Source organism: Parabacteroides sp. D25, assembly GCF_000307475.1.
Taxonomy (GTDB): Bacteria; Bacteroidota; Bacteroidia; order Bacteroidales; family Tannerellaceae; genus Parabacteroides; species Parabacteroides distasonis.
Map to the genome: position 1 here is coordinate 758,840 of NZ_JH976502.1, position 57,671 is coordinate 816,510.

The 57,671-nt window shown below is 45.8% G+C and carries 53 protein-coding genes and 3 tRNA genes (1 of these 56 cut by a window edge); 26 read left to right on the forward strand and 30 right to left on the reverse strand.

Annotated elements, in window-relative coordinates:
• The 3 genes from HMPREF0999_RS10230 to HMPREF0999_RS10240 all read left to right on the forward strand — a co-directional run.
• Positions 1–291 carry the final stretch of a DegT/DnrJ/EryC1/StrS family aminotransferase gene (locus tag HMPREF0999_RS10230; RefSeq protein WP_009275881.1) on the forward strand. It extends 957 nt beyond the left edge of the window, so 291 of the gene's 1,248 nt are visible here — the last part of the coding sequence; its start codon lies beyond the left edge, outside the window; it ends in the stop codon at positions 289–291.
• Positions 292–376: 85 nt separating this feature from the next.
• The gene (locus HMPREF0999_RS10235) at positions 377–742 is read left to right on the forward strand and encodes a polysaccharide biosynthesis protein (protein ID WP_009275882.1); all 366 of its coding nucleotides are present in this window, start codon (positions 377–379) and stop codon (positions 740–742) included.
• A gap of 144 nt (positions 743–886) precedes the next feature.
• Positions 887–4,186, forward strand: coding sequence for an AsmA-like C-terminal region-containing protein (locus tag HMPREF0999_RS10240; RefSeq protein ID WP_010183591.1), 3,300 nt, complete (start codon positions 887–889; stop codon positions 4,184–4,186).
• Here HMPREF0999_RS10240 and rfbB read toward each other — a convergent pair.
• Together rfbB and rfbC are read right to left on the reverse strand one after the other, a co-directional pair.
• Positions 4,178–5,317: a dTDP-glucose 4,6-dehydratase gene (gene rfbB, locus HMPREF0999_RS10245; RefSeq protein ID WP_005854971.1), complete on the reverse strand. Its 1,140-nt coding sequence runs from the start codon at positions 5,315–5,317 to the stop codon at positions 4,178–4,180. The two genes, HMPREF0999_RS10240 and rfbB, sit on opposite strands and share 9 nt — an antisense overlap.
• A gap of 13 nt (positions 5,318–5,330) precedes the next feature.
• Positions 5,331–5,888: a dTDP-4-dehydrorhamnose 3,5-epimerase gene (gene rfbC, locus HMPREF0999_RS10250; RefSeq protein WP_005865007.1), complete on the reverse strand. Its 558-nt coding sequence runs from the start codon at positions 5,886–5,888 to the stop codon at positions 5,331–5,333.
• Positions 5,889–6,053: 165 nt separating this feature from the next.
• Here rfbC and HMPREF0999_RS10255 point away from each other — a divergent pair.
• A tRNA-Cys gene (locus HMPREF0999_RS10255) sits at positions 6,054–6,125 on the forward strand.
• Positions 6,126–6,176: 51 nt separating this feature from the next.
• Positions 6,177–6,248, forward strand: a tRNA-Cys gene (locus HMPREF0999_RS10260).
• A gap of 1,004 nt (positions 6,249–7,252) precedes the next feature.
• On the opposite strand, the gene HMPREF0999_RS10265 is transcribed toward HMPREF0999_RS10260, so the two are convergent.
• The 3 genes from HMPREF0999_RS10265 to HMPREF0999_RS22465 are packed head-to-tail and all read right to left on the reverse strand — an operon-like array spanning position 7,253 to position 8,007.
• Positions 7,253–7,498, reverse strand: coding sequence for a hypothetical protein (locus HMPREF0999_RS10265; RefSeq protein WP_009275884.1), 246 nt, complete (start codon positions 7,496–7,498; stop codon positions 7,253–7,255).
• A 25-nt stretch (positions 7,499–7,523) separates the two neighbouring features.
• A complete protein-coding gene (locus HMPREF0999_RS10270; protein WP_009275885.1) occupies positions 7,524–7,835 on the reverse strand; it encodes an SH3 beta-barrel fold-containing protein in 312 nt (103 codons plus the stop codon).
• Positions 7,836–7,866: 31 nt separating this feature from the next.
• The gene (locus HMPREF0999_RS22465; RefSeq protein ID WP_009275886.1) at positions 7,867–8,007 is read right to left on the reverse strand and encodes a hypothetical protein; all 141 of its coding nucleotides are present in this window, start codon (positions 8,005–8,007) and stop codon (positions 7,867–7,869) included.
• Between the two features lie 169 nt (positions 8,008–8,176).
• Between HMPREF0999_RS22465 and HMPREF0999_RS10275 the strand changes: the two genes are divergently transcribed.
• Entirely contained in the window at positions 8,177–8,425 is a 249-nt protein-coding gene (locus HMPREF0999_RS10275) for a helix-turn-helix domain-containing protein (RefSeq protein WP_008779333.1), read from the forward strand.
• Between the two features lie 2 nt (positions 8,426–8,427).
• Positions 8,428–8,979, forward strand: coding sequence for a protein adenylyltransferase Fic (gene fic, locus HMPREF0999_RS10280; RefSeq protein WP_009275887.1), 552 nt, complete (start codon positions 8,428–8,430; stop codon positions 8,977–8,979).
• 390 nt (positions 8,980–9,369) lie between these two features.
• Here fic and HMPREF0999_RS22470 read toward each other — a convergent pair whose 3' ends face one another.
• The 9 genes from HMPREF0999_RS22470 to HMPREF0999_RS10325 form a co-directional block, all read right to left on the reverse strand.
• A complete protein-coding gene (locus HMPREF0999_RS22470; protein WP_010183581.1) occupies positions 9,370–9,513 on the reverse strand; it encodes a hypothetical protein in 144 nt (47 codons plus the stop codon).
• A gap of 697 nt (positions 9,514–10,210) precedes the next feature.
• The gene (locus HMPREF0999_RS10290) at positions 10,211–10,483 is read right to left on the reverse strand and encodes a hypothetical protein (RefSeq protein WP_009275889.1); all 273 of its coding nucleotides are present in this window, start codon (positions 10,481–10,483) and stop codon (positions 10,211–10,213) included.
• 10 nt (positions 10,484–10,493) lie between these two features.
• Positions 10,494–11,099, reverse strand: coding sequence for a hypothetical protein (locus HMPREF0999_RS10295; RefSeq protein WP_009275890.1), 606 nt, complete (start codon positions 11,097–11,099; stop codon positions 10,494–10,496).
• 25 nt (positions 11,100–11,124) lie between these two features.
• On the reverse strand, positions 11,125–11,403 hold the full coding sequence (locus tag HMPREF0999_RS10300; protein WP_009275891.1) for a hypothetical protein: 279 nt from the start codon (positions 11,401–11,403) through the stop codon (positions 11,125–11,127).
• Positions 11,404–11,405: 2 nt separating this feature from the next.
• Positions 11,406–12,287: a BT4734/BF3469 family protein gene (locus HMPREF0999_RS10305; RefSeq protein WP_009275892.1), complete on the reverse strand. Its 882-nt coding sequence runs from the start codon at positions 12,285–12,287 to the stop codon at positions 11,406–11,408.
• A gap of 146 nt (positions 12,288–12,433) precedes the next feature.
• On the reverse strand, positions 12,434–13,744 hold the full coding sequence (locus HMPREF0999_RS10310; protein ID WP_010183576.1) for a DUF3987 domain-containing protein: 1,311 nt from the start codon (positions 13,742–13,744) through the stop codon (positions 12,434–12,436).
• Positions 13,737–14,078 carry a hypothetical protein gene (locus tag HMPREF0999_RS10315; RefSeq protein WP_009275894.1) on the reverse strand — a complete coding sequence of 114 codons (342 nt, stop codon included), beginning with the start codon at positions 14,076–14,078 and terminating at the stop codon, positions 13,737–13,739. Before HMPREF0999_RS10315 ends, HMPREF0999_RS10310 begins: the two co-directional genes overlap by 8 nt.
• Positions 14,079–14,080: 2 nt before the next feature.
• Complete coding sequence (locus tag HMPREF0999_RS10320; protein WP_009275895.1) at positions 14,081–14,380, reverse strand: helix-turn-helix domain-containing protein; 300 nt, start codon at positions 14,378–14,380, stop codon at positions 14,081–14,083.
• A gap of 337 nt (positions 14,381–14,717) precedes the next feature.
• Positions 14,718–16,040: a site-specific integrase gene (locus tag HMPREF0999_RS10325; protein ID WP_009275896.1), complete on the reverse strand. Its 1,323-nt coding sequence runs from the start codon at positions 16,038–16,040 to the stop codon at positions 14,718–14,720.
• Between the two features lie 576 nt (positions 16,041–16,616).
• On the opposite strand from HMPREF0999_RS10325, the gene guaA (HMPREF0999_RS10330) reads away from it, so the two are divergent.
• Together guaA (HMPREF0999_RS10330) and guaA (HMPREF0999_RS10335) are read left to right on the forward strand one after the other, a co-directional pair.
• Positions 16,617–18,137: a glutamine-hydrolyzing GMP synthase gene (gene guaA / locus HMPREF0999_RS10330; RefSeq protein ID WP_009275897.1), complete on the forward strand. Its 1,521-nt coding sequence runs from the start codon at positions 16,617–16,619 to the stop codon at positions 18,135–18,137.
• Positions 18,138–18,188: 51 nt separating this feature from the next.
• Positions 18,189–19,496: a glutamine-hydrolyzing GMP synthase gene (gene guaA / locus HMPREF0999_RS10335; RefSeq protein ID WP_005854978.1), complete on the forward strand. Its 1,308-nt coding sequence runs from the start codon at positions 18,189–18,191 to the stop codon at positions 19,494–19,496.
• A gap of 88 nt (positions 19,497–19,584) precedes the next feature.
• Here guaA (HMPREF0999_RS10335) and HMPREF0999_RS10340 read toward each other — a convergent pair whose 3' ends face one another.
• The 7 genes from HMPREF0999_RS10340 to HMPREF0999_RS10370 form a co-directional block, all read right to left on the reverse strand.
• Positions 19,585–20,322, reverse strand: a complete 738-nt coding sequence (locus tag HMPREF0999_RS10340; RefSeq protein WP_009275898.1) for a DUF1080 domain-containing protein — start codon at positions 20,320–20,322, stop codon at positions 19,585–19,587.
• Between the two features lie 109 nt (positions 20,323–20,431).
• Positions 20,432–21,130 carry a 16S rRNA (uracil(1498)-N(3))-methyltransferase gene (locus HMPREF0999_RS10345; protein ID WP_005854983.1) on the reverse strand — a complete coding sequence of 233 codons (699 nt, stop codon included), beginning with the start codon at positions 21,128–21,130 and terminating at the stop codon, positions 20,432–20,434.
• Positions 21,131–21,161: 31 nt separating this feature from the next.
• Entirely contained in the window at positions 21,162–22,478 is a 1,317-nt protein-coding gene (locus tag HMPREF0999_RS10350) for a NupC/NupG family nucleoside CNT transporter (protein WP_005854986.1), read from the reverse strand.
• The gene (locus HMPREF0999_RS10355; RefSeq protein ID WP_009275899.1) at positions 22,475–23,116 is read right to left on the reverse strand and encodes a bifunctional nuclease family protein; all 642 of its coding nucleotides are present in this window, start codon (positions 23,114–23,116) and stop codon (positions 22,475–22,477) included. Before HMPREF0999_RS10355 ends, HMPREF0999_RS10350 begins: the two co-directional genes overlap by 4 nt.
• Before the next feature lie 72 nt (positions 23,117–23,188).
• Positions 23,189–23,827 (reverse strand): sensor histidine kinase, encoded by a 639-nt coding sequence (locus HMPREF0999_RS10360; RefSeq protein WP_009018282.1) that lies wholly within the window; start codon positions 23,825–23,827, stop codon positions 23,189–23,191.
• A gap of 422 nt (positions 23,828–24,249) precedes the next feature.
• The gene (locus HMPREF0999_RS10365) at positions 24,250–25,047 is read right to left on the reverse strand and encodes a M48 family metallopeptidase (protein ID WP_008773322.1); all 798 of its coding nucleotides are present in this window, start codon (positions 25,045–25,047) and stop codon (positions 24,250–24,252) included.
• Positions 25,048–25,055: 8 nt separating this feature from the next.
• Positions 25,056–25,985, reverse strand: coding sequence for a DUF5106 domain-containing protein (locus tag HMPREF0999_RS10370; protein ID WP_010183564.1), 930 nt, complete (start codon positions 25,983–25,985; stop codon positions 25,056–25,058).
• Positions 25,986–26,066: 81 nt separating this feature from the next.
• On the opposite strand from HMPREF0999_RS10370, the gene HMPREF0999_RS10375 reads away from it, so the two are divergent.
• The 6 genes from HMPREF0999_RS10375 to HMPREF0999_RS10400 all read left to right on the forward strand — a co-directional run bounded on the left by HMPREF0999_RS10375 (position 26,067) and on the right by HMPREF0999_RS10400 (position 34,673).
• Positions 26,067–26,954: a LysR family transcriptional regulator gene (locus HMPREF0999_RS10375; RefSeq protein ID WP_008773321.1), complete on the forward strand. Its 888-nt coding sequence runs from the start codon at positions 26,067–26,069 to the stop codon at positions 26,952–26,954.
• A 109-nt stretch (positions 26,955–27,063) separates the two neighbouring features.
• Positions 27,064–28,119 (forward strand): YeiH family protein, encoded by a 1,056-nt coding sequence (locus tag HMPREF0999_RS10380; protein ID WP_009275901.1) that lies wholly within the window; start codon positions 27,064–27,066, stop codon positions 28,117–28,119.
• An 86-nt stretch (positions 28,120–28,205) separates the two neighbouring features.
• Positions 28,206–30,551, forward strand: coding sequence for a transglycosylase domain-containing protein (locus HMPREF0999_RS10385; protein ID WP_005855004.1), 2,346 nt, complete (start codon positions 28,206–28,208; stop codon positions 30,549–30,551).
• Positions 30,552–30,781: 230 nt separating this feature from the next.
• A complete protein-coding gene (locus HMPREF0999_RS10390) occupies positions 30,782–32,347 on the forward strand; it encodes a glycerol-3-phosphate dehydrogenase/oxidase (protein WP_009275902.1) in 1,566 nt (521 codons plus the stop codon).
• Between the two features lie 32 nt (positions 32,348–32,379).
• Complete coding sequence (gene glpK / locus HMPREF0999_RS10395; protein ID WP_008773317.1) at positions 32,380–33,879, forward strand: glycerol kinase GlpK; 1,500 nt, start codon at positions 32,380–32,382, stop codon at positions 33,877–33,879.
• 56 nt (positions 33,880–33,935) lie between these two features.
• Positions 33,936–34,673 carry an MIP/aquaporin family protein gene (locus HMPREF0999_RS10400; protein ID WP_005855011.1) on the forward strand — a complete coding sequence of 246 codons (738 nt, stop codon included), beginning with the start codon at positions 33,936–33,938 and terminating at the stop codon, positions 34,671–34,673.
• On the opposite strand, the gene HMPREF0999_RS10405 is transcribed toward HMPREF0999_RS10400, so the two are convergent.
• From HMPREF0999_RS10405 to HMPREF0999_RS10435, 7 genes are read right to left on the reverse strand one after another with little or no spacing between them, the layout of a single operon-like run.
• Entirely contained in the window at positions 34,639–35,118 is a 480-nt protein-coding gene (locus tag HMPREF0999_RS10405; RefSeq protein ID WP_008780248.1) for a hydrogenase maturation protease, read from the reverse strand. The two genes, HMPREF0999_RS10400 and HMPREF0999_RS10405, sit on opposite strands and share 35 nt — an antisense overlap.
• A complete protein-coding gene (cybH, locus tag HMPREF0999_RS10410) occupies positions 35,115–35,852 on the reverse strand; it encodes a Ni/Fe-hydrogenase, b-type cytochrome subunit (RefSeq protein ID WP_008773316.1) in 738 nt (245 codons plus the stop codon). The genes HMPREF0999_RS10405 and cybH overlap by 4 nt, the downstream gene beginning before the upstream one ends.
• A gap of 14 nt (positions 35,853–35,866) precedes the next feature.
• Positions 35,867–37,588, reverse strand: a complete 1,722-nt coding sequence (locus tag HMPREF0999_RS10415; RefSeq protein ID WP_005855015.1) for a nickel-dependent hydrogenase large subunit — start codon at positions 37,586–37,588, stop codon at positions 35,867–35,869.
• 15 nt (positions 37,589–37,603) lie between these two features.
• Positions 37,604–38,701, reverse strand: a complete 1,098-nt coding sequence (locus tag HMPREF0999_RS10420) for a hydrogenase small subunit (protein WP_005855017.1) — start codon at positions 38,699–38,701, stop codon at positions 37,604–37,606.
• 19 nt (positions 38,702–38,720) lie between these two features.
• A complete protein-coding gene (hypE, locus tag HMPREF0999_RS10425; protein WP_009275903.1) occupies positions 38,721–39,770 on the reverse strand; it encodes a hydrogenase expression/formation protein HypE in 1,050 nt (349 codons plus the stop codon).
• 6 nt (positions 39,771–39,776) lie between these two features.
• Complete coding sequence (gene hypD / locus HMPREF0999_RS10430; protein WP_009275904.1) at positions 39,777–40,856, reverse strand: hydrogenase formation protein HypD; 1,080 nt, start codon at positions 40,854–40,856, stop codon at positions 39,777–39,779.
• Complete coding sequence (locus HMPREF0999_RS10435; protein ID WP_005865048.1) at positions 40,844–41,077, reverse strand: HypC/HybG/HupF family hydrogenase formation chaperone; 234 nt, start codon at positions 41,075–41,077, stop codon at positions 40,844–40,846. The genes hypD and HMPREF0999_RS10435 overlap by 13 nt, the downstream gene beginning before the upstream one ends.
• Positions 41,078–41,236: 159 nt before the next feature.
• Here HMPREF0999_RS10435 and hypF point away from each other — a divergent pair, with 159 nt between their 5' ends.
• The 4 genes from hypF to HMPREF0999_RS10455 all read left to right on the forward strand — a co-directional run bounded on the left by hypF (position 41,237) and on the right by HMPREF0999_RS10455 (position 46,801).
• On the forward strand, positions 41,237–43,519 hold the full coding sequence (hypF, locus tag HMPREF0999_RS10440) for a carbamoyltransferase HypF (RefSeq protein ID WP_005855025.1): 2,283 nt from the start codon (positions 41,237–41,239) through the stop codon (positions 43,517–43,519).
• A gap of 12 nt (positions 43,520–43,531) precedes the next feature.
• Complete coding sequence (gene hypA, locus HMPREF0999_RS10445; protein ID WP_005855027.1) at positions 43,532–43,879, forward strand: hydrogenase maturation nickel metallochaperone HypA; 348 nt, start codon at positions 43,532–43,534, stop codon at positions 43,877–43,879.
• Positions 43,880–43,908: 29 nt separating this feature from the next.
• Positions 43,909–44,661 carry a hydrogenase nickel incorporation protein HypB gene (gene hypB / locus HMPREF0999_RS10450; protein WP_005865052.1) on the forward strand — a complete coding sequence of 251 codons (753 nt, stop codon included), beginning with the start codon at positions 43,909–43,911 and terminating at the stop codon, positions 44,659–44,661.
• A 79-nt stretch (positions 44,662–44,740) separates the two neighbouring features.
• Positions 44,741–46,801: an acetate--CoA ligase family protein gene (locus HMPREF0999_RS10455; RefSeq protein WP_005855031.1), complete on the forward strand. Its 2,061-nt coding sequence runs from the start codon at positions 44,741–44,743 to the stop codon at positions 46,799–46,801.
• A gap of 62 nt (positions 46,802–46,863) precedes the next feature.
• Here the strand turns inward: HMPREF0999_RS10455 and HMPREF0999_RS10460 are convergent, their stop codons facing one another.
• Positions 46,864–47,481, reverse strand: coding sequence for a recombinase family protein (locus HMPREF0999_RS10460; protein WP_009275905.1), 618 nt, complete (start codon positions 47,479–47,481; stop codon positions 46,864–46,866).
• Between the two features lie 139 nt (positions 47,482–47,620).
• Positions 47,621–47,707: transfer RNA gene (locus tag HMPREF0999_RS10465), tRNA-Ser, on the reverse strand.
• Between the two features lie 139 nt (positions 47,708–47,846).
• Here HMPREF0999_RS10465 and mltG point away from each other — a divergent pair.
• The 7 genes from mltG (at position 47,847) to HMPREF0999_RS10500 (ending at position 56,994) form a co-directional block, all read left to right on the forward strand.
• Positions 47,847–48,896: an endolytic transglycosylase MltG gene (mltG, locus tag HMPREF0999_RS10470; RefSeq protein ID WP_009018288.1), complete on the forward strand. Its 1,050-nt coding sequence runs from the start codon at positions 47,847–47,849 to the stop codon at positions 48,894–48,896.
• A gap of 104 nt (positions 48,897–49,000) precedes the next feature.
• Positions 49,001–50,602, forward strand: a complete 1,602-nt coding sequence (locus HMPREF0999_RS10475) for a thiamine pyrophosphate-dependent enzyme (protein ID WP_009275906.1) — start codon at positions 49,001–49,003, stop codon at positions 50,600–50,602.
• Positions 50,599–51,180, forward strand: coding sequence for an indolepyruvate oxidoreductase subunit beta (locus HMPREF0999_RS10480; RefSeq protein ID WP_009275907.1), 582 nt, complete (start codon positions 50,599–50,601; stop codon positions 51,178–51,180). The genes HMPREF0999_RS10475 and HMPREF0999_RS10480 overlap by 4 nt, the downstream gene beginning before the upstream one ends.
• Positions 51,181–51,393: 213 nt before the next feature.
• A complete protein-coding gene (locus tag HMPREF0999_RS10485) occupies positions 51,394–51,903 on the forward strand; it encodes a TlpA family protein disulfide reductase (protein WP_029257199.1) in 510 nt (169 codons plus the stop codon).
• A 5-nt stretch (positions 51,904–51,908) separates the two neighbouring features.
• On the forward strand, positions 51,909–52,697 hold the full coding sequence (locus HMPREF0999_RS10490; RefSeq protein WP_009275908.1) for a 4Fe-4S binding protein: 789 nt from the start codon (positions 51,909–51,911) through the stop codon (positions 52,695–52,697).
• 121 nt (positions 52,698–52,818) lie between these two features.
• The gene (locus HMPREF0999_RS10495) at positions 52,819–55,245 is read left to right on the forward strand and encodes an alpha-L-rhamnosidase N-terminal domain-containing protein (RefSeq protein ID WP_009275909.1); all 2,427 of its coding nucleotides are present in this window, start codon (positions 52,819–52,821) and stop codon (positions 55,243–55,245) included.
• An 18-nt stretch (positions 55,246–55,263) separates the two neighbouring features.
• On the forward strand, positions 55,264–56,994 hold the full coding sequence (locus HMPREF0999_RS10500; protein WP_009275910.1) for a bifunctional metallophosphatase/5'-nucleotidase: 1,731 nt from the start codon (positions 55,264–55,266) through the stop codon (positions 56,992–56,994).
• Positions 56,995–57,671: the final 677 nt, after the last annotated feature.

A 57,671-nucleotide genomic window follows, 5' to 3' on the forward strand; every position in this document is an offset into this window, starting at 1 on the left:
GGTGGTGCGGGCGGTGTGACTCACGCAGCGGTTAACGCACATACGGATTGCGAGCCGAATGCCAATGTCGAGGCGATGCGTGTGGGACTTGACGCGATGGGTATAGAATCTCGCCCTTTGTGGAAGCCGATGCATAAGCAACCTGTCTATAAAGATTGCCCGGCTTACGTGAATGGGGTGAGCGAATCTTTGTTTAAGGTCGGGTTGTGCTTGCCTTCCGGCCCCTATGTGACGGATGAGGATGTGGCTTATATTGTGGATTGTATAAAGAAGAATATTTGTTACAATTGAGAGCAAATGTACTCTAATATTTTTATCGGAAAAGTTAGTGTTAAGATGATAAATGATTATTTTTATTTTCAGTAAAATAATCATTATGGATATACCTCGTAACTATCATCTGGAAGACAAAGTTGAGTACATCATTGCTTTGGTAAATGAAGAGCGTATGATCCGTCTGAGCGGGGTGAAGGGAATCGAGATCCGGTTCACGGGATTGCGAGACGGAGAGAAATTGTATGAGGAGGTACTCAACGAGGAGGAGACCTTCAAGCCTACTTTTCATCCGAAGATCAAGATCGCCCAAGTCCGTGCGTATGATTATGCGGACGCCAATCTGCGGATTGATGCCTTGGTACATGCTTGTGCCGTGGAGGGGGATATGCAGATCGTGAAGCGGATGAAGGAGATTGTTCCTGAGTTCAAGAGCCAGCATTCTAAATACGAGGTTCTGGATAAATGAATTGTAGAAAAATAAATAAGATGTAAAAAGAAGGTCTCTCATTGCGGGGGGCCTTTTTTTATGAGATAAGCGTTGTCTTTGGGATAGTATTTCGTATTTTTGCTCATACAATTTAATTAGTGTTGTTTGTGATAAGATGAAGGAATGAGTATGGTACGAATAAGAAAGATATTGCTGGTTGTTGTGTCTGTGTTGGTCGGGATCTTTTTCATACTTCCCTTGATCGGGGTTGGTATACTGAAATGGGCGGTCTTACCTCCGGAGAAGCTGACACCGCTGGTCGTAGAAAAAACAAACGAATTCATAGAGGCGCACTTGGAATGTGAGCGGGTGGAGTTGACTTATTTTGAGACGTATCCTTATCTGGGAGTGAAGTTGACGAATGGGCGTTTGATCTCAAATCTGGCTGAGGATTCTATAGGCTATCAGGAGGATTTGATGATTCCTTCGGATTCCTTGTTGTCTTTCAAAAAAGCGATCGTCGTATTTAACCCTACGGATTATCTGTTTAGCGGGAAGGTGACGATTCCTCGGGTTATCATGGATAGTATCCGTTTTTATGGTTATGTGAATGAGGAGGGAAAGGCGAATTGGGAGATTTATCAAAGTGAGATGGATTCGGTAGATGAATCATCGTCATCTCCATTGCCTAAAATAGATTTGCAGCAAGTGCATATTACGAATGGGCACTTTGTCTATGATGACCGCCAGCAGGATTTATATACGGCGATCGATGGTTTCTTTTTACATATAGACGGCCTTTTGACCCAACGAGGAAATAAGTTGGATGTGGAGACCGGTTCTTCCTCGATCGTATTCCGTAGCCCGTCTTATTCTTTGGCGAATAAGTTAGCGTTACGCTTCAAGGGACGTTTGTTGTTGGCTGACGGACTTCGCCGGATTGGGTTGAGGGACGCGGAGTTGCTGGTGAATAACCTGCCTTTTACGGCGGATGGCTTTATGGTACCGGCTACCGAGGATAATCCGTCACGGATCGATATGACTTTCGGGTTGAAGGTTTCCGATATGAATGATCTCTTACATTTTATTCCGGATGAATATTTTAAGGATCGGGATAAAACACTTGCTGAGGGACGTATTATTTTGGAAGGGGATATCCGTGGAGAATTAGGGGATAGTATTGTTCCGACCGTGAACTTATGCTGCAAGATAGAGGATGGTTCTTATCATGTAAAAGGTATTGAACAGGGGATCGATACATTGCGCATGGACGTGGATTTACATTTGAATGGCGCTTACCCGGATTCTTCTTATGTCTCTTTGGAGGAGTTGACATTGATCGGGTTGAATACCTCGTTGACCATGAGTGGCGAGGTTAGGGATATCTGGAGGAATCCCGCGATTCGGGCGGAGATGAAAGGGCAGGTCGATTTTACCCGTTTGGCTAAAGAGTTCTTGAATCCCGACACACTGCTGCTGGAGGGTACCATGATGGCTGATTTATCTACGGTGTTTAAGGTGGATGATATCGTGAATAGCCGCTTCGCCAAGGTCAAATCATCCGGCAATTTGACGGTTGATCGCTTCAAGGCGTTTAGTAAGCCGTTAGGCGTGGATATGTATATCGCTGGGGCGAATCTGTTTGTAGGATCTACGGAAAATGAAAGTAAATATCTGAATGCGAAAGGATTGTTGAGCGCTAATCTATCGGTGGATACCTTGAATATAAAGTATAAGGATGAGATCAGTACGAATATCGGTGGATTGAAGATGGTAGCCAATACGACGCCGGTTATTGATACAACGGCTGTTATCCCTATGACCGCAGGGTTGGAATTTGATCATTTACGCACCAAGTTGCCGGATTCTACCTGGATGGTGGCCGGTAAGACCGTGTTGAAAGGGGGCATCAAGGCTTCTTCTACAGATAAGCGGATCCCTATGGCGGGAGCTACGATCTCGGTGGACACCTTAAAATATATTCTTATCCCTTTACGGACGGGTATGGTTCTGACGGAAAGCCAGTTCTCTTTGGAAGCATTACCTTATCGGCAAGCGATTCGTCAACAACGTGAACGCCGTATTGCCGCCGGTGATACCTTGCGCAGGCGCACGCAGACCACCCGAAGGGCGAATAGACAGCGGTCGCAAGTGGATTCGGTCGCTTCCTCAAACAGTGTCTTACGCCAATGGGAGGCTCGGGGACAAGTGAGGTTTAAGCAATTGAGGGGCTTTAGCCGCTTATTCCCCATTCCGATGTATATTGATGAGACAAGCGTGAAATTCAATACTAACAATATGACGTTGAGTGGTGCCCGCCTGCATTTAGGAAAGAGCGATTTTACTTTGAGCGGAGAGCTTAGCGACATCCGGCGGGCCATGCTACGGGGAGGAAAGTTGAAAGCGAATTTCGAGTTGGAATCCGATCTGATCGATTGTAACCAGTTGATGCTAGCTATAGGTAAAGGTTTGCAGTTTTCTGATCAATTGGCATCCAATTCAGTTGGGGCCTTCTCGGAAGACAGTATCTCCGTACTGGAGACGGATCATCTATTAGCGAATACCGTGGATAGTGTCGCTACGGATTCGATCTCTCAACTATTTGTCGTTCCGAAATTCTTGGATCTGACGCTTCATACAAATGCTAAAAAAATAGATTTTAAGGATCTGAAGTTGGAGGATGTGAAAGGTGAGGTTGTAATCCGGGATCAAAGTATCAATCTGAGCGATTTATGTATGAGCTCGAATATCGGTTCTGGAGATCTGACGATGGTTTATACGACCAAAACAGATCAAGAGGCGACTATGGGATTTGAGTTGTCCTTAAATGATATTTTAGTGGAACGGTTAATCAGTTTATTCCCGGATATTGATACATTGGTCCCTATGCTTCGTTCGTTCGAAGGCATGGTAGATTGCCAGATGACGGCGACTTGCAAGGCGGATTCTACGATGTCCGTGTTGCTGCCGTCTGTAAATGCCTCTTGCTACCTGAGCGGAAAGAATATGGTGCTGCTGGATGGTGAGACATTTACCGAGATATCGAAGACGCTGATGTTCAAGAATAAAAAACGGAATATGATTGATAGTATAGCGGTAGATTTAGCGATCCATGATAACAAGATCGAGGTATTCCCATTCTTGGTGGAGATGGACCGGTATAAAGTAGCCGTAGGAGGAACGCATAATTTGGATATGACGTTCGATTACCATCTCTCGGTTTTAAAATCGCCGGTGCCGTTTAAGCTGGGTATCGATATAAAAGGGAATCTGGATGATTTCAAGTTCAAGATAGTGAAATGTAAATATAAAGATTTCTTGAAACCTACCAAGCAAGCGGAACTGGATAGTACCCGCAGGAATGTGCGTGAGGAGATACGCGAGACGATCCGGAAACAAATAAGAGAGGCCGCTCCCGAATTAGGAAACAGCCTCTCTGAGATTCATCCACATACACACGGTCACGTTGAGGAATCAACGTGATCCATACATTTGCTCGTAATATTTCATGTAATCTCCACCGGTGATATCCTCCACCCATTTCTGGTTCTCAAGATACCAACGGATGGTTTTTACGATACCAACCTCGAAGCAGGTCTCTGGTGTCCAGCCTAATTCGTTGGTGATCTTCGTCGGGTCGATTGCGTATCGTTGATCATGGCCCAGACGGTCTTTTACGAATGTAATCAAGCTGTCGTTGATCCAGTCGATAGAGATTTCTCCATCGGCACCGATCTCTTTTTTCTTTAATACTTGGCGATATTCCGGTTGTTCGGTCATTAGTTGATGGATCGTCCGGATCGTGAGTTTTACGATCTCGATGTTCTGCTTCTCGTTATGACCGCCTACGTTGTAAACCTCTCCCACACGTCCGTGGTGGATGACGGCGTCGATCGCCTTGCAATGATCCTCTACATATAACCAGTCGCGTACGTTTGTGCCGTCACCATATACAGGTAGGGATTTACCTTCCAATATGTTCTTTATAATTAAAGGAATCAATTTTTCCGGGAAATGGTAAGGTCCGTAGTTGTTGGAACAACGGGTAATAGATACCGGCATCTTATACGTCTCGTGGTAAGCCTTTACGAATAAGTCTGCGCTTGTCTTGGAGGCGCTGTACGGGCTTCGGGGATCTAAAGGCGTGGTCTCGTGGAAATACCCTTCGGCACCTAGGCTTCCATAGACCTCATCGGTAGAGACTTGATGGAAACGTACACCTTCACGCCATACCGGATAACCAGTCTCGGCCTTACCGGTAACCCATGCTTTTCGTGCGGCGTCCAATAGGTTTTGTGTACCAAGGATGTTGGTTTGCAGGAATAGCTGGGGATTTTCGATGCTTCGGTCTACATGACTTTCAGCGGCGAAGTTCACGACATAATCGAAGTTGTATTTCTCGAATAGCTGGTCGGCCAAGGCACGGTCGCAAATATCGCCTTTCACGAACTCGCAACGTACTCCATCGATATCCTCGGCGATGGTGCCTAAATTACCTGCGTAAGTCAGCAAGTCTAGGACAACGATCTTGATATCGTCATATTTCGCCAGCATATGTTTGATGAAATTGGCACCGATAAAACCGGCGGCACCGGTAACTAGGTAAGTTTTCATATCTGTACAGTGTTTAGTATTTGAAATTAAGCTCAGCGTCTTTCAGCAATGGAGCCTTGGTGTCTTTCTCGGATAGGTTGATCGATTCCGGATCTGTGATGCTCCAATCTACATGGACCGTGGGATCGTCATAGCGGATTCCCCGTTCATGCGTCGGAGTATATGGATTATCTACTTTATAGGTAAAGATAGCCTCGTCACTTAATACATGGAATCCGTGGGCGAATCCCTGTGGAATAAATAACTGGCGTTTATTCTCGTCCGATAACTCTACAGCTACATATTTGCCGAATGTGGGCGAGCCTTCACGTACGTCTACGGCTACATCCAATACCCGTCCTTTGATCACCCTGACTAATTTAGATTGAGAATAGGGCGCTAGCTGATAGTGTAATCCTCGTAATACGCCTTTAGAGGAGCAAGATTCGTTGTCTTGCACGAACTGGATTTTTCCGATATGCTCCTCGAATTCCGCTTGCTTAAAAGCTTCCATAAAGTATCCGCGCGCATCTTTCAATACCTTTGGCTCAATGATCCATACGCCCGGTATTACAGTTTCTGTATAAGTCATTTTTTCGTTATTTATCTATTTGATAGGCAAAGGTAAGCTCATTTTCTCTACTTCTATAATATTCGGAGGGAAAAATAAAAAAGAAAGGAAAAGTTTGGTAATTCCAATATTATTCTCTTTCTTTGCACTCGCAAAACAAAAGTAGTTGTTTTGTGTTGAAGTTATGGTTCCTTGGATGAGTGGCTTAGTCAGCGGTCTGCAAAACCGTGTACGGCGGTTCGAATCCGCCAGGAACCTCTAGAGGTTTATTGTATCTTTTACAATAACAAATATACTAAACGTTCGTACGGTGCCTTGGATGAGTGGCTTAGTCAGTGGTCTGCAAAACCATGTACGGCAGTTCGAATCTGCCAGGCACCTCTCTAAAAACAAAATTGGTACTACATTGGTACTGCAATTGAAAAATAGATTCTATTACTTCATTGGTGATAGAGTCTGTTTTTGTTTCTCATCTTCACAATATCAATAAAAAAGGTACTCTCATTCTCACGAACAAAAGCACCTGTAATGTTAACTTTTATATTATAGGGTATTTTGTATACAAATTACAGTGGTTGACAGGTTGACGGTTGACTACATGCTATTGATATGTTAATCAGTTATTTATAATCAAATATTCGTCAACCTCTATGTTTCTCATCCAAATAATTGCACAGGTTACGGGGTTACGGTGATACCATACGTGTTATAAATCAATAAGTTAAGCGCATTTATACCGTAACCTCAACATTCGTCCCCGGCATTCCATCAAAGGACAGGCTCAAAGACCGTGCCGGGTGTGGCTGGAGCTACTGAAAGCCTATTTAAACGCGCATAGCGTCACCACATATCCAGTGAAGCCTATGCAATCGAAATAAGACCGCTCTCACGATATTTACCCGAGGTTATCAGGTTATAGGTTATCAGATAGCAAATGTATTGAATTTCAAGTCATATACCCCTTTTAAGGTGATAACCTCTAATATCGATCTGCTTATGCCCTGTATCTTCACCTCCAGCTATGATCGTTGCTGGTTAAGTGTGCATCTGTCCCTTGCCGCAATCTCGCTTTGCGATGTCCGGTCGTTCCGGTCTGCAAGGGTGTCCGGTAGGCAATATTACCTACCGGGCTTCAAACTTCCGATCGCCGTTCCCGTCATGCGGTATTTCCTTTCTCGATATACCTCAAAAAGCCCCTTATACAAAACATATCTCTTATTTTATCTAGCGTGTCTTTTGCCCTACATATCCTACATACCTTACATAGTCGAATCGGCTTTTATGTAGGACATGTAGGTTGAAAAAAACTTTTTTTCTTGCGTCATATCCGGCATATCCGTCATAAGATTTAGGCCCGGCCCTTATTGGCTAGACAGCTCTTCGCCCTATTGCGCTAAAAGATGCGTGTTTAACGATCGAAGGTCGAATCTTCCCGGCTTTGACCTTCCGTTGTTGTACACCGAAACAGTCATGCTTGGCTTGGGGTTGGTCTCTCTAAATCCGCAAGCCCTCTCCAGCTCATCGATCAACCTCTCCATCTTGATGGATTGCCGGTTGAATCGCTCCATCGCTTTCTTATCCTCCCTTGATATCAAGGCTATGTCGCTGAGTATTTTATTTATATCTTTCATTAATTTATCTCTATTTAAGATGCTGTTAATATGTCGTGATTAGATTCTCTACCTTGAATGACCGGAACCCGTTCGCCTCAACGTCGAAGTAACGGACGGTCTTGTAATTTTCCGGACCTGTACCTTTGATGAGGTTCTGAACGTCCTGTAACGTTCCTTTCGCCTTTCTCAAGCTTCCATCCGCTTTCTCGTAAGCGAATGTTACTATTTCCCGGCGCATCCGCTTGGTGAGGCGGTACAACGCCCACGCCTTGGACAGGCATACCGCAAATGCCTTTCCCGTTGCTCTCATAAGCTCATGGGCCTGTTTGAATACTTTAGTCCTAAAATTCTTCATGATCGTATAGTTTTATGTGTTAGTAATCCGTTTACGCTATGTACATCCAATATTCACGAATGTATGTCTCGGCCTCCTCTTTGTAATCCACGTTATAAATCTCGCAAGCCTCTTTCTCTGTCATAGCCTCTAGTTCGGCTAGCTCGTTGTTCATGTAATCCTCGTTTGTCATAGCTTTGTAATGTTTTAATTTTCGATCGTGTCGCAAATGTAGTATAAAACGGTACAATTTGCAAAATAAAAAGTAGTATTTAACACTACTTTAACAAATAAATGTACCCATATGGCATTACAAATAACTTTTATTCGTATATTTGTATCGAAAACTAAAGCATTACAGTATGGATTTAAGAATAAAAGAAGTTATCAAAGAAAAAGGTATGACTATAACAGAGCTTGCCGATAAGATGGGAATTAATAGAGTGAATTTATCAAATATGGTAAATGGAAACCCTACAGTGGAAACTTTAAATAAAATAGCGGACGCAATAGGATGCCCGGTTACAGAACTATTCGAGCAACCGAAGAAAGACGCTTTAACTCTCACGTGCCCTAACTGCGGTAAGGATATCAATATCAAAGTAGAATGAGCATGAATACGAAAGAAATAGACAGATTGAGCCTTGTAAAAGCTCACGCCCTGTTTGATACCGGCGATATAGATCGTATTGAGGTGGGAACCGTGAAGGGCTTATGTGACATACATCGCTATCTTTTTGATGGATTGTACGACTCTGCCGGAAAGGTGCGTAAACTCAACATATCAAAGGGGAATTTCCGCTTTGCCAACTGCTTGTACTTGGACGCGATACTACCCGTGATAGAGAAGATGCCGGAAACTACATTTGACGAGATCATAGCGAAATACGTGGAAATGAACGTGGCGCACCCGTTCATGGAAGGGAACGGGCGATCTACCCGCATTTGGCTTGACATGATCTTGAAAAAACGGCTTTCCGTTGTTATTGACTGGCAAAACGTGGATAAGGTCCTGTATTTGCAAGCGATGGAAAGAAGCCCAATAAACGATCTGGAGTTGCGTACGCTGTTGCGTCAAGCATTGACAGACCGTGTTAATGACCGGGAGGTGATATTCAAAGGTATCAATCGGTCTTACTATTATGAAGGGTATGAACCGGAATAACGCAATTGAGATTGTGTCGAGATGAGAATACCGACAAAAACGGTATTTAAAACGTTGCAAATAGAAGACATGAACTATTTCGTCTGCTTTAAACGTGTGAGAATCCCACATTATAGAATATCGATAATAACAAGATTTAAAAAGACCCGCTCAATTTTGAACGGGTTAACTTTATACGCACGATATGACCGTAGAAAAACCTATAACGGGATTGCCGTTATATTAGTCCAATAAGGCCGCAAATGATATCAACGCTTTTTCCGCTTCCGGAGACAATTCGATCAAATCAATAAAGTTGAAGTCCGATCGTTGGAAGCCTGTACCTTCGAATGAGAGTTTATCAAGTAATTGGTTTTTCGCCTTGCTTGGGGATACATAGAAGGTATCTCGCTATTCGATATACTCATCTTTCGTGATAGGCTGTGATATCTGGATATCAGCGGAAGCAAATAGAACCTTGTAGTTATTTTCTTCGGTCTCTTCCGCTTTGATATCCACGGGATATTTAGATACGAGTTTGAATGTCGGTCTCATCCTTCGGTTTCCTCCCTTTGTTCTTGGGTACCAAATATACCTCAAGCAAATCGTTTGCTCTTTTCATTTTATCATACTGTTTCCTTAGCCTTTTGCCGTACGGAGTCAATAGGCCCCTATAAAATTGTTTCCCATATTTACGATCTATATTTTTCCGGTTTAATCCACTGAAGAACCTGCCTATCTTGCTTTCTCTCGATTGATTATAAACGTGGGCGAATGCGTATCGGCTCGCAACGACGTTGCCATCTATAAAAAGCTTCCTGCATTTATGTCCAGTATAGGGACAAAGAAAATACCATACGATGCCATTACCCAAATTGCTAGGTTCTGTTTTTAGCTTTACCTTTACCTCTTTATCCTTATCCTTAAATTTCCATCGAAATACAACATCTTTGCTTTCTATAGATACGGTTATTCTGTACTCGATATTATTCAATGTGATCAGTTGCATTAACTTTTGGTTTGTACCGGTCTGTCTCCGGATCAATTCTTTTATGTCTGATAACTGAATCCTTGGTATGTGATCTATGATTGCTACCATATTTTTACGACCTTAATAGTTAGAGAAAATGTGCTTGTCATTAGCTCACTGGAATAATCCTAAGATAATATCCGGGTAAGCCCGTTCAAAATGGGCCTACCCGGGGTTATCTTTCATTATCCTTTGATGGATCTGGATAATAATACAATCGTCTCATTCGATATCCGGTAAATTCTTACACCATTCTTTAGCTAGCTTCTCGCTTGATATCTTGAAGTCCTCATCCTTATACTCTATACCTAAATGATTACAGATGGCCCGGTTTTCTCGTTGGGTTGTCTGTTTCCATCGCTCAAAGGGATTGTCACATGTTTCATTTGCTGTTTCCTTTGTCCCGTAGTGAGCATAGAATAACATGGCCTTTACAGGATTTTCTTGCAAGTCACGCCGTGTGTTATCAAACCGTTTTCTTTCTTCTTTAGTCATAGGTCTACTTTTAAATAAATTCGTAATTCTCGATTTCCTCATGAAATTCCCCATCCTCATCAATCCAACACAGGCAACGCCGATTATCGGCGAATGATGTTAAGCCTTTGCCAAAAGCGGGGTTATTCGCCACGTAAGCGTTAAGATTGTCAATAGCCTTTTTGAGATCGTCCACTAAGTTTTTCGCCAAGTCTCGTTGTTCGGTTGGTTCGATCGTGTACTCTCTATTTTTCTCGTCAAACCATAAGGGTGATACTATCACCTTGCCATTCTCGATGCAAAATGCGTCTATTTCCAGCGGGTTAATAGTATGATAGCCAAGAACCTTTTTTAATGATGAGGCGCACCTATCTATAAGGGCGTTCAAAGACCCGACCGTTTCCGCATAATCCTTATCTCTCTTGAATGCGATCTTGATACGGAAGGATTCTTTCTTTGCCATATTTTCCGCTTCCCTGTAAAGCAGGGCGCACTTATCCGATAAATCTCTCAACTCGTCCGTCCCAATAGTAAGACCTTCCTTTACCAATTCATCTACGATCGGTTGAATCTTATCCGTGCTAGCATGATGTCTTTTTACAATTCTTTCTAATCCTGTCTTTTTTACAATGTCCATCGTTCTTTTCTTTTAATGTTATTACTTAATTTAATATAGATTTGCTTATTTCTATAAAGTAGAAATGGCCATTAGGATCTACCCTAACCCAACCGGGCACACCGCCAAATATCCCATTGATATCACCTATCGTCGAGGCCACCATATCATCTATTGAATTATATCCATTGGCACGAGCGAAGTATTTATCCGCTTTTATTTCTACAATCTGACTCCCATCTTTCCAATACCGGAAAGTGATAGGCATATTCCTATATTCCCATTGTACTATATCATATCGTACGGTTTGTTCTATTATTCTCATAATTAAGCGTCTTTAAAGGTTATTCCATAGTCCTTGCATACACGAAAGAAAGTACCAATACCTATACGGCTGCAAGTTTTCTTCACGTTATCGAATTTACGATCAGTCTCTGCCTTGCTATACTTGGGGTTCTGTTGGCTGCAAACATGATAGAAAGCCCTTCCGGATTCCCCTAGGGAAGCGAGGGCGCACCCTACCTCAAACCATGTTAGATAATCCCCGGTAATATCGATGCCGTGATTTTGGATAAGATCGCAACATTTAGCCACTTTATCCAGCTCGCCGTCCGTACCGCAATCAATCGGGGTATAAACGGCTACGGGCTCTTTATAATACCCCCTGTACGGATCGGCGTTGAGGTTAATGTATGGTTCCGGGTCATAAGACACGCAACGCATCCTGCACACGTCACCGCACGCCTTGTCGATCACAAGCCCGTACCTTTGGAAGTCCCTTTTCAAGGCTTCGAATTGCTGTTTGTGGTAATACGGATAAAGTATCGGCATGATAGCGAAGTAACCGTTACCGCCAACGGATAGACCGCAATAGGCCACGTATCTAAGATATGACAACTGGTGTTTCACCTCGTCCCAGTTGCTAACCTCTAGGTTATCCTGCCGATCTAAATCCACGCAGATAAGCCCTGAATGTTGTTTAAGATTCTCCGCTTTCCGTGTAGGTTCGAATATGCCGGATATGCAAGCCATCGGCAAACGCTTCTTAACGGCGTTGCGCTCGTCCTTGTTCGTGAGCGTACGCAAACGCTTGATCTCATCGATATATCTCGTATCGTTCAGGAAAGCCCCTATTGTTGAAATAGATCCTTTCGTGTCGGTCACTCCGTTATACACGGATATCCTGCTATCTAAAAATGTCTTTGCCATATTGTTTAATTTTTAATAGTCGTTTTTTGTAGTTGACTAGTTGACGGTTGACTGCATATTTTAACTTTGATTGTCAATTATTTACGGTAATATTTTAGTCAACCTGTAATATTTACATTAAAAAATATCAGAAATATAGAGGTTGACTAATTTTTGTCCGTATCTGACTCTGTATCTGATATTTCACTATCAGTCAACCGACAACCTGTCAACTTGGGATATTTTTTTAAGCATTTAGATACATATTGCTTAGTAATGCCCAGCGCATCCGCTACCGCTCGTTGGCTAACCGGGCTCGTACAATGATAAACATTAGCTATCATTTCCTCTTTTCCCATAGACTTAACCTCGTGCCTGTTTCCTCTACCTTCCAACAGCATCCTATAGACTTTCAGTGCGCACCGCTCGAAATAATCCATGCACCTCACGCTGTATTCCATTTCTTCCGGGGTAATGTCTATAGAGGTGGGGGAATTGCCTAGGATATGAGCGACCCCAGCCCAGCGTATCACATGGATCTGTAGCTTAGAGTAAACAGAGCTAAGGTAATCGTCCGCACTCGCCTTTTTTATCTGGAGACTGTTGTAATAGTCGATGTACACTCTCTTCGCCTCGCCCCTTATGTATATCTTGCCGCCCATGACCGAAAAATCATACATTATAAGGTTGTAAATGAAATCCTTCCAGTCGCTTATGACACTTTGTGGTATGGAGACATCATTATACATCTCGGGCATCCCGGATTCAGGGTAACAAAACAACCAGCGTTGATTGAAACCGTTGTTCATCATGTTGTCATTCCCGAACGTGTCAACCAAAACAGACGGTTGGATAGAACCTATGATAGACATGAACGGGTCTTTGATAAGCAAGGGTTCATCTGATTTACGATTCACCACGATCGTGTCACTGTCGAACATGGAAAGCATCTGGCTAAGCTCCCCGCTTTTGGCGTACCGGCAAAAATCGTCGATCATGCCCTTTAACTCGTCCCTGTACAATAATATCCCGTTGGGGTTGACGGATAATACCTGATTCCGGGCCTCGGGGGTGGAATCGCTGATCACGTACTGCTTAAATACGGGCTTATCGCCCTTGTCATCGCCTGCCTGTCTGTATGCCCTCAATTCCTCCCGGTAAACGCCGTAATTATAGGAGTCACGGTCTTTTAGCGGCTGGAGGAAGAATCTTATAGGCGTAGACTTGTTACTGCCCGAGGGGGCAACCACACAGACCCAAAGGCATGGGTAATTTCGATACTTGCCGTCATCAATGATGACCCGCTTACCCATGGCCACGCCCACGGTCGCAAACATAGCGGATAGAGCGATGTCAACAGGGCATTGCAAAGAACTCGCTACCTTCCTTAGCATCTCGGTCGCATTGGGCGATAGTCCGTCAACGGGTAATATAGCACCGGCATCATCTATCATGTCTTTTATTTTTATCTCAATCATATTTTACGCCCTCCCATTTATCCCAAAATGAAAATTGCTTGTCCTTTGGGAATAGTTCCGGATTTGTCGTTAGAAATTCCACGTTGTCATGTCTCGTCACGGGGCATATGCCCTTATGGTGGACCTTAACCTTGCCATCATTGGCCAGCATGCCTACATAATAGCATACGCTGTTGATTCTTATGCCCGTTAACGTCTCTACTTGCGCCCTTGTACGGGGAACGGTAAATAAACATTGGAAGACCCTTTGCTTATCTCGTGTATAATCTATATCTTTGCCCTCGCAAGAAAGGGAATTGGCGGGCGCTATGTCTGCCTTTTTTTCTACATACATAGTTAACCTCTCCTATATTTAAAGACTGTTTGTTGTTTAATTGCATCATCGATAGATCTTGCGTCGTACAATATTCTTTTACCCACTCTTTTACAATTAACGACTCCATTTTTCGTGAGTTTTGCCAATGTAGGCAATGTTACATGAAGGAGATCTGCCGTTTCTTTTCTGGAATAATATCTAGGTTCCCTATTTGTTGTAGAAAGTACTATTTTAGATACCCTAGCGACAATTTCATCAATGACTGGCTCGAACAAACCTATTATTAAGTCTTGTTTGGATTGTGATATCTCGAAATTCATACCATAATTATTTTAAATTAATTTGTTTCAGAAGATATGCGGCCGCTATACCTTCTGATTTCGAGCACAAATAAATTAAGAAAAAATCTGAAAAGACACGGAAAAGAACGCCGAAACGTAACAATCAATCTATTGTTGTAAAATAAAGGAAAAACCGAACAAAAAAAATGTTGTTTCTTTTTGTTTATTTACTGATTTCTATTATAATAAAGGAAATAGTTCTTTCTCAATGTAAGGTTTAACAGAACAAAAATATAGGTTACGGCACTTTTAAGCACAACATGCAAATATTCAGTGAATTACAAAGACCGTAACCGTAACCCCGTAACCTGTGCGTTTATTTTATAGCTCTTAATTTGGTGAAGTAACTTTCTTTCGCCGCCAACATTGCCTTTTCGGATTCGTCCAGCTTTAAATAAGTCTTCAACTGTTGCTCGCTTGAATGTCCGGTGATAGCCATTATACTGTTTAGGGAAGCTCCGGTTTTATACATATTGGTCGCAAAAGACCTACGGGCCGTATGGGTTTTAAGAAGGTCGCAAAATCTTTTCCTTGCGGTATATTCCATAGCTCCATGTTGTTCCTCCAGTTCCACGATCTCCGTCCATCCTAAAGCCTCACCAATCTCTTTGATATGGTCATTTATCTTTTGATCGTAAACCTTTGGCAGTTCGCCGTTATATTTATTCAGGATATCGTCTACCCGGTAATCCAAAGGGATATAAACAGTATTTCCGGTTTTCTCCTGCTTTAGTTTAATATAGCGGTTCCCGTCGGTAAGGGTAACGATCATCTTGGCGTTAATACGCTTGTAATCGCTTATACGTTGACCGGTCAAACAGCCTACAACAAACACGTCCCTAACCTTTTCCCATGCCGGACGATCGGATAGATCATACTTGTAAAGCTCATTAATCCGTTCATCTGTCAAATAAACATTGTCAACATCCCTATAGATAACCTCAAATCCTGAACGGATATTCCCTGCGTCCAATAGCTTCAATTGTTCGGCTGCGTAACAAATCGTCTTGCATATCTTTATCATCCTTGCTACCGTATTAGGTGAGTAACGCTTATCGGTCAAGAATAGACGGAAATCATTATAGAACTCTATCGTCAGGTCGGCAAAGTGTATTATCCTCAACCTCTCTTCTTGGTACGCCGCTAACTGTGAACGGAACCCCTTATAGCTTTTTATTGTTCCGGATGATACATTGGTAGTTCCCCCTTTCTTCTTGCGCTTGCCTGTCTCGCATTCCCCTATAAAACGGTCTACGAAATTGATGAAAGTAGATGCGTCCTCTTTTATCCTTGTTAATTCAGCCTCCTGCCGCTCCTTTTCCGCCTTGATCTGTTCAGCGAAAACTATTCCATGTATCCGCCCTTTTACGAGATCAGGGGTCAATGTGACACCTTCACTAGTAAGGGAATCTATCGTATACATGATAGCGTCTAATTTTATAAACAGGTCCTTGCCTTTACCGCTTCTGAAAGCGGTCAACGCTTTTGCGCTCGCTAAAGACTTGTTCCACTCTTTTACATCAACCTCCAGCCCTGTAGACACCCTGATATTGATTTTATGAGCCCTGCTTTGTATACGTGCGTATAAGGTCGCATATCCTTCGGTCTTGTCCGTTCTCAAAACGAATTTCGTAGCCATATCCTATCATGTTTTGTAGTACCACAAATATAGAGGTTCTTTTCAAATTGGTACTACATTGGTACTACAAAGTTTTATTTCGTTTAATCTTATTTTATCTCATAAATAAAACAAAGTTTGATTATCAGTAATATAGATAAAATGAGATAATAATAAATATAAAGTTTGAGGTTCGCCAGGAACCTCGGAGGAAAGCCTCGAAGTTGTTTGTAATGAACGCTTCGAGGCTTTTTTTGTTTTGTCCGTTTGTAACTCTCGCCGGGTTGTCGGGCGGTTCGCTGTTTTCATGGCTTCCCTTGGCCGGATCCTTAGGGGGATTTGTGGTTTTCCTCTTGAGGTATTCATCTTCTAATGGCTGTTGCATGATTGTCCACCATCCGTTGCATGATCATGCAACGGATGGTGGACAATCATGCAACAGATGGTGGATAATGAATGTCTCAGGAAGAAAGGCGTAATAGGACAAGGGAAGATCCTTTAAAAGTATCGTGATAAGGAAGAATATTTGCCCAGTGTGTTTATGCTTCCCGAATTTATTACTACCTTTGCGCCACTCAATTAAATAATCATAATTGCATGCACGAGAAACTTATTATTCTTGATTTCGGCTCGCAAACAACCCAGCTTATCGGCCGTAGGGTCAGAGAGTTGAATATGTATTGTGAGATCGTTCCTTATAACAAATTCCCGCATGACGCTACCGACGTGAAAGGTGTGATCCTTTCCGGAAGTCCTTATTCCGTATACGACGAGAATGCCTTTAAGGCTGATTTGACCGAGATACGGGGGAAGTATCCCGTCTTAGGTATTTGTTATGGAGCGCAGTTTCTAGCTTATACATCCGGAGGTAATGTGGAACCGGCTAATTCACGTGAGTATGGACGTGCTAATTTGTCGCACATTGATGGTGAGGATGAATTACTGAAAGGGATCCATGTGGGTTCACAGATATGGATGTCTCATGGGGATACGATTACCGTATTGCCGGATAATTTCAAGGTGATCGCCAGCACGGACGACGTGAGGGCTGCCGCTTACCATGTGGAAGGTGAGAAAACGTGGGGCGTTCAGTTTCATCCGGAAGTATTCCATTCGACAGACGGTACGAAGTTGCTGGATAACTTCTTGAATATTTGCGGATGCGCCAAGGATTGGACACCGGCTTCCTTTATCGAATCTACCGTAGCTGAGTTGAAGGAGCAATTGGGAGATGATAAAGTGATCTTGGCTCTTTCCGGCGGTGTGGATTCATCTGTTACGGCCGTATTGCTGAATAAGGCGATCGGTAAGAACTTGACTTGCATTTTCGTGGATCATGGTTTGCTGCGCAAGAATGAGTTCGAGAACGTAATGAGGGATTATGAGCATTTAGGATTGAACGTGATCGGCGTAAACGCGAAAGATAAGTTCTATAAAGAACTAGCGGGCGTTACGGAACCGGAGAAGAAACGTAAGATCATCGGCAAAGGATTTATCGATGTCTTCGATGAGGAGGCGCATAAGCTGAAAGATATCAAGTGGCTGGGGCAAGGTACGATTTATCCGGATGTGATCGAGTCGCTGTCTATCACAGGTACGGTTATCAAGAGCCATCATAATGTGGGCGGACTTCCGGATACGATGAACTTGAAACTCGTCGAGCCGCTTCGTCTTCTTTTCAAGGATGAGGTTCGCCGTGTCGGTATGGAGTTGGGTATGCAACCGCATTTGATCAAGCGCCATCCGTTCCCGGGACCGGGATTGGGTATCCGTATCTTGGGTGATATCACGCCGGAAAAGGTACGTATCCTGCAAGACGCTGACGATATCTATATGTCATTGATGCGTGAGTGGGGACTTTACGATAAGATTTGGCAAGCTGGGGTAATCTTACTTCCGATTCAATCCGTAGGTGTAATGGGCGATGAGCGTACCTATGAGAATACGGTAGCTTTACGTGCGGTAACTTCCACGGACGCTATGACCGCCGATTGGGCGCAGCTTCCGTACGAGTTCCTCGCCAAAGTTTCCAACGAGATTATCAATAAGGTGAAAGGCGTAAATAGAGTCGTGTACGACATCAGCTCGAAGCCGCCTGCAACCATCGAGTGGGAGTGACATTTGTCTTAGGTATAACAAAGTGTAAAATCAATAAAATTTAAAAGTCACATGAAGCAAGATATGATTGTTATCTTGGATTTAGGTAGTCATGAGAATACGGTGTTGGCTCGTGCTATTCGTGCGTTAGGCGTTTATAGTGAGATTTATCCGCATGACATCACGGTTGAGGAATTAAAAGCCTTGCCAAACGTGAAAGGTATCATTATCAATGGTGGCCCAAACAATGTTATCGACGGTGTAGCTATCGACGTGAATCCGGGTATTTACGAGATGGGCACTCCTGTAATGGCCGCAGGTCACGATAAGGCGTTGTGCGAGGTTAAATTGCCGGAGTTTACGGATGATGTCGAGGCGATCAAGGGCGCTGTCAAGTCTTTCGTGTTCGATACTTGCAAGGCTGAGGCAAACTGGAATATGACGAATTTTGTCAATGACCAGATTGAATTGGTAAAGCGTCAGGTAGGGGATAAGAAAGTTCTGCTGGCCTTGTCTGGAGGTGTCGATAGCTCTGTAGTAGCCGCTTTGCTTTTGAAAGCGATCGGCGATAAATTGGTTTGCGTGCATGTGAATCATGGTTTGATGCGTAAGGGCGAGTCCGAGGATGTCGTTGAGGTCTTCAAGAACCAGTTGAATGCCAATTTGGTGTATGTAGACGCTACCGATCGTTTCTTGAATAAGCTAGCTGACGTGGAAGATCCGGAGCAAAAGCGTAAGATTATCGGTGGTGAGTTTATCCGTGTATTTGAGGAAGAAGCTCGCAAATTAGATGGAATCGATTTCTTGGCTCAAGGAACGATCTATCCGGATATCGTGGAGAGTGGAACGAAGACGGCTAAGATGGTGAAATCCCATCATAACGTAGGCGGTCTGCCGGAAGATTTGCAATTTGAGTTGGTTGAGCCTTTGCGTCAATTATTCAAGGACGAGGTTCGTGCTTGTGGCGTAGAGTTAGGTTTGCCTTATGACATGGTTTATCGCCAGCCGTTCCCCGGACCGGGTTTGGGCGTACGTTGCTTGGGCGCTATCACTCGTGATAGACTGGAAGCGGTACGTGAGTCGGATGCGATCTTACGGGAGGAGTTCAAGAACGCCGGACTGGATAAAAAGGTATGGCAATACTTTACGGTAGTACCCGACTTTAAGTCGGTTGGCGTACGTGATAACGCCCGTTCTTTCGAATGGCCCGTGATTATCCGTGCCGTCAATACGGTAGATGCCATGACCGCTACGATCGAACCGGTTGATTGGCCAATCTTGATGAAGATTACGGATCGTATCTTGAAAGAGGTGAAGAACGTGAACCGTGTATGCTACGATATGTCTCCGAAACCGAATGCGACAATTGAGTGGGAGTAATTAGGCTTACTTTTTAAACAGATATAAAAAGGCCCGGTGATTTATCAGAATCCCGGGCTTTTTATTTATATACGATAGATTCGAAGAACTATTTTAGTTCACGGATCTTGATATTACGGAACCATATAGGATAGCCATGATCTTGCAGACCTATATAACCTTCTTTAGAGATACCTTCGGTAAAACCCGGGAAGTTCTTGAATTTACTGTTAGCTACCAGATCATCCCACTCTTTGCTCCATAAAGTGTACTCAACTACTTTTTTGCCATTTTGAGTATGCGTTACTTTTCCATCTTTTACACGGATTACGATCGTATTCCACTCGCCGGCAGGATTAACTGTTTTCGGATCTGCGGGAAGCATGTCATATAGAGAACCTGCTAGGTGGTTCGCTAATTTGTTGTCGGTTGCGTCCACGTTATCTAGTACCTGTACTTCGGGAGCCGCATAATAAATAGGTTTGCCGGGTACTTCGCGTACATAATAGAAGATACCGGAGTTGCCCATCTTGCTGGCTTTCCAGTCTACCGAAAGCTCGAAGTTTTTGAACTTTTTGTTCTGGTAAAGGATATCGCCATTAGCGCCTTGTCCCGGTTTCTTGCCTTCGCCGGTAAATACTTTCATTGCATTGTCTTCTATAACCCAGTTCGCGGGCATAGCGGTTCCGTTACATTGACGCCATCCTGAGAAGTCTTTTCCGTTGAATAATAATTCCCAGCCAGCTTTTTTCTCCTTCTTAGTCAATGTATTCGGAGTTTGAGCGATACAGGGGATAGCCATAGCTATGGCTGAAAGAATCAAGAATGATTTGAACAACTTTTTCATGTTACTTAAATTGTTATTAGATTAGATTTGTTAATATCATTACAAATGTAGCAATTTGCTTAATAACCCTTATGAGGATTAACGTATTTTTAATGGAAATAGGATTATTCTATTGATTTAACACATGAATCGTATGGCAAGCCACTAGTGCGGCCGTTTCCGTACGCAGCCGGCTCTCTCCTAAAGAGATCGGCTCGAAGCCATTCTCTTGAGCCAGCTTGATTTCTTCCGGGCTAAAATCACCTTCCGGTCCGATGAGGATTAAGGCATTCTCTCCCGGCTGATACGTATGTTTTAATAGTGGCTTCTCGCCTTCCTCGCAATGGGCGATAAACTTACGCCCGTCAAAGGGAGTGGCGACAAACTTCTTGAAATCTGTCATTCCTTCTAACGCCGGCAAAGTCGCTTTCTGGGATTGCTTCATGGCACTGACCAATATCTTCTCCAATCGAATCGGCTTGATCTCTTTACGCTCCGAGAAACGACAATTCAAACAGGTGATCGCATTGATCCCTATTTCCGTCGCTTTCTCCACGAACCACTCCATCCGGTCCATGTTTTTGGTAGGAGCTATGGCTATATGGAGATTGAAGTTCCAGAGATCGGGTTGTTTCCAACTCTCTAAGAGGGTCACCTCACAATGTTTGGGATGCGCCCGGCTAATAGCCGCTTTATAAAAAGAGCCTTGCCCATCCGTCAATACTATCTCATCGCCTTCACCTAGACGAAGTACCCGTATACAATGTCCTGCTTCTTCTTCCGGTAATTCCGGCTTGATAGCTATATCTGGTGTATAAAAAATCTGCATGACCATCTAATTTTCAATTCTCAATTCTCAATTACCCAAGGATCATACCAATTATAGTAGCCGATAGCACAGAGACCAGAGCTCCGCCGATCATGGCCGGTACGCCGATACGTGAAATTAATCCTCGTTTTTCCGGGGCTAATACGCCCAATCCGCCTAATAAGATACCGATAGACGATATATTAGCGAATCCGCAAAGGATATAAGTAGACATCAAGATCGATTTCTCATACATGAATAATCCGGCATCTTTCCATTGCTGCAATTGGAAATAGGCGACAAATTCGTTCAATATGGTCTTTTGTCCCAATAAAGAACCAACTAACATGATGTCTTGGCTGGGAACCCCGATCAACCACATGAAAGGAGAGGTGATTACGCCCAGTATAAATTGGAAGGTCAAGCCCTGCGCCTTACCGTCCGTAATCTTTACAATCCAGTCGTTCAGTCCGGTATAACGCCCTATCACACCTTCCGTAATATAATTCGCTAACGCTACAAGGGATATGAATACCAATAACATCGCGGCAATATTCGTCATCAACTTTACGCCGGTAACCGTACCCGATGAGATGGCATCTAGAATATTTGAGTTCTCTTTTTCCTTACCGGAGATAGCTACATGGTCCGTGGCTTCTTCCGTCTGTGGACAAAGCATTTTCGCTAAAACGATTGAACCCGGTACTGCCATTACGGAAGCCGAGAGCAAGTGAGTGGCGAATAAAACCTTCGCCGCCGGGTCTGTTCCTCCCAACATACCTATGTAAGTACCCATTACGGAACCGGCGATCGTACCCATTCCGGATACCATGACCAAAAATATCTCCGAACGATTCATCGTCGGCAGGTAATTCTTGATCAACACAGGAGATTCTGTCATTCCCATAAAAATATTACCAGCGGCCACTAATCCCTCCGAGCCGGATATATTCATGAATTTACGCAATACCCACGCAAAGGCACCGACTACTTTCTGGATAATCCCCCAATGGTAAAACATGGAAACCAAGGCGGAGAAGAAAATAACAATCGGTAGCGAATGAAGCAAGAAACTGAATCCTGCCGCTTTAGAGGCATACGGGCCTAATAAGAAAGTAAGACCGGCATCCGTGAAGTCCATCAACTTAACAAATATCTTGCCACATCCTTCCAATAGGCTTCCGACGAACGGCACATATAAAACCGCCAAGGCGAATACGATCTGCATGAACAAACCTCCACCTACTAATTTCCAATCGATCCGTTTACGGTCATAACTCATCGCATAGGCGATACCTAAAATCGTAATGATCCCAAGCAGACCTCTTAAAAGTGAGACCAGTCCGAATCCTCCTTGTTCTCCAATCATTTGTTTGTGTCCTCCTCTTCTTCTCGACGGCGCAACTCGTCTTTATACATTTTCGCGTATTCGTAATTTTCGTCGGCTATAGCGTCTTCCAATCGCTCGTTTATTTCTTGGATATCCAATAGGCTTAACCATTTCTTTAACTGGGCTTCGTCCTTAATCTCATCCGGTTCTAATTCTAATAAATTGTCATCGTCCTCCGGTTCGTCAGCGGGGATGGACAGGGTGTCTTCCAGTACGACACCGCATTCCTTTACAATCTCCTCGGAAGTAAAGATGTCGCAATTTACGCGAAGCGCTATGGCAATCGCGTCGGAAGTACGAGAGTCCAGCTTTATCGAGCGCTCACCGTCGCTAAACTCTAATTCTGAGTAAAACACACCATCTTCGAATTTGTATATGTAGACTTCCTTAAGAATGACGTTGAAGGCTTGCGCAAAAGTGGCGAATAAGTCGTGTGTTAATGGACGAGGAGGTACGATATGCTCCAAAGCGATCGCTATAGACTGTGCTTCAGCGGTTCCTACGATGATTGGAATTCGCCGTGGACCATTTTCCTCTGCCAAAATTAACGCATAGGCCCCGGATTGAATTTGGCTGTTCGCTAATCCTTGAACCCTTAATTTTATTCTTGTACTCACAGATCTGAAATTTAAAATTGTATACAAAAGCAAAAGTAATATTATTTTCGGGATTATCGCGAATAAATGTGATTAATCACTTTCAGTGTGTTTGGGGTTAAGGGGAAGGATAATAGAAAAACGGCTTCCTTTTCCTATTTCGGACTCTACGGCGATATACCCATCGAAACGTTCGGCTATCACTTTGCAAATGGATAGTCCCAAGCCGGTACCTTTGGCGAATTCATCCAGTTTCGTGAAACGATTGAAAACGGCGTCTTGCTTTTCTTTCGGGATACCAATGCCGGTATCTTCTACGAAAATATGTACATGCCGCCCTTCCTCTCGGTATTCATAACCAATCAATATATATCCCTTTTGCGTGAATTTGATAGCGTTGCTAAGAAAGTTGGTAATCACTTGTGTCAACCGAAGCTTATCCGTGGGAATGGATATGCTTTTTTCCGGTATTTGCATACGAAGTTCTACGTTCTCCGGCATTAAAACTTGGAAAGTCTGGTAAATCGTGCTTATTAATTCATTTAGAGAATATTGCTGGAAAGAGAATGACATACGGCCCGATTCGATACGGGAAAGATCTAAGATATCATTGATAAGGTTCAATAACAGATCGCTGTTCGTATTGATTAACTCGGTAAAGTTTTCCCGTTCTGCCTTACTGAGCTCGATGTCTGTGTTCATAAGATTCGAGAATCCGACAATAGCGTTCAATGGAGTCCGGTTTATCGAATGTTCGTTTCAGTGTTTCATTAAAAATCGGGTAGGTATCTTTCTTTTGCTCAAAAGAATGGATAAGCACGATTTTCTTTTCTTCTTTTTCTTGGCAACCTAGGGTTAACAAAGAGACAAGAAATATGGATATGGCAAAAATTAAATATTTATGTGTGTGTTTCATGATTCTTAATAGATAGATCTTTTGCAAAGGTAGAAGTTTTTTTGACTATCAAAGCAAAAAAAAATGGTCATCCGTCACGGACAACCAATCTTCATTGCTAACCTTAAATCTAATACCATGAAAAACACGGTGCAAATATATAGTATTTTATGTTGTACAGCATGATTTCGTGGCGTAAATCCTTGATACGTTAGCTTTATTTTAATAATAGTCCGTCCTGCTAAAGGACCGTTAACAGTTATTGCTTGCTTTTCACGTACTCATCGGCCTTCTCTTTTACCCGATCGGCACGTTTTTGAGTCTCGGGATGGCTTGAGAACATCTGCATAAACTTGGACGATTTAGCTTCCGACTCACTCAGTTGTAACAATTTATTTAATGAGTTAGACATTCCGTACGGATCTCGCCCGTTATCTATACAAAACTGGAAACCGAATTCGTCCGCCTCATACTCTTGTTTCTGGGAATATTGAGCGCCGGCCAAGGCCTGTGCCATGTCTCCCAGTTGAGAGTCGGTCAGTTTGGATACGGTTCCACTTACAGCTCCGGCGGCGTTTTTAGCGGCGGAGGTCAAGTAAGCGTTTTTCATGGCGTCTTTAGAGTCGGAATGAACGACGTGCCCGATCTCATGACCGATAACGGCGAATACCTCGTCATCGTCCATGATTTTCATCAATCCGCCACATACGCGTACACTTCCGTCTCCACAGGCGAAAGCGTTTACATCTACTACATTATATACTTTAAAGTTTAAGTCTAGGCCGGAAACTTTTTTTACATTGGCGGTCAAGCGTTCCAAGCGTTGTCCCATTTCCGTATCCGGGCCCGCTACCTCGTTATGAGTGTCCATCCATTGGATGTACTCTTTTGCCATTTTGGCTACATCCTCGTCGGATAGAGTAGCGGCATGCGCTACATCAGTCGCGGCATTAATCACTTTTTTCGTATTAATGGTCTTGCCGCCAATCTTGAATTGGGCGGAAACTGTTAGGCTCACTCCTGCTAAGAAAGCCAAGGACAATAAGATTTTTTTCATGTTTTAAATTAGTTAGTTGTTTGTGATAAATAATTTTCGATCTGTTGAAAAGTAGCGTCTTTCAACAATACTTTTTTCTCTTTGTTTAATAGATATAATGTGGGTATCGCTTTTAAGTCGTAGATCTCGTCGTTTTTAAGCGAAACTCTTTTGTCGTATGAGTTGATCCAATCTTTAGGCATGACGGAAACATGCTCTTTCCATGCGTCCAGATCCTCGTCCGGATAAACGGCTAAGATCTTTAGTTTGTTGCTTTTTGAAAATTCATTGATCAAGAAGGACGATTCCATTTGTCTGGTTATTTCTTGACAAGCATGACAGTCCGGATTATAGAAAAATAATAATAGATAATCCGCTTTTATATTGTATAATTTCCCGGTTTTTCCGTTCGCTAATGTGTACGTGAAATCGGTCGCAGGCGTCCCGATTCTGTTTTTTAATGCGAGCTCTAGCAAATGGGCGGGACGTATCTTTTCCACATCGCTTAATGACGAGGATTCGGTAAGATATTCCAATACTGCTATATACATTTCCTCATTCCTTAGGGGGGAGTTCGGGTCGTATAGATATTTCTCCATCATCTCGGAAAAGTACTGAAACATGGCACTGTCTTGTTCTGTTTGTTTCATCATCGCTTTTACGGAAGAAGACATAGCCGCAGGCGAGACATAGTTCATCAAATCTATATAGTTGGATAATGCCTGCTCGGTCACTTGAGGTTCATGGATATAGGTCGTATCCTTGAAGTCGAATTTATCCCAATAATGTTTCACTAAATATTCGGCCCTTTCCACCGGGTCTGTGATTAGGGTGGGGACTGAGACCATTTCAAAGGTGGGTGGCGCTACATTGGATTCTTCCGTTTTTTGATTGCGTTGACCACTGCATGCATTGACGGTCAACGTCAACAATAAAACATATAGATATTTCATATTCATTCATATATTTATGTTTCAATCCACAAATATATAGTATTATTTTTATCTTTGTTAAATTAAAACGGCAAAAGATAGAATATCATGGATTTTCGATTAAAAGTATTTCATAGCGTAGCTTGTAACTTAAGTTTCACGAAAGCGTCCCGGGAGTTGTTCATTAGTCAACCCGCTATTAGTAAGCATATCCATGAGTTGGAGGTTCAATATAAGACGCCTCTCTTTGAACGAACAGGTAGCCAGATCCGTTTAACTCGTGCGGGCGAGTTGTTGTTTTCGCATACCCATTCCTTATTGGCTTCGTATCGTCAATTGGATTTCGAGATGAATCTGTTGACAAATAATTTTCTGGGGGATTTACATTTAGGTGCCAGTACGACAATATCCCAATATGTTCTTCCGCCCGTGCTTGCTTTATTCATTAAGATGTTTCCGGATATACATGTATCTGTATTGAATGGGAATAGCCGGGATATAGAGTTGGCTTTGCGAGATGGAAAAATAACGTTAGGATTGGTGGAAGGGACTACCCGTCAAAATACGATGCATTATATACCTTTTATGAAGGATGAGTTAGTGGTTGTGACTCATGTAGGGTCTAAGTTGGCTGCTTATGACGAACTGACGTTGGAACAACTTTGTGCTTTGCCCGTAGTACTTCGTGAAAACGGCTCCGGTACGCTTGAGGTCTTGGAGGGGACCTTGGCAAAACACCAGATCAAACTGTCGCAATTGAACGTATTATTGCAGCTAGGTAGTACGGAGAGTATCAAATTATTCTTGGAAAATTCCGATGCTTTGGGAATTCTTTCTATTCGGGCGGTGACACGTGAGCTGATGGCTGGACGTTTGAAAGTGATAGATATTGAGGGTTTTAAGGCCGAACGGACTTTCTCCTTTGTGGAGCCGCAGGGACAGAACAGCGGTATGGAAGAAAGTTTCATGCGTTTTGCCAGTCAACATTGGCAATAACTTTAGGTTATTCGCTATAAAAACTTGTGAAGTAAGGGATCGGATGAAAATATGTACTTTCGCGAACGAAATCAAATAATGATATGTTGTACTAAATAAATCAATAATTATGTTTAGTGAAAAACGAGGTAACGTATTACATGGTGTCTTGCTGATAGCCCTTTTCTCTTGTTCCGCATTCTATATCGCGGAGTTCCAGTTTATTAAACAATTGTCATTCAGTCCGCTGATTGTCGGTATTATTTTAGGTATGTTGTACGCCAACAGCCTAAGAAACCATTTGCCGGAGACGTGGGTTCCGGGTATCCTGTTTTGTACTAAGCAAGTGCTTCGTGCGGGTATCGTACTATATGGGTTTAAGCTGACCTTCCAGAGCGTGATTGCGATCGGCCTTCCGGCAATCCTGATCGATATGGTGATCGTGGTGCTTACCATCTTGATCGGTGTTTGGGTGGGGCGATTGATGAAAATGGATAAAGACCTTGCTTTACTGACCGCCACGGGTAGCGCTATTTGCGGGGCTGCCGCGGTATTGGGCGCTGAACCGGTCGTGAAGTGCGAGGCTCATAAGACGGCAGTTGCCGTATCGACAGTCGTGATTTTCGGTACGCTTTCTATGTTTATTTATCCGGTGATGTACCGTGCGGGTATTCTTGATTTAGACCCGGAGCAAATGGGACTTTATACGGGTGCGACCTTGCATGAGGTAGCTCATGTGGTAGGAGCCGGTAACGCTATGGGAAAGGAAATTTCGGATGCGGCTATTATCGTGAAAATGATTCGTGTGATGATGTTAGCTCCTGTGCTAGTGGTCATGAGTTTCATGTTGGCTCGAACCGCCGTGAAGTCCGTGGTTAACGGGGGGAGGAATGGCGGAGGCGTTGCCCCTTCTCGTGGTAAGATCACTATTCCTTGGTTTGCGTTTGGTTTCTTGGCCGTGATTGGTTTCAATTCGCTCGACTTGCTTCCTCATGCGGTTGTAGATGGGATCAATCAGGTAGATACATTCATGCTGACAATGGCCATGACTGCTCTTGGTACGGAGACTAGTATCGAGAAATTTAAGAAAGCTGGCGCTAAGCCCTTTGTTTTGGCCGCTATTTTATATGTTTGGTTACTAGCTGGTGGTTATTTGTTGGCGAAATATGTGCCTCAACTTGCATAAGATCGTATTTTCCTCTATTTTTGTGATCTTAAATAGGTCGTTGTGGATAAGATGAGTCTTTTATCCATACCGTGAAATATAAAAAGATGGCATCAAAGATTACAAAAGGTATCCTTATTTCTTGTTGGATAGTATACCTCGCTATATTAGGGGCGGTGGTAATGGTGTTTATGGCGATAGCGAATGGTTCAATTGGTTATATGCCTCCGGTGGAACAATTGGAGAACCCGATTGATAAATATGCTTCCCAAGTTATCTCCTCGGACGGAAAGGCGTTGGGAGCCTATGCGCATAGCAAAGACAATCGTATTTACGTGAATTATGAGGATCTTTCGCCGGATTTGGTGAAAGCATTGATCGCTACCGAGGATATCCGGTTCGCCGAACATAGCGGTATCGATGCGCAGGGTTTGTTTCGTGCCATCGTGAAGCGGGGTATCTTGATGCAAAAAAGCGGTGGTGGCGGTAGTACCATTACCCAGCAATTAGCGAAGCAATTATTCTCGCCGAGTGCCGATAATATGATGGAACGTCTTTTCCAGAAACCGATCGAATGGGTGATCGCGGTTCAATTGGAACGTTATTACACAAAGGAAGAGATTATAAATATGTATCTGAATAAGTTTGACTTCTTGTACAATGCCGTGGGAATCCAATCCGCATCTCGTGTGTATTTCGGGAAGACCCCTAAAACCTTGAAGATCGAGGAAGCCGCCACGTTGGTAGGCATGTGCAAGAACCCTTCTTATTTCAATCCGGTTCGCCATAACAAGCGTACCATCGGCCGTCGTAATACGGTTTTGGAGCAGATGGAAAAGGCCGGGTACATAACCAAGGCGGAATGTGATTCGTTGAAGGCTTTACCCTTGGTCGTACATTTTACCCGTATGGACCATAAAGACGGTTTGGCTCCTTACTTCCGTGAATACCTTCGTCTGACAATGACTGCGAAGAAACCGGAGCGTAAGGATTACGCCTCTTGGCAATCTCAGAAATTCAGTGAGGACTCATTATCTTGGGCAACGAATCCATTATATGGATGGTGTAACAAAAATAAAAAAGCCGACGGAGAATACTATAATCTTTATACGGATGGCTTGAAAATCTATACGAGCATTGATTCCCGTATGCAGAAATATGCGGAAGATGCTGTCCGCGAGCATATGAGTAAAGATCTTCAACCGGCTTTCTTCCGGGAAAAGAAGGGACGTAGCTATGCTCCGTTCTCAAGAGACGTAAGTGTCGGTCAAGTAGACACGATGTTGATGCGTGCGATGCACCAGACAGATCGTTACCGGGCGATGAAGAAGAGTGGAATGGCTGAGGCCGATATGCGCAAGGAGTTTGAGAAGCCTGTCGATATGCGTGTGTTTAGTTGGGATGGTCCGATCGATACGATCATGTCTCCTTTGGATTCGATTCGTTATCATAAGAGTTTCTTGCGTACGGCGTTTATGTCGATGGACCCTCGCACCGGGCAGGTCAAGGCTTATGTAGGTGGTATTGACTATAATGACTTCCAATATGATATGGTGAATGGCGGTCGCCGTCAGATCGGTTCTACCATGAAACCGTTCCTTTATTCGTTGGCGATGATCGAGGGGATCAGCCCTTGTGACCAGATGCTACATGTGCAGCAGCAGTTGATGGACGAGAACGGTCGTTTGTGGGTTCCCCGTAACGCCAGTGCGAAGCGAATCGGCGAGATGGTTACGATCAAGTGGGGATTACAGAACTCGGATAACTGGGTAACCGCTTATCTGATGAGCCAGCTCTCACCTTATACGTTTGTTCGTTTGCTTCATTCTTTCGGCTTGAAGAATCATATCGATCCGGTTATCTCGGTCTGTCTGGGTACTCCGGATGTATCGGTGGGTGAGATGGTCGGGGCCTATACGGTATTTGCCAACAAGGGCATCCGGGTAGAACCTTTATTCGTGACCCGTATAGAAGATTCATATGGAAATACAATCGCGAACTTTACCCCACAGATGAGTGAGGTGCTGACGGAAGATGCTTCCTATAAGATGCTACATATGTTGAAAAGCGTAATCGACGGTGGTACCGGAGGACGTGTACGTTTCCGCTACGGTATCAAGGCGGAGATGGGTGGTAAGACCGGAACGACCCAGAATAACTCCGACGGTTGGTTCATGGGATTTACGCCTAGCTTGGTTTCCGGCTGCTGGGTAGGCGGCGAGGACCGTTCCATCCATTTCGACCGCTTGGCGGAAGGGCAGGGAGCGAGTATGGCGTTACCGATTTACGCCCTTTATATGCAAAAGGTTTATAAAGATAAAACGTTAGGCTACTCGGAAGACGAGACTTTCGAGATCCCCGAGAAATACGCGAACCCATGTAGCGAAGGTGGGGAGGAAGATAGCCCCACGACCCCACCGGATACGGGAGGCATCGATAAGATGTTTGAGTGATAATAATCAGACTATTACAGTTTTTTTTAATTCCTCGTAAGGAAAACTTTTGTTTCCCTATAGCAAAACAAAAGTTTCTTCAGCAGGAAACTTTTGTTTCTTCCAATAGAAACTGCAGTTATCTTTATGGAAAACAGAAAGCGCTACTGATCCTTTTTCCCAAATCCTTTGTTATACTAAGAATTAATGGTTAGATTTGTAACTGTTAATCTTAAGAAAGGAGGAGCTATATGGACCGTAGTAAAATGATTTCTCAGTTGGAAGACCCGTCTGAAGTCTTTGATTTTCTTGTGATCGGAGGAGGGGCTACCGGCATAGGTATCGCTCTGGATGCTTCGACAAGAGGATATAGAGTCGCCTTATTCGAACAATCGGACTTTACGAAAGGAACTTCCAGCCGTAGTACGAAGTTGGTCCATGGCGGTGTCCGTTATTTGGCGCAAGGAGATATCTCCTTGGTTCTGGAAGCCTTGCGGGAACGAGGCCTGCTACGCCAGAACGCTCCCCATTTGGTAAAAGATCAAACCTTCTTAATCCCTTGTTATCGTTGGTGGGAAGGCCCGTTTTATACGATAGGCCTGATCCTATATGATGTGATGGCCGGAAAATTAGGTCTGGGACGTTCGGTTTGTATCGGTCCGAAACGGGCGCTCCGTACCATTCCGATGCTTCGTTCGAAAGGGATGACCGCCGGGGTGCTTTATCATGACGGCCAGTTCGATGATTCCCGTCTTGCGATTAATATGGTCCGCAGCTCTATCGACGCTGGCGCTTGTATCTTGAACTACGCGAAAGTCATAGGGCTTCTGAAGGACGACGACCGCAAAGTATCCGGCGTTACGGTTCGAGATGAGGAGACCGGTACGGTTTATCAAGTAAGATCCCGTTGCGTGATCAACGCTACCGGTGTCTTCGCCGATGAGATCTTGCAAATGGACGAGCCGGGTAAACGCCCGACCGTTCGCCCCAGCCAAGGAGTCCATTTGGTATTGGATTCCTCTTTCTTGCAAAGTGATTGCGCCATTATGATTCCTAAGACATCGGATGGACGTGTGTTGTTCGCCGTACCTTGGCATGATAAAGTCGTGGTAGGGACAACGGATACCTTGATGGAATCGCCGGAAAAAGAGCCGGTAGCCTTAGAGAAAGAAATCCAATTTATACTCGATACGGCCGCTAACTATTTGACCCGGCCACCCAAGCGAAGCGATGTCTTATCCGTGTTCGCGGGGCTTCGTCCGCTCGCCGCTCCCCGTAGCGAAGGTAAAAAGACAAAAGAGATATCACGTAGCCATAAATTGATCCGGGAGAAATCCGGCTTGATCACCATTATCGGAGGCAAATGGACAACCTACCGGAAAATGGCTCAAGATACCCTAGACCTAGCGATACGTTACATGCATATTCCTACAAAAGACTGTATTACCGAGCGTTACCAAATCCATGGTAGCCGGAAGAATCCGGATTTCTCCGATCCTTTATACGTATATGGTACGGATGCCGACGAAATCCGTAACTTAGTGGCCTCTTCCCCCGCCATGGCGGAGAAGTTGCATCCGGACTATGCCTATACGGTAGGAGAGGTAACTTGGCTGGTCCGTAATGAGATGCCTCGTACTTTGGAGGATGTATTGGCACGCCGTTTGCGTATCTTATTCTTAGACGCACGGGCGGCGATGGCGATGGCTCCTAAAGTAGCGGGGATTCTGGCTACGGAATGGGGGAAGGACGAGACTTGGACCTCTGCTCAGGTAAAGGCGTTTAATGAGGTTGCCTCGAATTATATACTGAATTGACAAATTGATAAACGATACTAATATAGAAGGATATGAATTTTCGAAATAAATATGTGTTGGCGATCGATCAGGGAACCACTAGCTCCCGGGCTATCCTGTTTAATCATCAAGGAACTATTATTACGTTGGCTCAGAAACCATTCCAACAGTATTTCCCGAAACCGGGCTGGGTAGAGCACGACCCGAATGAGATTTGGTACACCCAATCGTCTGTCATCAAGGAGGCGATGGCAAAAGCGGATGTCACGGATAGCCATATCGCCTGTATCGGAATCGCTAACCAACGGGAGACTACCATCATCTGGGACCGGGAGACTGGCTTTCCCGTATACAACGCGATCGTATGGCAGGATCGCCGTACGGCGGATTATTGCGAGGAACTTAAATCGCAAGGCTGGGCGGAACGTATCCAGCAGAAGACCGGATTGGTGATCGACGCTTATTTCTCCGCCACGAAGATAAAATGGATATTGGATAACGTAAAGGGTATCCGGGAGCGTGCGGAGCGGGGAGAGCTATGCTTCGGTACGGTAGATACTTGGCTGGTTTGGAAACTTACCCGGGGCGCTCAATTCATTACGGATGTGACGAACGCTTCCCGTACCATGCTTTTCAATATCCGTACTTTGCAATGGGATCAAGAGTTATTGGACTTGTTTACGATACCTGCCTCGATGTTACCGCAAGTGAAAGCCTGTAGCGAGGTTTACTGCGAGACATCAACTCCTATTTTTAAGAAAGGCATCCCGGTATCCGGTATGGCCGGCGACCAACAGGCGGCTCTGTTCGGCCAGCTCTGCGTAGAGGATGGTATGATCAAGACAACCTACGGAACCGGCTGCTTTATGATCCTGAATACCGGCAAGGAACCCGTTCTTTCCCAGAATAACCTATTGACAACGATCGCATGGAAATTAGGGGATCAGACGACCTATGCGCTGGAAGGTAGTGTCTTTGTGGGAGGTGCCGTCGTTCAATGGTTGAGGGATGGGATCGGCTTGATTCCGAATGCCTCGATTACGGAGCAAATGGCGAAATCCGTCAGTGATAATGGGGGTGTTTATTTTGTGCCGGCGTTAACGGGTTTGGGTGCGCCGTATTGGGATCAATACGCACGTGGCGCTATTATCGGGATTACCCGCGGAACTACGGCGGCTCATTTAACCCGTGCGGCTTTGGAGGGCATCTGCTATCAAGTATATGATGTATTGATGGCCATGGAAAACGATATTCACGCCAAGCCGAAAGAGATTCGGGTAGATGGCGGTGCTATCGCTAATAACTTCTTGATGCAATTCCAGTCCGATATCTGCCGCTGTCCGGTCGTACGTCCGAATGTATTGGAGACGACTGCTTTGGGAGCCGCTTATTTGGCGGGCTTGGCGATCGGCTATTGGAAGGATATCGATGAACTGAAAGAACAATGGTGCTTGGATAAGGTCTTTAACCCACAAATGAAAGAGGATACCGCCCGTAAATTATTGAACGAATGGCATAAGGCGGTGGGGCGTTCTCAGAATTGGGCTGAATAATGAAAATCATCTTATAGGCAGATTAACAAGTTAACAAATTCTTAAATTATTATCTTATGTCTCCATTTTTAGCGGAATTATTAGGGACTATGCTCTTGATCCTGATGGGAGGAGGAGTTGTAGCGAATGTCTGTTTGTCGAAAACAAAAGGCAATGGAGCGGGCTGGATAGCGATAACGACCGCTTGGGCTTTAGGCGTATTTATCGGTGTTGTGGTAGCCGGCCCTTATAGTGGCGCACATTTGAATCCGGCGGTATCGATCGGCTTGGCGATCGGAGGGACTTTCCCTTGGTGTGATGTATGTACTTATATAGCCGGGCAAATGATAGGTGCCGCTTTGGGCGCTTTATTGGTCTGGCTGGTTTATAAGGATCACTTCAACGCTACGGATGATCCGGATGCGGAATTAGGCGTATTCTGTACGAGTCCTGCTATCAAAGATTATCCAATTAATTTCTTAGGTGAGATGATCGGTACGTTCGCCTTGATGTTTGTCGTATTTTTTATAACGGACGGAGAACTAACCTACGAAAGCAATAGTACCTTGCCGATAGGTTTAGGTTCGGTAGGTGCCATTCCGGTAGCGTTTACGGTCTGGGTAATCGGCCTTTCCTTAGGTGGAACTACCGGTTACGCGATTAACCCTGCCCGTGATTTAGCTCCCCGGTTCATACACTTTATTTTGCCGATCAAGGGAAAAGGCAGCAGCCATTGGGAGTATGCTTGGGTACCTGTTTTAGGGCCGATAGCTGGGGCCGCTATTGCCGGTATGCTCTATTATGTATTGAAATAATCTCTTGTATCATCCGGATCACTTTCGGAACCGCCGCTTTTACCTCGGGTGTCAGATCCATTCCGACCTCGTTGATATTGAGGGTGGAGATGACAATGAGATGGGTTTCCGGGAGATCGTCGGTCAGGATCATGGCGTCGATCATATCTTTTAGACCGATCTCGTGGGCGCTCATGAGCGGGGGAAAGTCGGTGGCGTAACGAGGTTGGATCAGACGGACGGTGCCCGGAAGGTTATTATCCAGCGTGGCATCGATCATGATGATACGGTCATATCCTTGCAGCCAACTTAATAAATGAAGCCCTCCCGTGCCCCCGTCCATCAAATGGACGTGAGCCGGGAGCTTCTCGTTTTCTAAAGCCTTGATAACGTGTATGCCTACACCTTCGTCTTTCAGCAATAAATTGCCTACTCCTAATACTAATGTTTCCTTCTCCGCTTTCATCCTTTTTTAGCGATCTTAGTGATAGTCTCGGCAGTCTCGGTTACCTCTTCTTTGTCCGCTATGTCTTCCTCGATAAACTTCCAGCCACCGATGATGGACGAAGTCTCGCCACGTTGCTCGATATAGTCATGATAAAATACCAGATAAATATGAACGATAGCGAAAAGGATGAAGAACCACATCAGGAAATGATGAATCTGGCGAGCCATCAAATCCCCGCCCATCAAGGGAACTGTCCATGCGAACAGTTGCGGGAAGAAGGACTGGCTCATCTTCGCGTACAGGCCGAATCCTGTGATACTTTGTAACAAAAATGCCCAGAAAGTTCCGAAATAAATCAAGCTAGCCAAGGCGTTATGCCCGATACTGTCTACCGGTTTGTTCTTAATCATCAAGATATCTACCTTGATCACCTCCAATACCTCTTTCCATTGGGATTTCTTTAAAGGGATGAAGTTATTCCATCTGGCATAACGATTCCCGACGAATCCCCAATAAAGCCGGAATACGAAATTGAAGAAGAATACGAACGCTGTTACGAAATGGATAAACCGAACCACGCCGAACCAATAGCTGAAATAAGCCTCCGAAGCGGACATGATTGCGGGAGGATCGGCGATGATAAAGCCTGTCACGCAGAGTATGACGATACAGAGCGCATTCACCCAATGATAGATACGTACGGGTAATTCCCATACATACACTTCTCTTAAACGTTTCTTACGACTCTTCATGGCTCTATTGTTTTTTAGAATGTATCAACTTGGTGCACATATTTTCCTTCCTCGTCATACAGATGCACGGCACAAGCCAGACAAGGATCGAAAGAGTGGATCGTCCGAAGAATCTCTAGGGGTTGCTTCGGATCGTATATCGGCGTACCGATCAAAGCGGATTCGTAGGCGGACAATACGCCGTTCTCATCCCTCGGTGAGGCGTTCCAAGTAGTAGGCACTACCATCTGGTAGTTCTTTACCCGGTTCTTGTCGATCACGATAAAATGGGCTAATGCTCCACGGGGAGCTTCGGCCAATCCTACGCCTTGCTCATGATCGGGCCAGTTCTCCCGTTCCCATTCGGCACTGTTTGCCATCCGGGAATCCCCGTTCTCGAGGTTCTTGATCAATTGGTTGAAAAACTCAAGGGCCCAGTCTGCTGCCATTCTACATTCCAATCCACGAGCGGCGGTACGTCCTAGGGTAGAGAATAAAGCATCTACCGGTAAGTCAAGCTGACGTAAAGTCTCGTCTACGATACTCTTTTGAGGTTCCTTCCCTGCGGCGTAAGCTACGATCAAACGGGCTAACGGACCCACTTCCATTGGTTCCTGTTTCCACCGTGGCGTCTTGATCCAACTATATTTATCCTCTACGTCCAATAACTTATAGGGGGGACGAGGGCCAGTATATTCCAGATGGGTCTCTCCCTCGTAGGGATGCAAACCGGCTTTGTCTCCTTGCGTGTATTTATACCATGAATGATAAATGTACTCCTTGATTTCTTCCGGGGAGTTAGCGTCTACGGGATGTACCTTGCTAAGGTCACGATCCAAGACGATTCCTCTGGGGATCTTATAACTTTCCACTTCCCCGAGATCGAACACCGGGTAGTCTCCGTAAGACAAATAGTTTCGTACGCCTCCGCCAATCTTACTCCATTTGTCTTTATAGACGTTGGCGATCATCAATAAATCTGGGATATACACTTGATTAATGAAAGTTTTCGCCTCCTCTAGTTTCTGCTTTACCAGAGCGAGTCGATCTGCGTTGATCGCATTGGCCTCATTTAAGTCGATGCTGCAAGGCATACCGCCTACGATATAGTTTGGATGCGGATTCTTGCCCCCGAACACAGCGTGTACCTTGACGACCTCTTTCTGCCATTCCAATGCGTCCAGATAATGGACGGTAGCGATAAGGTTCTGTTCCGGCGTAAGTTTATAGTCCGGATGTCCCCAATACCCATTGGCGAATATACCAAGCTGCCCGCTGGCAACGAACTTCTTTAGTCGTTCTTGAGTGGCGGTGAAATACCCCTCGGTATTCTTTGCCCATGGAGAAAGTTGCTGGGCAAGTAAAGCGGCGGCTTTTGGATCGGCTTTTAAGGCGGATACCACATCTACCCAATCCAATGCATGCAATTGATAGAAATGCACCGTATGGTCATGCATGTACAATACGGCTTGCATGATATTACGAACCATACTGGCGTTGGGAGGGATCACGATACCCCGTGCGTTCTCGACCGCCCGTACCGAGGCAAGCGAGTGGATGGAAGTACATACGCCGCAAACACGGCCTACGAAAGCCCATACATCCCGGGGATCCCGGTCTTTTACGATATTCTCGATGCCCCGCACCATAGTACCCGAGCTATAAGCGTTCTTGATCGTGCCACCTTCTATTTCAGCCTCTACCCGCAGGTGGCCTTCTATACGGGTAATGGGGTCTATGACAATTCTTTCTGACATGATAGTAGTGTTTTATTAGATCGTAGATTTACTTTCCGGCTCATCATTGTCGATAAGCTCTTTTTTCCGTATGTTAGTTGCTACGGCATGTACGGCGATACCGGCGGCGGTAGCGGCTCCTAGAGCCAGACCGATCTGATCCGCCGTGGCCTCGATACCGAATCCGTGTATATCGGGCATACGTTTATAGAACGGGCTGTTGTCCCAGAAATTCTCCTCGCTGCAACCCAAACAGGGGTGACCGCTCTGGATCGGGTAACTGGTGCCCTCGTTCCATTTGATGATACCGCACGAGTTATAGGTGCTCGGACCTTTGCATCCCACTTTATACAAGCAGTAGCCATGCTTGGCGTTCTCATCGTCGAAGCTCTCCACGAACAAGCCGGCGTCGAAATTCGCACGGCGGTAGCACGTATCATGTACCCGGCGTGAGTAGAACATCTTCGGACGGCCCAATCCATCCAATTGCGGCATGCGTTCGAAAGTCAACATATAAATAATGACACCCGCCATCACGTCGGCGATCGGAGGACAGCCTTGTACATTAATAATAGGTTTACCTTTGATGACTTTATGAATACCTTTAGCGCCGGTAGGATTCGGGTTCGCCGCTTGCACGCAACCGGCGGAAGCGCAGTTGCCCCAAGCGATGATCGCTTTAGCTCCTGCGGCGGCCTCTTCGGTGATCTGCAAGGCACTCTTGCCGCCTACGCAACAATAAGCCTCGTCCTTGGTAGGTAGCGACCCCTCGATCATCAGTAGATAATTGCCGTAATACTTTTTCATGGTCTCTTCCTTAGCGGCCTCGGCCTGTTCGCCGGCGGCGGCCATCAGCGTCTCGGTATAGTCTAGGGAAATCTTGTCTAACAACAAGGTCGCCACGATCGGGTGGGCGGCACGGATAAACGATTCGGTACAACAGGTACATTCCTGTAGGTGTAGCCAGATGATCGGAAGGCGGGGTTTCGTCTCCAAGGCATTTACTACCTGTGCCACTCCCGAAGCCTCCAATCCCATAAGGGCGGCCATGGTGGTACAGAACTTCAGGAAGTCCCGGCGGGAGATGCCTTTCTGACGGCACTCTTCGTAAACGGACGGTCTTTTATTTTCCATATCTCAGCAATTAAGTATTCTAACAAATACGGGGGAGTTGTTCCCCGCTTAGCATATCGATGATCCGGTAGTTACCGTATAATGTCTTCATCTTGACCCGGGCTTGCTCTCCGCTTTGCTTGGTGATACGACCGATAACGGTCGCTTGCCTGCTCTCCTCGAAACCTCTCATAAGGGGTAACGCTTGTTCCGCACGGCTTTCCGGCAGGATCACAAGAACTAATCCTTCGTTCGCTATATAGAGCGGGTCTAATCCTAGCATCTCGGATGCGGCACGTACCGCTTCAGGAATAGGCAGGGCGTCTTCGTCCAGCAGGATATCCACACCAGCGTCTTGGGCGATCTCGTTGAGGGTTCCGCTTACGCCACCTCGGGTGGGATCACGTAAGACATGTACCTCTCCTATAGTATGTAACAGCTCAGAAATCATAATGTTTAGCGAAGCGGTATCACTTTTTAGATCCGTCTCGAATCCCAAGCTTTCCCGTGCGGAAAGGATCGTGATACCATGTAGACCAATCGGGCCGCTACAAATGACGACATCGCCGGGAGTGGCTTGGTCTGGGGCGATTCGTATGCCCGGAGGGACGATCCCGATCCCACTGGTGTTGATAAACAATTTATCGCACTTGCCCCGTTCCACCACTTTTGTGTCCCCGGCTACGATCTGTACGCCGGCACGCTCCGCCGCACGTTTCATGGATTGTACGATACGCTGAAGATCTGCTAGAGGCAAGCCCTCTTCCAGTATAAACCCGGCGGTCAGATACAAAGGACGGGCACCGCAACAAGCCAGATCGTTAACGGTCCCGTTGATCGCCAGATCACCGATATCTCCTCCGGGGAAAAAGATCGGGTCTACCACGAAGGAGTCGGTAGAGTAGGCCAGTCGCCCTTCTTCCATAAGAAACACGCATCCGTCATGATCCTGCTCCAATAATGGGTTCCGGAAAGCCGGATAAAATACTTGGCTGATCAGTTGGTGTGTCATGCGTCCTCCCCCTCCGTGCGCCAGTAGCACACGGTCTGAGTCGGTAAAAGGAATCGGGCAATTCAAGTGTATATCCATATCTTTCTATTTATATCTATAATAAGCGGCACAAACCCCTTCCGAGGAGACCATCGGGGCTCCCAGCGGATGGGTGGGATGGCAGGCCTTCCCGAAATGGGGACAGTCCGAGGGTTGTCTCAAACCTCTCATAATCAGTCCGGCGATACATTCGGATGCGATCCGGTTTTCTTCCGGACACAATTGAAATCTCATTCGGGAGGAATATCTTTTATATTCGGACCGAAGTTGAAGCCCGCTGGAGGGGATGATTCCGATGCCCCGCCAGTCTTGGTCGCAAGGTTCCAGCATCTCGTCCATAAGTTGGCGGGCGGCGGCATTCCCTTGCTCGGGAACGGCCCGTTTGTAAGCGTTCTCTACCTCATAACTTCCGGCTTCCAACTGGGAGACACAGCGATAAATGCCATATAATAGATCTACCGGCTCGAATCCGGTGACGACCATCGGGATTTTATAGTGGGCGGCTAATCGGTGATAGGCCCTGTTGCCTGTGATGGCGCAGACATGTCCGGCTGTCAGGAAGCCATTCACTTTGCTTTCCGGATCTGATAAGATAGCCTCGATAGCGGGTGGTACCGTGAATAAGGAAGTCAATATGGAAAAGTTCGGAAGTCCTCGGCGTATGGCCTCTTTCAAAGCCATGAGGTGGACAGGTGCGGTCGTCTCAAAACCAATTGCGAAGAATACGATTTCCTTATCCGGGTTCTCCTCGGCCAGTGATAGGGCATCCAAGGGCGTATATAGCATACGGATATCCGCTCCTCTCGCTTTTACGCTCAATAAATCCTCCTTACTTCCCGGAACTCGCATCATATCCCCGAAAGAGGCTAAGATCACATTCGGCTGTGTCGCCAACTTCAAGGCGTAGTCGATTGTCTCGACCGGTGTTACACAGACCGGGCAACCCGGCCCATGGAGTAGTTGAAGATCCGGCGGCAACATCTCTTCCAGCCGATAACGGGCGATAGCATGTGTTTGCCCGCCACAAATCTCCATGATATACCAAGGTCGTGTCACCTTTTTGCGGATGGCCTCCAGAAGAGTTTGTACCTTCTCGTTGCTTCTATATTCGTCTACGAAACGCACTTTTGTAATTCTTTAAGGTCTTTCAGTGTTTCCTCCGCTTCTTTCTCATCTACAACAGATATAGCGATCCCTGCGTGAGCGAGGATATAATCCCCCTGTTTCACATCCACCCATTCAATACATATATTCTTTAGGATGCCTCCGAAATCAACTTTAGCCATGGTCATTTCGGGGATGCTTCGATCGATTGAGATAATCTTTCCGGGTACCGCTAAACACATATCGTTTCAATTTATTTAGTAACCTCAAAGATACTTAATATGTTTAAGAGGGAAAGATAAAATTGATAAATATTATTTATAAGATGATAGATAATATCTCTTTAGTAAATACGATAGTCGATTCGTGTCTGATTAGACATTTATTCCTATATTTGTGCTATGGCGAAGAATAAAGTATATGCGTTGATTATTCAAGGCTTGGTTCAAGGGGTTGGTTTTCGCCCTTTTATCTACCGGATCGCTAAAGATCTGGGGATGAAAGGTTGTGTGGAGAATATGAATAATGGAGTACGTATATTGGTTGCCGCTACTCCGGATGATCGGGATTTGCTGATAAGTCGTATACGGACCGAGCATCCTCGTGTCGCTTATATCCATCGGATCTCCTATACATCTACGGAAATGGATGAAGATGATTTTGACGATTTTACGATTACGCCCAGCCATTCAGAATCGGATGAGGTCACGCAGGTCTCCCCGGATATCGCTGTTTGTGCGGATTGTATGCGAGACCGGACTACGCAACCCCATCGAATCGGATATCCTTTTATTAATTGTACGCATTGTGGCCCTCGTTTCTCTATTATCCGGGACCTTCCTTACGACCGTTCGCAGACAACGATGGGCGGTTTCCTTATGTGTCCCGATTGTGAGAAAGAATATACGAATGTTATCGATCGCCGTTTCCATGCCCAACCGGTCGCTTGCAATCATTGTGGCCCGACTTATTACGCGACTTATAACGAGGAGACTTATATCGATTATGAGACCTTATTGAAACTTACCTCTCGTCTATTGCTTGGTGGAGAGGTTATTGCGGCTAAAGGAATCGGAGGCTATCATTTGATTTGTGATGCCTCGAACGAGAGAGCGGTTGCCCGTCTGCGAGAGATAAAGCAGCGGGATACCAAACCATTCGCTGTTATGTTCCGTGATCTGGAACATTTGCAAGTCTATACGGCAACGGAGCCGATGGAGGAGCGATGCCTCGTCTCTTGGCGCCGTCCGATCGTGCTGCTGAGGCAACGGAGCCGGTTAGCTTCCGGAATCAATCCGGGCATGCATACGCTAGGATGTATGTTGTCTTATATGCCGATTCATTACGATTGGTTTGCTCGTACAGGGATACCTGCGTTGGTAATGACCAGCGGGAATCTAAGCGATTTGCCGATAGCGATCACCCCAGAGGATGCGGAGGCGCAATTAGCGGGAAAGGTAGCGATCCTCTTGCATCATAATCGCCCGATCCATAACCGGGTAGATGATTCTGTGTTGCAGGTCTGCGGAGGACAACCCTGCTTGATCCGTCGTTCCCGAGGCTATGTGCCGGAACCCTTTTTCACGGATACAAATGTGGAAGGGATCATGGCTTTCGGTGCGGAGAAAGTGAACACGTTCGCTTTGGGAAAAGGAGAGACGATCCTGCAAAGTCAATATATTGGCGACTTAAAGAACTGGGAGACTTTCCGGTTCTATACGGAATCTATGGAGCGGTTTCGTCATTTGTTTCGTTTCAATCTCCAGCGATTGGTTTGTGATCTGCATCCGGATTATCTTTCCAGCCAAGAGGCGGAACGTATCTCGAAATCTCTTTCCTTACCTTTATTAAAGGTACAACATCATCATGCTCATGCCGCTGCTTGTATGTTGGAGCATGGATTGAATGAGCCGGTTCTCGCTATCGTGATGGATGGGACAGGTCTGGGTGATGATGGTAAGGTTTGGGGAGGCGAGTTCTTCTTTTGTGACCGAGCGAAATACCGTCGCCTTTCCCATTTTGAGTATGTCCCGTTACCGGGAGGCGACAAGGCGGCTGAGGAGCCATGGCGAATGGTTGTCGCCTATTTGTGGCATTATTTCAAGGACGAACCGTCGGGTATTCCTTATCCGGCCGATTTCGTGGAACGCATAGGCACGGAAAGGATCGCTATGCTTGAACGAATGATGGAGAAAGGTGTGAATACACCCTATACATCCAGCGCTGGCCGGCTGTTTGATGCGGTAGCTTCTTTATTGGGGATTTGCGATGTCTCCAGCCACCAAGCGGAGGCTCCGGTCTTATTGGAGCAGGCGGCGATGGGAGAGAGGAACGCTTATGCGTATCCAGTCTCGGCGGAGGGAGAGGAAATCTCTTTTTATTCTTTGTTTGAGGCATTATTGCATGATAAGACGAACGAGGTCCCGGTGAGCTTGATATCCGCCCGTTTCCATACGACATTGGCTTCCTTGTTTGTGCAGAAAGCCCGCTTGTTGATTAAACGGACGAAAGCGACACAAGTGGTTATCTCGGGAGGATGTTTCCAGAATAAATTATTGACGGAGTCGATGAGGAGACAGTTCATCATGGCTGGGGTCCCCGTCTATATTCCGTCTCGTATACCTTGTAACGATGGGGGGATAGCCGTGGGGCAATTAACGATCGCCTCGGTGACTCCCTTTTAAAAGAGATCAGATATGCATGAGTTGTCTATAGCCCGTAGCATCGTGGAGCTGGTCGAGGAACAAGCGGATAACCGGGGAGCCTCGGTGGTCGAAGAGTTGGAGTTAGAGATAGGACATTTGTCCGGCGTAGAGATCCAAACCTTAGAGTTCGCATTGGATAGCGCCATAAAAGGTAGCAAGCTGGAAAAGGCCCGGATTATCCGTCATTATATTGAGGGGGAAGGACAGTGTAGCGACTGTGAGACCATTTTCCCAATGAACGCCTTGTTTTCCCCTTGTCCCCATTGTGGCTCCTATTTAGTTAAAATCCTTAAAGGGAAGGAACTTCGGGTGAAGTCGATTGTTATTAAAAAGGAATGATATATTAATGAAATAAAAACTTAAATACTATGTGCGGAACTTGCGGATGCGGAGAGCATCATCACCATCACGATCATACGCATGAGCATTCTCATGGCCATGAACATCATCACCATCCTGATGAAGGGATCGTAATCAATCTGGAACAAGATATACTTCAACGTAACAACTTATTGGCGGAGCGAAACCGGGGATATTTCGAGGCTAAGAACCTGTTCTGCCTGAACTTGATGAGTTCGCCCGGATCCGGTAAGACAACTTTGCTGGAAGAGACGATCCGCCGTTTGAAAGCGAAGCGACCGATCTATGTGATAGAAGGTGATCAACAAACCTCAAACGATGCCGACCGTATAGCGGCGTTGGAGATTCCCGTGTTTCAGGTAAATACCGGTACCGGCTGTCATTTGGAAGCCGACATGGTCAATCATGCCGTTAAGCATCTGAATCCGAAGGAGGGAGCGATCCTTTTTATAGAGAATGTCGGCAATCTGGTCTGTCCGGCCATGTTCGATCTCGGAGAGTCCAAGAAAGTCGTTATCGTGAGTACGACGGAGGGGGATGATAAACCGTTGAAATACCCACATATCTTTCAGGAGGCAGATATCTGCGTAATCAACAAGATTGATCTGGCTCCTTATCTGAATACAAAAGTGGAAGTGCTTCGGGAAAACGCCTTGAAGGTAAATCACCATCTCCAGATATTCGAGGTATCCGCCACGAAAGGAGACGGGATGGATGCATGGTGTGACTGGTTGCAGACAGAGAGTGCAAAGTGTAAATAAATACCACGGGTTTTAATGAATAAATGGAGAAAAAAACTATATTTGCTCCCATTCATTGAATCTAACTAATCAAAATGTTATGATTAACCGAGAATTGATTAATCCTCAAAGCATCGTAGTGGTGGGAGGTTCCAACAACGTACATAAACCGGGCGGTCGTATCGTGCGAAACCTGTTGGATGGAAAATATAAAGGAGAATTATGTGTGGTAAACGCCAAGGAGACAGACGTGCAAGGCGTCAAGTCTTATCCTTCTGTACATGATATCCCGGAGACGGAGTTGGCGATCATCTCGATTCCGAGTAAATCGTGCCCCGAGGTGATGGAAGTGCTGGCCCGGCAAAAGGGGGTAAAAGCTTTTATCGTGATCTCAGCCGGTTTCGGCGAGGAGACACACGAAGGCGGTATCTTGGAACAACAGATGCTGGATGTCGTGAATGAGGCGGGAGCTTCCTTGATCGGCCCGAACTGTATCGGGTTGATGAATATGAATTATCATGGCGTGTTTACGCAACCGATACCGGAATTCCATCCCGATGGCGTGGATTTCATCTCTAGCTCCGGCGGTACGGCCTTGTTCATTATCGAGTCGGCGCTGACAAAAGGGCTGCGTTTCTCTTCTGTTTGGTCGGTTGGAAACTCCAAGCAGAATGGAGTAGAGGATATCCTTGAATATATGGATCGGAACTTTGATCCGGTATTGGATTCCAAGATCAAGATGTTGTATATCGAGCAAATCAAGCAACCGGATAAATTGTTGTATCATGCGTCTTCCTTGATACGTAAGGGATGCAAGATCGCCGCTATCAAGGCGGGAAGTACGGAGTCGGGAAAGCGAGCTGCCTCTTCGCATACGGGCGCTATCGCTAGTTCGGACTCTGCCGTGGAGGCTTTGTTCCGTAAGGCGGGTATCGTGCGTTGTTTTAGCCGTGAGGAATTGACTACCGTGGCGAGTATCTTTACCTTGAAAGACGTGAAAGGGAAGAATTGTGCGATCGTGACACATGCCGGAGGGCCTGCGGTAATGTTGGCGGACGCTTTATCCAAGGGGCGTTTGAATGTTCCTAGTTTGGAAGGCCCTATCGCTGATGAGTTGAAATCCAAACTGTATCCGGGTGCCGCTGTCGGTAATCCGATTGATATTATCGGTACGGGGACACCGGAACATTTGGCTACAGCCATCGATTTCTGTGAGAATCGTTTCGATAATGTGGATTTGATGATGGTCATCTTCGGTAGTCCCGGTTTGGTAAAACTTTATGATACCTACGAGGTACTTCATAAAAAGATGGAAGAGTGCAAGAAGCCGATCTTCCCGATATTACCGTCTATCGTAACGGCCGGACCGGAAGTGAAGAGCTTTGTCAAGAAAGGCCATGTGAACTTCTCGGACGAGGTGACATTGGGTACTGCCCTTTCACGGGTGATCAATACGCCGAAACCGATGAGCACGGATATCCAGCTATATGGCGTGGATGTACCGGAAGTTCGTCGTATCATAGATCGGTTGCCGGGTAGCGGTTATTTAAATCCGGAGGAAGTGCGTACATTGTTGCGTGCCGCTAATATCCCGTTAGTGGAGGAATATGCTTCGGATGATAGGGATGCGTTGCTGGCTTTTGCCAAGAAGGTGAAATATCCGGTGGTAGCCAAGGTTGTAGGGCCTGTGCATAAGAGCGATATCGGTGGTGTGGCCTTGAATATCCGTGGAGAAGAGCATTTATTGTTCGAGTATGAACGTATGATGCGTCTGCCGGGTGTTACGGGCATCATGGTACAACCGATGTTGAAAGGACAGGAATTATTCTTGGGAGCTAAATATGAGGATCGTTTCGGCCATGTGGTACTTTGCGGGTTGGGTGGAATCTTCGTGGAGGTATTGAAAGATGTGTCTTATGGTTTGGCTCCGTTGTCATACGATGAGACTTATTCAATGATTCGTTCTTTGAGAGGGTATCCGATCATTAAAGGTACACGTGGGCAAAAGGGTATCGACGAGCAACAATATGCGGACATTATCGTTCGCCTCTCTACCTTATTGCGTTTTGCCAGCGAGATAAAGGAAATGGATATAAATCCGTTGGTGGCTACGGATAGAGGCTTGTTCGCTGTAGACGCCCGTATCCGTATAGAGAAATAAAAAAACAAGCTCCTTTCACTACTGAATGCTAATATACTTAGCAGAGGTGAAAGGAGCTTTTCTTATTTTTTAGTCTTCTTCTTTTTCTTATCGGGAAGATACTCTTTCAGAAAGCGTTTGAAGCTACTTAACGATACATTGTATTTCTCCGCTATCTGAGCGTAAGTCAAGCTCGGGTCTTTCAAGTCTTTCTCGATTTGTTCCTTATAAGGCTCCAAGCGTCCCATTTGTTGACTACCTTTCGGACGGCCCAGCACCACACCTTTACTTCTGATCAAGGCAAGGGCTTCCTTCGTACGGATAGAGACCAGCTTTCGCTCGATCTCAGAGACCAGACCGAAGGTAAAGGCCAAAGTCTTACTGTCGATATTATCCTCGAACACATATCCGTCGCTTACGCTACGGAGCGTTACCTTTCGCTCTATACAAAGCAAAATGATATGGATGATCTCGATCATCTTACGGCTCACACGGGATATATCGGACACAAGTATCTCATCCCCGGGACTTAAAGATTTGACAATACTTTCCAGTCTGCGGTTCGCACGAGGACTATTTCCCACCTCTTTAGCCCACTTCCTGATCTCTATCTTCTGAGATTCTGCAAATTCCCGGATCACAGCTTCTTGGACCTCGGAGTTTTGCTTATTGTTATATGTTCGGATAAAAGCAATTGTCATAATGTATATATTTAATTATCTCCTTTTAATAACAGATCGACTTACGATAAGTTCAAATATGACAAATATATGAAACACTTTAATTCGGTTGGCTTAAAAACAAAAAAACCAACTAATAAATTTATTAGTTGGCTCTTTGCGGAAGCGGGGGGATTCGAACCCCCGGTACCCTAACGAGTACGTCAGTTTAGCAAACTGGTGGTTTCAGCCACTCACCCACACTTCCTTGTGTGTTCTGTGCTTCTTCCTTAGAATTGCGATGCAAAGGTAGAACTATAATTTTAAATAAACAAGGCTTTGCACATCATTTTTTTCGAAAAAAGATACTACTTTTGTGCCTTATTCTGATATTCAATAGATTATTCATGGATTTGAACAAACAAATTTTATCGAGGCGTCCGATAATTATCGCCTTGATAGCGATTCTCGTTGTTTTGATAGGCGGTGGAGGCTTTTGGGTGTACCGTTTGGCTTGGGCTCCGAATTTTAAGCCGGATAAGACGGTCTATGTCTATATAGATGATAAAAAGGATTTTGATGATCTTTGCCGGCAGTTGAGTGATTCGGCGAACTGTCTCCGTATCGGTAGCTTTAAGCAATTGAGTGGATTGTTGAAGTATCCTGCGTCCATGCGTACCGGTCGATACGCCGTGAAGCCCGGCATGAGTAATTTAACCTTATTGAATGACTTGCGGAGAGGACATCAAGTAGCGACCCGGGTTACTTTTAATAATATCCGTTTCAAGGAAGATTTGGCGGAACGTATAAGTGATCAATTGATGTTCGGGAAGGAAAATCTCCTGCGTCTATTGAATGATTCCGTGTATTGCGACTCTTTAGGTTTTACCCCGGAAACGATCCATGCCCTTTTCATTCCTAATACCTATGAGATTTATTGGAATATATCCGCGGATAAATTTATACGTCGCATGAAGCGTGAATATGACGCTTTCTGGACACCGGAACGATTGAAAAAGGCAGAGGAGATCGGGCTTACTCCAGTTGAGGTATCTATCTTGGCTTCTATCGTAGAAGAGGAGACGGCGGCATCGGACGAATATCCAATCGTGGCGGGTCTTTATATCAACCGCCTTCGTGCCGGTATTCCTTTACAGGCGGACCCTACCGTAAAGTTTGCGGTGGGGGATTTTTCTTTGCAACGTATCTTATTTGAGCATTTGGAAATAGATTCTCCCTATAATACCTATAAATATGCGGGCCTACCTCCCGGTCCTCTACGGATTCCTACTATCAAGGGCTTGAATAGCGTATTGAATCATACGAAACATAAATACTTATACATGTGCGCTAAGGAGGATTTCTCGGGACGGCATAATTTCGCCGTGACGTTGGCGGAGCATAACCGCAATGCCAACCGGTATCGGGCGGAGTTGAATAGGCGCCGGATACGGTAATGGATCTAGTATAAATCATAAGTCTCTCATTCTAAATTGAACATTTTTCATTACCTTTGGCAGCTAAATAGTGTGAATAGTCAATATTAAGAAAACAGATACACATGGAAAAACATTTATTTTTGGGGGACGAGGCCATAGCGCAAGCCGCTATAGACGCTGGTATCTCCGGGGTGTACGCATACCCGGGAACCCCTTCTACTGAAATCACAGAATATATCCAAGGTTCTCCGGTAACGAAGGAAAGAGGTATCCATTGTCGCTGGAGCGCGAATGAGAAAACCGCCATGGAAGCCGCTTTGGGTATGTGCTATGCCGGTAAACGTGCGCTTTGCTGCATGAAGCACGTGGGTTTGAATGTAGCCGCCGATTGCTTTATGAACGCCGCTATGAGCGGTATCAACGGAGGTATGATCATCCTTACGGCCGACGACCCATCCATGCACTCTTCCCAGAATGAGCAAGACAACCGTGTTTATGGCAATTTCGCCATGATCCCGATGTTTGAGCCATCCAGCCAGCAAGAGGCTTATGATATGGTATATCATGGATTCGAGTTATCCGAGAAATTAGGGTATCCTATCTTGCTGCGTGTAACGACCCGTATGGCGCATTCTCGTGCCGGTGTCGTAACCAGTCCGTTGAAGCCGGAGAACCGGATGAATTGTCCGGAAGACGGTCGCCAACGTTTTATCTTACTCCCGGCATTGGCCCGTAAACGTTTCAAGAGTTTGCTGGCGTCTCAAGAGGCTTTCACGGAAGCTTCCGAGAATTCCGCATATAATAAGTATTTCGATGCCCCGAATAAAGACTTGGGTATCATCACGACGGGTATCGCTTTCAATTATCTTTCCGAGAATTATCCGGACGGTTTCGAGCATCCCGTATTGAAGATCTCCCAGTATCCGCTTCCGAGAAAGCAAATCGAGAAGATCGTTGGCGAGTGTAAGGAGATCTTGGTGCTGGAAGAGGGATATCCGGTTGTGGAGGAGCAATTGAAGGGTTTCTTGGGGAAGGGAGTGACGGTTCATGGCCGTCTGGACGGTACGCTTCAGCGTGACGGCGAGCTTACGCCAGATGCGGTAGGCAAAGCCTTGGGTAAGGAGATCCAGAGCTATTATGCGATCCCCGAGGTGGTTGAGCAACGTCCGCCCGCATTGTGCCAAGGTTGTGGACACCGGGATATGTATGAGGCCTTGAACGAGGTGATCGCCGAGTATAACGGTACGGCTAAGGTGTTTGGCGATATCGGCTGTTATACCTTGGGAGCTTTGCCTCCTTTCCGTGCGATCGATTCTTGTATCGATATGGGGGCCTCTATCACGATGGCGAAGGGTGCTTCCGACGCGGGTGTATTCCCGGCTATCTCCGTGATCGGCGATTCTACGTTTACCCATTCCGGTATGACTGGTTTGCTGGATTGCGTGAACGAGAACACGAATATCACCATCGTTATCTCCGATAATGAGACAACGGCCATGACCGGAGGGCAGGATTCCGCCGGAACGGGACGTCTGGAATCTATCTGCGCCGGTATCGGTGTGGACCCGGCTCACATCCGTGTGATGGTTCCTTTAAAAAAGAACTTCGAGGAGATGAAGTCTATCATCCGTGAGGAAATCGAGTACAAGGGCGTATCCGTATTGATCCCCCGCCGTGAGTGTATCCAGACATTAACCAGAAAGAAAAAAGCAAGCAAGAAATGAAAACAGATATTATACTATCAGGTGTAGGAGGACAGGGTATCCTTTCTATCGCCGCCGTTATTGGAGATGCCGCCTTAAAAGAAGGTCTGTATATGAAGCAAGCGGAAGTACACGGTATGAGTCAACGGGGGGGAGACGTGCAGTCTAACCTGCGTCTTTCCGACGAGCCGATCGCCTCGGACTTGATCCCGAAGGGCCACGCCGATTTGATCATCTCCTTGGAACCGATGGAGAGCTTGCGTTATCTGCCTTACCTGAAGAAAGAGGGTTGGCTGGTGACGAACTCCCGTCCGTTCGTGAACATCCCGAACTATCCGGAGATCGAGAAAGTGAACGCCGAGTTGGACAAACTCCCTCACAAGGTCGTATTGGACGTGGAGGAGATCGCCAAGGAAGCGGGTTCTGTCCGTGCCGCCAATATCGTGATGCTGGGGGCTGCTACCCCATTTATCGGGATCGAGTATGATAAGATCGAGGCGGGAATCCGTCAGATATTCGGTCGTAAGGGCGAGGATATAGTTAATATGAACCTAAAGGCGTTGAAAGCCGGTTATGACTTAGCGCAAAGTCTGCGGTAAATCTTTTTCCGGGTTTGCATGATATCAGCGTACGTGACATCTCCGGGTTTCACGTACGTTTTTTTTAACATCTAACCCCCTAGAACTTTTAGAAGAGCTGTCGAGGGGTAGGTACGGCACCGTAGAACTTTCGTAAGCCTTAGAATTATGCGGTTTGATGAGAATTTTAATGTATCTTTGTCGCTGAATCCTAAACGAGAAATGATTAAGGTTATGAAGAAGTATTTATTGGTTAGTTTACTAGCGTTATTGGCTTTCGTAGGCAAAGCTCAGGAGGATAATTCCGATATCGTGAAGGTCGGTGATACTATGCCGTCATTTACGATTGTTTCCGACAACGGGAGTAAGTTGCAGTCCGCTTCGTTGAAGGGAAAAGTGATCCTCGTGAATTTTTTCGCCACTTGGTGTCCTCCTTGCCAAAAAGAATTGGCCGCTGTCCAACAAACCCTCTGGCCGAAATACAAGAACAACAAGGACTTCGTTCTCTTGGTGATCGGGCGTGAGCATTCCGATGCCGATCTACAGAAATATAACGAGAAAAAAGGCTTCGATTTTCCATTGTATCCCGATAAGGACCGGGCTATTTTCGGCGCTTTCGCCAAGAACTTGATCCCTCGTGGCTATTTGGTCGGAAAAGACGGGAAGATCATTTATACGAGCAAAGGCTATACCGACGAGGAATTTGCTGAGTTAATGACTAAAATAGAGGGTGCGTTAAAATAAGAATCATGAAATATAGTAACATACATTTAATTTATTTTTCTCCGACACACACGTCCGCCAAGATCGTTTACGCGATAGCGGAAGGAATGGGTGCCACTTCGATGTCCGAGTCGGATGTCACTTGTGAGAGTCTGGATATGGAAGAGTATATTGATGATGAGCTGACGATTATAGCCGCTCCTGTATACGGTGGCCGTGTGGCGGAGACTGCCATGGAACGTTTTCGCATGTTCCGTTCTGCCCACCATGCGCCGGTAGTCCCCGTGGTATTGTATGGGAACCGGGATTATGAGGATGCTTTGAAAGAGCTCTGTGATTTAGTGTCGGAGCAGGGGTTCGTACCTGTGGCTGCCGGAGCGTTTATCGGTGAGCATTCTTTCAGCCGCAAGGGGATGCCCATTGCTGAGGGGCGTCCGGACGAGTCGGATCTTAAGCAGGCTACGGAATTCGGGAAAAAGATTATCGAGGAGCTGGAGAAGGTTTCCTGCATGGAATGCTTGTCCGCCTTGGAGGTGAAAGGTAATTTCCCGTATCGGGTGAAAGGCCCTTCCACTCCTCAAGCTCCTGTTACGGATAACGATTTATGTACGCAATGTGAGTATTGCGTGGATGTGTGTCCTACACATGCGATATCCTTGGCAGACGAGGGTATGTATAGCGACCCGAACCTATGTATCAAATGTTGCGCCTGCGTGAAAGAGTGTCCCGAGGGCGCACGTACTTTCGATACTCCTTACACGGCGATGCTCCATAAGAACTTTAGCGCACGCCGGGAGCCGGAGATATTCTTCTAATGGAGGACCGGGTATCCGGTATATTGTGAGGGAAAGCGTCAAAAGGCAAAAGTTCTTTTGGCGCTTTCTCTTTTTTTGTACCTTTGTTCGGATCGTTAATCTCAAATAATACCGTGTTTGTATGAAAACCTATTTATTCCTTTTGCTTTTTGTGTTTCAAGCCTTCTCCCTTTCCTCCCAGATTAGCCTGAAAGGGTATAATCAGGAGAAGATCGATCCTTCTCTTTTCGAGGGACGATGGAAAGCCCGTTGGATCTCCTACCCGGGTGAGGCTCCGAATGTATATGGGGTCTATCATTTTCGTAAATCGTTCGATCTGGAGGTGGTTCCTTCCCGGTTTATCGTCCATGTTTCCGCCGATAACCGTTATAAATTATATGTAAACGGGAAATTGGTATCCTTGGGCCCGGCCCGTGGGGATATCTATAACTGGAGTTTCGAGACGGTGGATCTGGCTCCTTATCTGAGGAAAGGGAAGAATACGCTGGCCTCCGTTGTCTGGAATTATGCCGAGCGTAAACCTGTCGCCCAGATCAGTTACGATCAGACGGGTTTTATCCTGCAAGGCAATACGGGGCATGAGGCGGTGGTAAATACGGATACCACTTGGGTCTGCCTGCGTAATAAGGCGTATGCTCCTTGGACCGAATGGCAGGTATTGGGGTATTACGTGGCTGGCCCGGGCGAGGAACTGGAAGCCTCCGCTTATCCTTGGGGCTGGGAACAACCGGATTACGACGACAGGAAATGGGAGAAGGCCGTACGGGGCATGGAGGGTGCCACGAAAGGATCGAGAGATTACCCGGGACGGTTGCTGGTTCCTAGCCCGATACCTCCGATGGACAGCCGGATCGAGCGTCTGGCCAAGCTCCGCCGGTCGGAAGGGATCGAATGCCCGCAAGGATTTCCTTACTGGCCAAAAGCTTTGACGATCCCGGCGAATACGGAGGTCCGCTTGCTTCTGGATAATGATTACCTGACGACGGGTTATTTCTCCTTAGCCTTCAGCAAAGGAAAGGAGGCCGAGATCCATATCGGTTATTCGGAAGCCCTCTATAAGCAAGAAGAGGAATCGACCACTAAATCGTATGCGTTGAATGGCAAGGGACATCGGGACGAGTTGACGGATAAGCAGTTTATCGGGTACGGGGATAAGATACTGGCTGATGGGGGAGATAATCGTCTCTTCACGTCCCTGTGGTGGCGTACATGGAGATATGTGGAGTTGAAAGTGAAGACGGCTTCCGAGCCTTTGGTGATCGAGGATATGTATGGGACTTTCTCTGCCTATCCTTTCCGTAACGAGACCACTTTCTCCGCTCCGGGACATGAGGAGCTGGGCCGTATGCTCGAGATAGGATGGCGTACCGCCCGTCTGTGCGCCAATGAGACGTATATGGACTGCCCGTATTACGAGCAACTGCAATATTTCGGGGATACACGCATACAGGCAATGATTTCCATGTATAATACATCAGACCCTTATATGGTGAAGAATGCCATAGAGCAAGGACGGCAGTCCATGGTGGCGGAAGGGATTACGATGAGCCGATATCCGTCTAGCGTACATCAGTTTATATCCTCGTTCTCTCTCTGGTGGATTTGTATGGGGCACGATTATTGGATGTACCGTGGGGATGAGGCATACATGAAGACCTTGCTTCCCGCTTACCGTCAGGTTTTGTCGTGGTACGAGCAATGGTTGAAGCCGGATTATAGTTTGTCGTACGTTCCTCATTGGTTCTTCGTGGATTGGGCGGCCGGTTTTGATTATGGCGAGCCGATACGGGAGAAAGAGGGAAACTCGGCGCTCCAAGATTTGATGTATATAATGACCTTGGAGTTTGCGGTGGAGATGGAACAAGCGATCGGCCTCCCTGCCATGGCGGATCATTACCGGAAGATCGCTATCGAGATGCGTAAGACGATCCGCCCGAAATATTGGGACGCTGACCGTAATCTATTCGCCGATACGCAGGATCATCGCGGCTATTCCCAGCATGTGAACGCCTTGGCGATCTTGACTGGGGTTACGAAAGGGGAGGAGGCCGTAAAGGTGATGAACCAAACCTTGGCGGATACGAGCTTGATCCAGTGTACAATCTATTTCCGTTATTACTTGAATCAAGCGTTGAAAGTTTCCGGTTTAGGGGATCAGTTCTTGGATAACTTACAAATATGGCGGGATCAGATGGCGTTGGGATTGACCACATGGGCAGAGATGCCGGAGCCATCTCGTTCTGATTGCCATGCTTGGGGAGCCAGTCCGAATATCGAGTTTTACCGGATCTTGTTGGGGATAGATAGCGATGCTCCCGGATTTAGGAAGATACGGATCGCTCCGTCTTTGGGAAAACTGAAGGAGGTTTCCGGTACGATCCCACATCCGCTTGGAAGCGTGACCGCCGCTTATAAATTGGATGAGAGAGGTGAGGGAACCGCCCGTCTGGTCTTGCCGGAAGGTACTACGGGTATATTTATCTGGGATGGAAAAGAAATCCCGTTGAAACCGGGCGAACAGGTTATTTCGTTATCTTTGCGTCATTAATCTATCTAAAATCCTGATATGAGACGAGTTTATTCAATTGCCTTATTGCTGCTGGTCGCTCTCGGTCTGTCGGCGACAACGAAGGAAGTAAAGTTGAAATTAGTGGAAACCAGTGATATCCATGGAAACTTCTTCCCGTATAATTTTATCGAGCAGCGGGAGTGGGGAGGAAGTCTGGCACGGGTATATTCGTTCGTGCAAGAAGAACGCCGGGCGTATGGCGATAACCTTTTGCTATTGGATAATGGCGATATCTTGCAAGGACAACCTTCGGCGTATTATTATAATTTCATGGATACGGTCTCTACGCATATAGCTTCCGCCATGATGAATTATATGGGGTACAATGCGGGAAATATGGGTAACCATGATGTAGAGGCTGGCCATGCCGTTTTCGATCGTTGGATCAAACAATGTGATTTCCCAATCTTGGGTGCCAATATTATCCGTACCTCCGACCGGGAGACCTATTTAAAGCCCTATGAGGTATTTGAGCGTGACGGTGTGAAGATCGTTGTACTGGGGATGATTACTCCGGCTATTCCTGTATGGTTGCCGGAGACTCTGTGGCAAGGTCTTTATTTCGCCGATATGGAAGAGACGGCCCGTAAATGGATGAAGATCATTCAGGAGAAGGAGAAGCCGGATGTTGTGGTAGGTATCTTTCATGCGGGAAACGAGGCTCGTACCATGTCTGGCCAGTACCGTGAGGATGCGTCGATGGAGGTTGCCCAGCGCATTCCGGGCTTCGATGTGGTTATGATGGGGCATGATCATCGCCGGTATTGTGGTAAGGTGGCGAATATCGAGGGAGATTCCGTGTTACTGATAAATCCGGCAAGTAATGGGCGTGTAGTCGGTTCCGTTGATGTCGTGTTAAAGATGGAGCATGGAAAGGTTTTGGACAAACAAGTATCGGGTGTTTTGACGGATGTGGATAAGTTGGAGCCTAGCGAAGAGTTTATGGAGAAATTCGCTCCGCAATACAAAGCGGTGAATGATTTTGTCTCCGAGAAGGTGGGAACTTTTACGGAGAGTATCGCGACCCGTCCCGCTTACTTTGGGCCATCCGCTTTTATTGATTTTATTCACTCTTTACAATTGGAGTTGACTGGTGCGGACGTCTCTTTTGCCGCCCCGTTATCCTTTGACGCAAAAATAGATAAAGGGGATATCACGATCAGCGATATGTTCAGTCTTTACAAATATGAGAATATGCTTTATACGATGAATTTGACGGGAGCCGAGATCAAAGGCTTCTTGGAGGAATCGTACGCTATGTGGACCAACCGGATGAAATCTCCGGACGATCATCTCTTATTATTGAAAGAGAGAAAGAAAGGACAGGAGAATTACGCTTCGTTCGTCAACTTCAGTTTTAACTTTGACTCTGCGGCCGGTATCATTTACACCGTGGATGTAACGAAACCCAAGGGCGAGAAGATCACGATCTTGAAAATGGCGGATGGTAAGCCTTTCGACGAGAATAAAACGTATAAGGTAGCTCTCAACTCTTACCGGGGTAACGGAGGAGGCGAGCTATTGACGAAAGGGGCCGGCATTCCCCAAGACGAGTTAAAGAGCCGTATCATTCATTCGACCGATAAAGACCTCCGTTATTATATGATTCAATATATAAAGGAAAAGGGCGTACTTAGCCCACAACCTTTAAACCAATGGCAGATGATCCCTCTGGATTGGACGAGACCGGCGGCTGAACGGGATTGTAAGTATCTTTTCGGAGAATGAGTTTCCGTCCTTGAAGTGTCTGGTTTGCGATAGTATCTCAATGGGAAACGGTGGTAAAGTCAATGGAATAGAGATGGTTTCTCAATGACTTTACGGCCGTGTCCCATTGACTTTTTTGTATCCCGTATTAGGGATGTTGCTGATAGGTTAGGGCGCAAGGGGCGCATCTTTACGTATGTTTCTAAAACTTTTTCTGTAAATAACGTTTATACCCCTCTTGTCTGTAGAGTGATGTAAATATTATTTTTCTAAAAATGTTTCTTTGAAAGCGTAAAGATGCGCCTTTTGCGCCCTAGGATTTTTACCGGGGAATTTTCCTGATGCCTTAACATGTGGATATACAGTTGTTTGTGTGGTTCTTCCCTCTTCGGCTTTTTGGGTCTTTGGGGGGGCGATATAATGGGTCCTTACCCACGTTTACGTGATCCGAAAGCACTAAAACCAAGTGCATTTCGCATGATTTCATGAGCTAAAAGCCGTTTTTTCTGTGTGATTTCCTATCGGGGCCAAGATCGTTTTTGTCGTTTTCATACGTGCAAATGTACTCGTGGAGCACTTGTTTTAAGTGCACGTGGTGACACGTGAGGCCACGTGGTGGGCCACGTGAGCCGAGAATGGATATCGACGTATTACTAATGTACGCGATCCCCCTCGTGAAAAAAACTTGAAAAATAATA

Coding starts and splice junctions, on each gene's coding strand:
- HMPREF0999_RS10235 (WP_009275882.1), top strand. CDS start 377: ATGGATATACCTCGTAACTATCATCTGGAAGACAAAGTTGAGTACATC.
- HMPREF0999_RS10240 (WP_010183591.1), top strand. CDS start 887: ATGAGTATGGTACGAATAAGAAAGATATTGCTGGTTGTTGTGTCTGTG.
- rfbB (WP_005854971.1), bottom strand. CDS start 5,317: ATGAAAACTTACCTAGTTACCGGTGCCGCCGGTTTTATCGGTGCCAAT.
- rfbC (WP_005865007.1), bottom strand. CDS start 5,888: ATGACTTATACAGAAACTGTAATACCGGGCGTATGGATCATTGAGCCA.
- HMPREF0999_RS10265 (WP_009275884.1), bottom strand. CDS start 7,498: ATGAAAGATATAAATAAAATACTCAGCGACATAGCCTTGATATCAAGG.
- HMPREF0999_RS10270 (WP_009275885.1), bottom strand. CDS start 7,835: ATGAAGAATTTTAGGACTAAAGTATTCAAACAGGCCCATGAGCTTATG.
- HMPREF0999_RS22465 (WP_009275886.1), bottom strand. CDS start 8,007: ATGACAAACGAGGATTACATGAACAACGAGCTAGCCGAACTAGAGGCT.
- HMPREF0999_RS10275 (WP_008779333.1), top strand. CDS start 8,177: ATGGATTTAAGAATAAAAGAAGTTATCAAAGAAAAAGGTATGACTATA.
- fic (WP_009275887.1), top strand. CDS start 8,428: ATGAATACGAAAGAAATAGACAGATTGAGCCTTGTAAAAGCTCACGCC.
- HMPREF0999_RS22470 (WP_010183581.1), bottom strand. CDS start 9,513: ATGAGACCGACATTCAAACTCGTATCTAAATATCCCGTGGATATCAAA.
- HMPREF0999_RS10290 (WP_009275889.1), bottom strand. CDS start 10,483: ATGACTAAAGAAGAAAGAAAACGGTTTGATAACACACGGCGTGACTTG.
- HMPREF0999_RS10295 (WP_009275890.1), bottom strand. CDS start 11,099: ATGGACATTGTAAAAAAGACAGGATTAGAAAGAATTGTAAAAAGACAT.
- HMPREF0999_RS10300 (WP_009275891.1), bottom strand. CDS start 11,403: ATGAGAATAATAGAACAAACCGTACGATATGATATAGTACAATGGGAA.
- HMPREF0999_RS10305 (WP_009275892.1), bottom strand. CDS start 12,287: ATGGCAAAGACATTTTTAGATAGCAGGATATCCGTGTATAACGGAGTG.
- HMPREF0999_RS10310 (WP_010183576.1), bottom strand. CDS start 13,744: ATGATTGAGATAAAAATAAAAGACATGATAGATGATGCCGGTGCTATA.
- HMPREF0999_RS10315 (WP_009275894.1), bottom strand. CDS start 14,078: ATGTATGTAGAAAAAAAGGCAGACATAGCGCCCGCCAATTCCCTTTCT.
- HMPREF0999_RS10320 (WP_009275895.1), bottom strand. CDS start 14,380: ATGAATTTCGAGATATCACAATCCAAACAAGACTTAATAATAGGTTTG.
- HMPREF0999_RS10325 (WP_009275896.1), bottom strand. CDS start 16,040: ATGGCTACGAAATTCGTTTTGAGAACGGACAAGACCGAAGGATATGCG.
- guaA (WP_009275897.1), top strand. CDS start 16,617: ATGCACGAGAAACTTATTATTCTTGATTTCGGCTCGCAAACAACCCAG.
- guaA (WP_005854978.1), top strand. CDS start 18,189: ATGAAGCAAGATATGATTGTTATCTTGGATTTAGGTAGTCATGAGAAT.
- HMPREF0999_RS10340 (WP_009275898.1), bottom strand. CDS start 20,322: ATGAAAAAGTTGTTCAAATCATTCTTGATTCTTTCAGCCATAGCTATG.
- HMPREF0999_RS10345 (WP_005854983.1), bottom strand. CDS start 21,130: ATGCAGATTTTTTATACACCAGATATAGCTATCAAGCCGGAATTACCG.
- HMPREF0999_RS10350 (WP_005854986.1), bottom strand. CDS start 22,478: ATGATTGGAGAACAAGGAGGATTCGGACTGGTCTCACTTTTAAGAGGT.
- HMPREF0999_RS10365 (WP_008773322.1), bottom strand. CDS start 25,047: ATGAAAAAAATCTTATTGTCCTTGGCTTTCTTAGCAGGAGTGAGCCTA.
- HMPREF0999_RS10370 (WP_010183564.1), bottom strand. CDS start 25,985: ATGAATATGAAATATCTATATGTTTTATTGTTGACGTTGACCGTCAAT.
- HMPREF0999_RS10375 (WP_008773321.1), top strand. CDS start 26,067: ATGGATTTTCGATTAAAAGTATTTCATAGCGTAGCTTGTAACTTAAGT.
- HMPREF0999_RS10380 (WP_009275901.1), top strand. CDS start 27,064: ATGTTTAGTGAAAAACGAGGTAACGTATTACATGGTGTCTTGCTGATA.
- HMPREF0999_RS10385 (WP_005855004.1), top strand. CDS start 28,206: ATGGCATCAAAGATTACAAAAGGTATCCTTATTTCTTGTTGGATAGTA.
- HMPREF0999_RS10390 (WP_009275902.1), top strand. CDS start 30,782: ATGGACCGTAGTAAAATGATTTCTCAGTTGGAAGACCCGTCTGAAGTC.
- glpK (WP_008773317.1), top strand. CDS start 32,380: ATGAATTTTCGAAATAAATATGTGTTGGCGATCGATCAGGGAACCACT.
- HMPREF0999_RS10400 (WP_005855011.1), top strand. CDS start 33,936: ATGTCTCCATTTTTAGCGGAATTATTAGGGACTATGCTCTTGATCCTG.
- HMPREF0999_RS10405 (WP_008780248.1), bottom strand. CDS start 35,118: ATGAAAGCGGAGAAGGAAACATTAGTATTAGGAGTAGGCAATTTATTG.
- cybH (WP_008773316.1), bottom strand. CDS start 35,852: ATGAAGAGTCGTAAGAAACGTTTAAGAGAAGTGTATGTATGGGAATTA.
- HMPREF0999_RS10415 (WP_005855015.1), bottom strand. CDS start 37,588: ATGTCAGAAAGAATTGTCATAGACCCCATTACCCGTATAGAAGGCCAC.
- HMPREF0999_RS10420 (WP_005855017.1), bottom strand. CDS start 38,701: ATGGAAAATAAAAGACCGTCCGTTTACGAAGAGTGCCGTCAGAAAGGC.
- hypE (WP_009275903.1), bottom strand. CDS start 39,770: ATGGATATACACTTGAATTGCCCGATTCCTTTTACCGACTCAGACCGT.
- HMPREF0999_RS10435 (WP_005865048.1), bottom strand. CDS start 41,077: ATGTGTTTAGCGGTACCCGGAAAGATTATCTCAATCGATCGAAGCATC.
- hypF (WP_005855025.1), top strand. CDS start 41,237: ATGGCGAAGAATAAAGTATATGCGTTGATTATTCAAGGCTTGGTTCAA.
- hypA (WP_005855027.1), top strand. CDS start 43,532: ATGCATGAGTTGTCTATAGCCCGTAGCATCGTGGAGCTGGTCGAGGAA.
- hypB (WP_005865052.1), top strand. CDS start 43,909: ATGTGCGGAACTTGCGGATGCGGAGAGCATCATCACCATCACGATCAT.
- HMPREF0999_RS10455 (WP_005855031.1), top strand. CDS start 44,741: ATGATTAACCGAGAATTGATTAATCCTCAAAGCATCGTAGTGGTGGGA.
- HMPREF0999_RS10460 (WP_009275905.1), bottom strand. CDS start 47,481: ATGACAATTGCTTTTATCCGAACATATAACAATAAGCAAAACTCCGAG.
- mltG (WP_009018288.1), top strand. CDS start 47,847: ATGGATTTGAACAAACAAATTTTATCGAGGCGTCCGATAATTATCGCC.
- HMPREF0999_RS10475 (WP_009275906.1), top strand. CDS start 49,001: ATGGAAAAACATTTATTTTTGGGGGACGAGGCCATAGCGCAAGCCGCT.
- HMPREF0999_RS10480 (WP_009275907.1), top strand. CDS start 50,599: ATGAAAACAGATATTATACTATCAGGTGTAGGAGGACAGGGTATCCTT.
- HMPREF0999_RS10485 (WP_029257199.1), top strand. CDS start 51,394: ATGAAGAAGTATTTATTGGTTAGTTTACTAGCGTTATTGGCTTTCGTA.
- HMPREF0999_RS10490 (WP_009275908.1), top strand. CDS start 51,909: ATGAAATATAGTAACATACATTTAATTTATTTTTCTCCGACACACACG.
- HMPREF0999_RS10495 (WP_009275909.1), top strand. CDS start 52,819: ATGAAAACCTATTTATTCCTTTTGCTTTTTGTGTTTCAAGCCTTCTCC.
- HMPREF0999_RS10500 (WP_009275910.1), top strand. CDS start 55,264: ATGAGACGAGTTTATTCAATTGCCTTATTGCTGCTGGTCGCTCTCGGT.